A 57,671-nucleotide genomic window follows, 5' to 3' on the forward strand; every position below is an offset into this window, starting at 1 on the left:
CATACCGAACACGGAAGTTAAGCTCTTTAGCGCCGATGGTAGTTGGGGGCTTCCCCCTGTGAGAGTAGGACGTCGCTTCGCACATGTAAAACCACTGAGAAATCAGTGGTTTTTTTGTTGTCTAATTCTCTATTATCCTTATTTGAAGGATGTCAAAATTCCAAAACCGCCCGTAAATTATTAATATAGGATTGACTTACTGGTAATTCAGTCCCCTCATTTAGCTGAACAATAAAGTTGGAAGTTAAATCTCGTGAGATTTTCTTTATATAATAAATATTAATAATACAGGACCGATGAATTCGGATAAAGTTGTTCGGCAACCGTGTTTGCAGTTCTTTCAGTGTGACTGCCGTTTTGTATTGCTCACCTTGAGAATAAAACCAAGTTCGTTTTTGAAGGCTTTCAATATGCGAAATTTGATCAATAGGAATAGGCATCCAGTCCTCTACTTGTTTGCCCGTTAAAAATTTGTAAGTATCCGGTTTCTTTATTGTAAATAGGGGGGGAAGGACAACAATTAAAGCCCCTTGCTCTCCATTTACAAGGATGGGATAACCGATAGCATAATACGGTGTCTCAAAAAGTGTACTTTCCACAATTGCATCTGTTTTTTGTCCTGTTTGGAGAACTTGGAAAGCAATACTGTCTTCTGGAACAGTGGAGCCTATCTTTAATGTGAATTGGTGATGGCCCGTACTGAAATAAATATAAGTGTTGTTTACTGCTATAGCTATCGATGCTTCTGATGGAATCCAGTCTTCTAAAATAGTTTTGTACTGATTAAAAATATCTTTTTCGACATCAATCTTTTGTAATGACAATTTAAATCCACTCCTTCTGTATTATTGCCTAAATATAATTCATCCTCCAAATAAGATCATTCATCCTTAATTAAACCTAATTTATCAGAAAATAATGAAAAGTAAATCATTCTGTTATACATTATATTACAGCAAGATTATCTGTTATGGAACAGGGGATTACAAACTTTCCTAACAGAATTTTCATACACAATGGGGAAGGTGGAAATTTATCATGTCAACACGTCAAGAACGAATTGAAGCTTTAAAAAAGGAATGGGCAGAAAGCAAACGCTGGGAGGGAATTGAGCGTGGCTATACAGCAGAAGAGGTTGTAAAGTTACAAGGTTCATTCATCCAGGAGCAAACGTTAGCAAAGCGTGGAGCTGCTCGTTTATGGAACTCATTACATGAAGAGCCTTTTATCAATGCTTTAGGTGCTCTAACGGGGAATCAGGCAGTACAGCAAGTAAAGGCAGGTTTAAAAGCAATCTACTTATCGGGGTGGCAAGTAGCTGCTGATGCAAACCTTTCTGGACAAATGTATCCGGACCAATCTCTATATCCAGCAAACTCTGTACCAGCAGTAGTAAAGCGCATTAACCAAGCTTTACAACGCGCTGATCAAATTGATCATGCTGAAGGTCGTGAAGACGGCTTTGATTGGTTTGCACCAATCGTTGCTGATGCTGAAGCAGGCTTCGGTGGTCCATTAAACGTATTTGAGTTAGTTAAAGGAATGATTGAAGCAGGTGCAGCAGGTGTTCACTTAGAAGACCAATTGGCTTCAGAGAAAAAATGCGGACACTTAGGTGGTAAAGTATTATTACCAACTCAAAACGCTGTACGCAATTTAATTGCTGCACGTCTTGCTGCGGATGTTGCAGGTGTTGATACAATCCTAATCGCTCGTACGGATGCAGATGCTGCTGACATGGTAACGTCTGATATTGACCCACGCGATGCAGAATTCTTAACAGGTGAACGTACTCCAGAAGGATTCTACCGTACAAAACCAGGTATTAAGCAAGCAATTGCTCGTGGCTTAGCTTATGCACCATATGCAGACTTAATTTGGTGTGAGACATCTCACCCATCTTTAGATGAAGCTCGTGAGTTTGCTGCTGCAATTCACGCTGAATTCCCTGGGAAAATGTTAGCGTACAACTGCTCGCCATCATTTAACTGGAAAGCTAAATTATCGGATGCGGAAATTGCAGAGTACCAACGTGAATTAGGGAAGCTTGGATACAAATTCCAATTCATTACACTAGCAGGTTTCCACAGCTTAAACTTCGGTATGTTCGAGCTTGCGCATGACTATAAAGACAATGGTATGGCTGCTTACTCTAAACTACAACAAGCTGAGTTTGCTGCAGAGTCTAAAGGTTACACGGCAACTCGTCACCAACGTGAAGTGGGTACTGGTTACTTTGATGAAGTATCACAAACAATTTCAGGTGGTACATCATCGACAACTGCTATGTCTGGTTCTACTGAAACAGAGCAATTTGTATAAGATTTTTAAAAAGGGCAGGATTATGAAAATTATTCATAAACGGGGAACTGCACTATAAGCAATTATCTATCTTTTTTTACCCGTCCTTCCTATTCAAAGTGTTATCGGGGATGTAGCACTTAGTAGATAACCGCTATGCAAAGCGGGTTTTCGAAAGCAATACGAAGGTTGGGGAAAAGGGATAGGATTTTGGATTTTGAACTTGAACTTGAACTTGAACTTGAACTTGAACATCTTAACTACGATACGATCTAAATCGAATTGGACCGCGGTTTAGAATGGGATTGCCTCCCAAAAATAGAAGCAAACTTAGGGGTTTTTTATAAATGGAAATATGTCTTTCTAGCTTAGATGGGGCTGGAAAGGCATTTTCCATTTTAGTAGGTAGGAGATTATTTGAAGAGTTTTTAATTACTAAATAATAGGGGAGCCGTTTATATGAAAAATAAAGAATTATTACTTGTACCTGGACCGACACCTGTAATGGATGAAATTTATGATGCACTGGCAAGTGAAACGAGAGGACATACAGATCCTCGTTTTGTAGAAATATTTAAAAATGCCATTGAGAATACAAAAAAGCTTTTTAATACAGATGGAGAGGTGTATGTGGTAGCCGGCTCCGGTACATTAGCAATGGAAATGGCGATCGTGAACACAATTACTAAAGGTGAACGTCTTTTAGTAATTAGCCATGGGTATTTTGGTGATCGCTTTACACCACTTGCAAAGGCATTTGGTATTGAAGTTGACGTGCTGCAATCTACGTGGGGGGAGCGTGTAGATGCACAACTTGTTGAAGAAGCTGTAAAAGCAAAGTCATATAAGGCAGTCACGATCACACATGCAGATACATCAACAGGGGTTGCTTCCGATTTAGATACGCTTATTCCGATTATTAAAGCATCAGGGGCGCTTGTGATTGTGGATGGTGTCGTAGCGACGGCAGCTCTTCAAGAAGATATGAGCAAGGCTTATGGAAAGGAAAACTACAAAATTGATATCGTTTTAACAGGGTCACAAAAAGCGATTGGTATTCCACCAGGTCTTGCAATTGTTGCCTTTAGTCAACTGGCACTGGCTGCCCGCGAACAAATCGGGAATGTTCCTGCGTATTATGCGGATATACATAACTGGCGCAACATTATGGCAAACCCAGCTATGTATTTTGCAACACCCCCAGTAAATTTGATTTATGCGTATGATGTTGCATTGCAAATTGTATTGGGAGAAGGCATGGAAAAGCGTGAAGCCCGCCATGTTGCCTATGGAAAAGCGGTACGTACAGCGTTACGTTCATATGGCATGACACCACTTGCAAAAGAAGAAGTAGCGGCACCGACATTAAGCTGTATTTTATATCCTGAAGGGGTGGATGACGGGAAGTTCCGTGCAAGCCTGGCAAGTCGAGGGGTTATTGTGGCAGGTTCTTTGGCGCATTTGGCAGGAAAAGCATTCCGAATGGGACATATGGGTAATGCGACTTCAGAGATGCTAGAGCAGGCCATTATTGCAATTGGTGAAGCATTACAAGAACAGAATATAGAAGTAAGTATCGAAGAAGCGAAAAAAGTGTTCTTACAGCAGATTGAGCAGGCAAAAGTAAAAAGTTAAATGATGGCCTTAAATTTATAGAGAGATCATAGAAGAAGGGTGCTAAAAGTTACTATTTAGCACCCTTTTTAAGATTATCAGAATGATGGTTCACTTATACTTTGTTCCATGGACTGTTTTAACCAGCGTGTTGCTTCTGTATAGTCTTGTGTTACGCCAAGTCCCTTTTTATAGAACATCCCAAGTTGGAACTGGGCTTTAGTATGACCGTGCATAGCAGCGAGCCGATACCATTTAGCCGCTTCTTGATAATTTCTCGTTATTCCTTCGCCATTTGCATACATTTGCCCCAATTGAAATTGTGCTTTTGGATGTCCCTTTTGTGCAGCTTGTTCAATCCATTTAAACGCTTCGGAGTAATCCTGCTTTGTACCAAGTCCTTTATCGAACAAATTGCCGAGCTGATATTGTGCATGGAGATGTTCTTGTTCTGCTGCCAATCGGTAACAGCGGCGGGCTTCATCAAAATTAACAGAAGTACCGAGCCCTCTTTCGTACAGTAAGCCAAGCTGGTATTCAGCTTCCGCCTCATTACTACTTGCAGCTGCGTAAAACCATTTGAGTGCCTCTTGATAATTCGATAAATGATGTTCATCACCAAGAGAAAGAAGCCCAAGATGAAGCTGTGCTTTCGCATGGTTTTGAATGGCTGCACGTTTCAACCATTTAACCGCTGTTTCTGTAGCACCGGTTTCTAAATAAAGCATACCCAAATCATAGTTTGCACTAATATGTTCGCTTGATGCAGCTTTTAGTAACCATTCCAGGGCATTTATTTGGGCAAGCGTTGTATTTTGTTGCTTATAGATAAGGCCGAGTGTATATTGTGCATTTGTATGGCCGTTATTTGCCGCGAGTGTCAGCCATTTAATCGCCTCTTCCTCACTTTGACCGATGCCTTGACCTGATTTATAAAGTAATGCAAGTTGGAATTGAGCATTCGTATGATTTTGAATAGCGGCTGATAAATACCAACAAGCTGCATCGTTATAGGAAAGTTTGACACCATCGCCTTTTGTATATAAATAGCCTAGGTTATATTGCGCACTAGCATCTCCTGTTTTGGCTGCCTGTAAAAAGAGTTCTGCCGCCTTTACATAGTTTTGTTCTACGCCCTGCCCTTTATGATATAAGAAACCCAGATTGTTCATGGCGCTTGTGTTTCCTTGCTTGACCGCTTTTTTATACCATTGTGCAGCTACTTCATAATTTTGCCGAACACCATTCCCTTGGTTGTAAAGAGAACCAAGATTATACTGGGCATCAGCATTTCCTGAATTTGCAGCTAGTTCATATAATTCAGCTGCCTTTTTTTCATCCTGTTCAACACCTTGCCCGAGCTGATACAAGATGCCAAGTGCATACAGTGCATTACTATCCTTCTTTTCAGCAGCTAAAGAGTACCATTTTGCCGCTTCTTTTAAATTGCGTGGGACACCTTTGCCATGATTGTACAAAACGCCGAGATTGTATTGTGCAATTGTATTGCCTTTTTCTGCAGCAATTAAAAACCATTTAGCGGCAGCTTCATAATCATAGGCCGGCAAATCTAACTTCCCGAAAGAAGAAGGAGTGAGGCTTTCGATTTCGAATGGTACTGATAACTTTTCTTCAGTAAGCAACTGTTTTGTGTACCAGCTGGTTAAATCCATTAAATAATCCAGCACAATTTTTGCAGCCTTCGTATCGATTAAATCATTTGCCTGGGCTTCGGTCATTTTTAGAATTAAATTCATGAGCAAATACATGCGGCGCGGTTTTATTTTTTCGATAAAATGTTTATTGTTCAGGAGAGTACGGAGTTCACTTTTTGTTCCGTCATTCTGCATCTCCTTTGTATATAAATCCCGTACGATTATGCGGAGCGCGATATTTGATTTTTTTAAAGAGAGTATAGGGTTGGAAATGGTGTAGCGGGCAGACCCCTGCAGTGCTTCCGCTAAAGGGCGCTGTGTTTCGGGAATTGAATTAATAACCTTTGTAAGTAAGTCACGATTTACCATAATTGTTCACGCCCTTCCATAACACTAAGTAATCTTTTTATCGGAGAGGCAGAATAAAAATGAATAGGAAGCATTTTTTACACCAAGAATATAGAAAATATTGTATGATAATTGGAAATCGATAGGATAGGTGGTAGGTGCAGTATGAAGCGGATTATAGACAAATCGCAAAAAAGGGAAAAAGCGGATTTCATTATTCAACATGCACAAATAGCAGATGTATTTAACCTTCGCTGGAGACAAGGAGATGTCGTAGTGGCTGATGGGAAAATTATTGCCATCTCCGAACCAGGTGAATTCGAAGCAGATGAAATTATTGATGCAAGTGGAAAGTATATTGTACCGGGTTTTATTGATGCACATATACATATCGAGTCTTCAATGCTGGCGCCGAAGCAATTCAACCGGATTATACTTCCACATGGTGTGACAGCTGTTGTAACAGATCCGCATGAAATAGCCAATGTTGCCGGAAAAGCAGGCCTAGAGTTTATGTTACGAGATATAGAAGATGTTGAAATGGATATTTATTATATGCTGCCATCCAGTGTGCCGGGGACATCCTTTGAAAACGCCGGGGCTGTATTAACAGCAAAAGATTTAGCGGAGTTTGTCCATCATGGGAGTGTGTTAGGGCTGGCAGAAGTAATGGACTTTCCTGCTGTGCTAAACGGTGAGGAAGGGATGCTTTCAAAGCTTAAGCTTGCGCAAGATGCTGGGATGATTATAGATGGGCATGGTGCAGGTTTAACTAGTGCACAAATTCGTGGATACCGTGCTGCAGGGATTGCTACTGATCATGAGTGTGTAACAGCAGAAGAGGCGCTAGATCGTGTGGAACAAGGGATGTATGTGTTGATTCGCGAAGGTTCTGCTGCTAAAAATTTAAAAGCGATATTACCTGCTGTGACAGTCGCTAATGCGCGGAGATTTGCATTTTGCACCGATGATAAACATTTGGATGAGCTTATGGAACAAGGGAGCATAAACTATGCTGTTGCTCTTGCCATTGAAGAAGGTATGGATCCATTACTTGCAATTCAGCTGGCATCATTAAATGCTGCAGAATGTTACCGCTTAAATAATAAAGGTGCAGTTGCTACAGGTTATGATGCAGACTTTTTATTAGTAGATAACCTGCAGACGATGAAAGCTTTAGCTGTATGGAAGGACGGAAAGAAGGTTGCTGAACATGGCATAATGCTTACGCCGGCTCCAGAAAAATCAGTTATTGAAATGTCTATTTTATATTCGATGCATTTACCGAAGCTATCGAAGGATGATTTCAGCTTGCCGTTTAAAGGAAATCGGGCAAATGTGATGCAAATCGTACCCAACCAATTAATTACGAAGCAGATCGAGGCGAATGTCGATGTAGTGGATGGGGAATTTATGCCGTGCACAAAAAAGGATTTGCTGAAGCTTGCCGTTGTAGAGCGCCATCATCATTTAGGAACAAAGGCAGTGGCGATTGTACAGGGTATCGGTATACAGAGCGGAGCGGTTGCAACGACAATTGCCCATGATTCTCATAATGCAATTGTTGTTGGAACCAATGATGAAGATATGCTCGTAGCACTTAATGCACTCCAGGAAATGCAAGGTGGACTGGTTATAGTAAATGAAGGCGAGATCATTGCTTCGTTGATTTTACCTATTGGTGGGCTTATGACTGATTGTTCAGCAGAAGAAGCAAAAATGGAGCTTCAAAAATTACATGACGCCCTTCATATTATTCATCCTACACTGGATTATCATTTGTTTTTAACATTATCCTTTTTAGCACTGCCAGTCATACCAGATATTAAGCTAACTGATACAGGCTTGTTCGATGTGACAGCATTTAAGCATATTCCAGTGGAAATAACTGATTGATGATGGGAAATTGCATTGAATTTTCCATCATTACCCTATAGAATTTAGGGAATATCTCTATTTCTAAGGAGCATGCAAAATGGATCGAGTCATAGTTGTTATACCAGCGTTGAACCCGTTACCCGCAGTTGTAGACTTTGTTCGGAAATTACAGGCACTGCCACTTGCTGGCATTATTGTCATCAATGATGGCAGTGACAAAAGATATAATAGTACATTTGAGCAATTAAAGCAGGAAAACTGCATTATTTTAACGCATGAAAAAAATTTAGGAAAAGGTCGTTCGCTGAAAACGGGGATGGAATACATACTAAAATCTACGGAACGGACAAAAGGTATTATTACAGTAGGTGCACATGGTCAGCATTCTGTGTTGGATGTAGAGCAAGTGGTTTCAAGTACGAAAATTTTCTCGGATGGTATTGTATTGGGGATTCGCGACTTTAAAGCTTCAGAATATCCTTTTCTAAGTAAACTTCAAAACCGTGCAAACTCCATATTGTTTGAGCTATTTATACATAAACGCCTACTCGATATTCAGACGGGTTTACGCTATATTCCGAGGGAGCATTTATCATGGCTATCGAAAGTAAAAGGGGAGTCTTTTAATTATGACACGAATATGCTCATTGAAGCGATTAAACGAAATGTCCCCCTATATGAGGTGCCCATCGGTTATGCAAAGCTTCGGAAAAACTCGATTATTTATTATGACGAAGTATTGAATCCGACGAAAATTTTGCAGCAGCTTTGGATAAACTTTCTCCGTAAAGACAAAATGCCAAATGATTTATCTTCAAAGCGGAAACGTAAATGATTATAAACAGCGAAATTGAGGAAATATATAGGAAGCATGGAATGGAGGAGAGAAACTATGGCTGAACAATTTAATTTTGATAAAATGATCGATGGTCAGAAAGAACACTATTCAGATAACAAATTCCTTGATAAATTTAAAAAATTCGGTGGCGGTTTAGGCTATAAAGCGATGCATGCAGCGGCTACACTTTTTGTAGCATTACGAAGCCCGGACATGTCGAAAGCGAATAAACTGATTGTTCTAGGTGCACTCGGTTACTTCATTTTTCCAATTGATTTAATTGTCGACTTTTTACCGCTAGTCGGTTTGACAGATGATGCATTTATTATTTTAACTGCGCTTGGAAAAGTGTATTTATCTATTACAGATGACATGAAACTGGAAGCGAAGCAAATGATTGATTCGAAATTTGAAACTAGTAAATAAAAAAAGAGGTCAAGGCGATTCTCATCGCACTTGACCTCTGTCTGTTTAATTTATATATAGGGTCCCGTTGAGTTCCCGCAAACCTCGATTGAAAATAGATTCTATTGGTTTTTCTTCACATAGTTTTACCGATAGATTTGGATGCGTTTTTTCAAGTTGTGTGATGATCCCATCCATAATGCTCGGGTTGTTTTTTAATACACCACCATTTAAGAACAGTGTATGCACTTCATTTGCATAGCCGGCATTTCTTAACGTTGTTGCGGCCAGCAATACAAGCTCATCCACAGCCTTATACATAATTTTCTGGGCGACTGCATCCTTCATGTCCACCGCCTGCTGTAAATAAGAACCAAAGCTTGCTAAACGTGCATTCGTATAATCTGGGGAATAGATTAAGTTAAACAGTTCATCCGTACTGTTCACTTGATGGCCTGCTAAAATAAGCTCTGTCAATGCAGTCGGCTTATTGCGTCCGTCTGCAGCGCGGAAGATTGCTTTTGCGATATGCTTACCTATCCAGTAGCCACTGCCTTCATCCCCAACTCGGTGTCCCCAACCACCTGCACGAATGATTCTGTTATTCATATAGCTAAAGCAAATAGCTCCAGTGCCTGAAATAAGTAAACTCACATCATGATGGCCCAATCCTTTTAATGTCGCTTCCACATCATTTTCAATAATAACTTGGCCAAAAGTGAATGGACAGCGGGCGATACTTTCTTCAATAATTTCTTCGATAATTTTTTTATCTTGAGCAGTATCAACTCCTGAAATGGCAAACACCGCTACATCGATAAATAGACTAGGCAAATGGGCTGCTGCACTTCGAAGCAATCCTGTAAACACATGCTGTACATGTTCAATTCCTGCCGCTTGATAATTTGAGCTAGTAGAGGTTGCGGAAAATAGCTCGCGCCCCTCTGAAGAACGAATTGTCATAACCGTTTTTGTTGCACCACCGTCAACAGCTAAAATATATTGTTCATTCATAATCCGACCACTCCTTCACAAATTTCTCCAATTGCTCTTCTGCCTGTAAAATTGTTTCCGTTTTTTCCCGTAGCCAATTTTCAAGCTGTACAGAGTCATCCTGCGCTTGTTCAAGTGACTTTCGCATAGTCACAGGAGCCGGCCCCCCTTTTAATGTACGAATATTGACAAAGTATTCCGGTTGAATAGCCTGATAAAAGGCAATTTCATTTATTTGGAGAGGCTTTCCTGTAATTTCAAGGCATTTCTCATTTGCTAAGTCCCATGTTAGGCTTGCAAGCGATTCTTCGTTATTTGCCACAAGTTCTCGTACGCAAAGGCTTACAATTTTATGAGACTGGCGGAATGAAATATTTTCTGAACGAACAAGAGAATCCGCAAGTTCCGTTACGTTGGCAAAACTGTTTTGTGCACGCTTTAGCAGATTGTCCTTGTTAACATCCATTGTCACGATTAAGCTTCCAAATAACTTATAAATTCCGACTAAACGGTCGATTGCACGCCATAAATAGGGCTGCATATCATCTTCTGTATCAACGATGTCTCCAAAAGGTGTATTATGGACCATTTGCAAAACGGTAGTTGCATCTCCTACAACAGCAGAAAGCAGGGAGCGTGTATGCTCAATGGAAACAGGATTACGTTTTTGAGGCATTATCGAGCTGACCTGAACATATGGGCTGGCAAGCTTAAATGCATTAAACTCCTGTGTTGCCCACAATAAAAAGTCCTGTGATGTACGTCCTAAGTTTAAAGCGGCAAGTTGTACGGTACTCGCTGCTTCGGCAATATAATCAGCTCCAGCAACGGCATCCCATGCATTTTCGATTAAATCATCGAACGCAAGAAGCTCCTGCATCCGTTCGCGGCTAATAGGGAAGCCTGTTGTGGTTAAAGCGGCAGCGCCCATACTACTGCGGTTAATGGTATTGTATGCAGCCTGCATCCGTTTATAGTCGCGTGTCAATTGGTCAATAACCGCTTTTAAATAGTGCGCAAACGTTGTCGGCTGTGCTTGCTGGGTATGTGTATAGCCAATCATTATTGTCTCCACATGCTCCTCGGCAAATAAAATTAAAGATTGGCGTAAATTTAAAAGTTCCTGCATAAGGGTAAGCATCTTTTTGCGTAATGTCATGCGATAAATAGCAATTCCCATATCGTTCCGACTGCGGCCGATATGTAAATTACCTGAGATATCGCCACCGAGTTCGATTAATTTATTTTCGATACGGAAAAATAAATCTTCAAACTGTGGATTATAATCGCGTGTTTTATAATATTCTAAGTCTAATTTTTGAATGGCTTGCCCTATTCGACGTGCTTCATCTGCAGTTACTAACTCCTGCTCCTCTAACATTTTCAAGTGCGCAATATGAATTTGAAGCATTGCATCTAAAAAGTGCTTACGTGCTTCGTCATACGCAGGTTGTAAAACCATTTGACGATAGCTATTAGAAGGAAATAAAATCCCTTCTTTCTCATTTACTTGATCGCGGAAATTTTGAAAAAACATGATGAATGGGCCTCCAATCAAATGATAGAAACTACTAACTAATACTTTCATTCTACAATTGTTAGAAAATTATATCAATTACAAAAATTAACTGGATGTAGTCTCCCGCATTAGCTGCCTACATAATTACAATTTCATTACTACGGGCGAAATCCTCTAATAAGTGGGTCAAATCTTCTAATATATTCAAAAAAATTCTAATAAAGAACTGGTTTTCTAATACCTATGTCAGTTGTTCTAATAAGAGTTGAGTATCTTCTAAAAAGAGGTACATACGTTCTAATATCATTCGAGAAGTTTCTAATATCTATACAGTTGTTCTAATAAAGTTAAATCCCTATACGATTTGCCCCAAAAAAAGCTGTTGCCTGTAATAATACAGACAACAGCTTTTATAATATGGAGTTCGTTTTATTCAGGTTAGCTTTTCCTTCTTATCTATAGTACGCATTTTCTTTGCAGCAAAATAGGAAGGCAATACCATGCCGAATAAAACGAGAATAATTCCACCAACCTGTATAATCGTTAAGCTTTCTTTTAATACAATAACGGATACGATAATTGCTACGGGCAGTTCCATCGCACTTAAAATTGAAACGAGTGCTCCGCCAACTTTTGGTGCAGCAATCGAGAATAGTAAAATCGGTAAAATAATCCCGAATAAACCAAGTGCCATCCCAAACTTCCATAGTCCGGTACCTAATTGCCCGTTCCATATAATTTCAGGTGTTAAAAAGATGGAAATAACAATGAGTGCAATAACGGACAGAATAAATGTTCTACCTATCATTGTCACACCTTCAACTCTGCGGGCATTAATCTGTAGAAATGCAGCAAAAGTAAAAGCAGCAGCCAAGCCCAGTGCCCATCCTTGCCATGCAATTTGTGACAAATCTACATCGATAATACCAGCGGCCAAAATCGTTCCAGCAAGTAAAAAGGCCAAAGAGAATAGCTCAATACGGCTTGGAAGACGTTTGTTCGCGAAGCAATTCATAAAGAGCCCAATCCAAGTAAATTGGAAAAGCATCACGACAGCTAGTGATGCCGGCAAATAATTTAATGATTGTCCGTAAAAAATCCCCGTAACAGCAGTACAGATCCCTGCAATTAAAAGGGTCAATGCACCGGACTTTGTAACTTTCGGTAAAGTTCGTTGTGTTAAGATAAATAATAAAAGCGCCAGTAAAAAGCCAAAGAAGTATTGGCTAGTCACGGCTTCTGCTGATGTATAACCATGCTGCATGGCAACTTTTACAATAGTTGATAGTATGCCATAACTGCTTGCTGCAATGACGATCAGCAGTGAGTAAATCCAATTTTGTTTCATTGTGTTTCTTCCTATTCTATAGCGATTTCACCATATGATGAAATGGCTCGTTAATAATTGTCCAGTTTTCGGTTGTAGAGTAGCCCATCCGTTCATATAAGCGTCTAGCATCAATTTTCTCCAATTCCACATTTAAAGCAATTTTGCTGTAGCCTAATTGCTTACCCTTTTGTTCAGCAAACTGCAAAAGGCGCGTTCCAATACCAAGACCGCGTGCTTCTTTGGAAACACAAATTGTATCAATATAATATTCATCCATATGAGCCTCTACATCTAACGTAATATGGATGCCTTTTCCAGCTAGTTGTTCTTCCAATTGACGATCAAGCTTGTGTCCAAGTAGTCCGTCATATAGCACGACAATCCCCAAGATTTCGCTATTTTTTTCAGCTACATATGTATTTAAATAGCTATGTCGGTTAGTAGTTTCTGTAACTAACTGCTCTAAAGACGCTAATATTTTTGTGGGATCGTCTTGTCCAGTCAAATTATTTGCAATGTCGCCAATAGCGTCATAAATTAAAGGGGCAATAGCGGATGCATCTTTTATTTCCGCATTACGAATAATAATCGTCATCTAAATCCTCTCCTTACCGAAACACAGTATAACAGAAATAAATATAGTTCGCTAAAAAACGATTAGTTTCAGAATAGTACAAAGTTTTATAAATCGTTCTTTTCTATGGTAAATTAGTAAGAACATATTACGTCGGAGGTTAGACAATTAATGAGTCAATTAGACAAAGAATTCATCTTAGTGTATGGAGATGCATTCGTTGATTATATTGCAAATGACAAAACGAATACGTCATTCACGAAGTTTTTGGGAGGCGCTACAATCAATGTAGCCGCAGGTATTAGTCGAATTGGTGCTCCGTCAGCCCTTATTACGATAACAGGAGATGACGAAACATCGGAATTTTGTCGCCAGGAGATCGCAAAAGAAGGCGTCAATTTAGATTTTGCTGTATTTGATGAGAAGAAGCGTGTAAGTGGAGTATACGTTCATTTAACAGAAAACTGTGAGCGTGTATTTAAAGATTATGTCGATGAGACGCCGAATTTACAAGTAACACCTGAGCAATTGAACGAGGAAGCTTTCAAACGCGCTTCCATTTTAAATGTATGTTCGGGAACAATGTTTGAAGAAACAGCCTTAAAAACGACACGTACTGCAGTGGAGATGGCAAAGGATAAAGGAGCGATTATCGCCATCGATGCGAATATTCGTCCTTTACGTTGGGAATCCGAAGATATTTGCCGCGAAACGGTTGCGTCGTTTTTTGAAGATGCCGACATTTTAAAGCTGACAGATGAAGAGTTGTTTTTCTTAACAGAAACAACAACGATTGAAGAAGGCTTACAAAAGCTGGACGAGCTATTAGTACCGATTGTTTTAATTACTGTAGGTGCTGATGGTGCATATGCCGTACTCAATGGTGAAGTGACACATGTCCCTGTTGATCGCGTTGTTCCAGTAGACACAACAGGTGCTGGTGATGCATTTATGGCAGGCGTTCTGCGCTATGTTCATTTTAATGGACTGCCAACAGTGAAAGAGGATTTAGTAGACTGTGTGGCATTTGGTAATAAGCTAGGCGCAATGGCTGCAACAAAAGCGGGTGCATTAACAGCACTGCCAAACTATGAAGAAATAAAACATTTAATTAAATAGTAGAAAATATGCAGGGTGTCTAGTTTTGGACAGCCTGTTTTTTGGTTATTAAGAAACCATTAGTTGACAAAATCATTAAATTGAAACAATTAGTCGCTATAAAAACGTATCATTTCTTCTTATAATTAGGTTAAGAGGTGACGGGATGGATAACTTTCAATTTGCGACCATTTTTATGAATAATAGAAAAAAATTAAATGTAACGCAAGAGGATATTGCCCGTTTTATGGGCGTTTCCAGAGCAGCTGTGTCGAAATGGGAGAAAGGGCAAAGTTATCCCGACATATCATTATTGCCAAAGCTTGCAACGTATTTTAATGTATCGATTGATGAATTGTTAGGGTATAAACCACAATTGACGAATGAGCGGATTATGAATATGTATGCGGAGTTGGCTCGACGCTTTTCTAAAGAGCAATTTGAAGAGGTAGATAGGACTATCGAGTTACTGATTGAGGAATACTATTCCTGCTTTCCTTTTTTGCTGAAGATGGCGCAGCTTTATGTGAATTACTTTAACAAGGCAGGGGATACGGATAAGGTAACCAAAAAAATCCAGGCACTTTGCAAACGTGTAAAGGAATTTAGCGGGGATTATAAACTGACGAATGAAGCCAATTTACTGCAGGCACTTTCGTATATTTTAAAAGGGGAACCTGAGCAAGTAATTGAGCTTTTAGGAGAAGATGCGATTATTCAGCTTGGCAGTGAACAGTTAATCGCGACTGCACAAATGATGCTCGGCAACACGGAGAAGGCGAAGGAAATTTTCCAGGTTAATATGTATCAGCAATTGCTGTGTGTTATTTCAAATGCGAGCGAGGCGTTACTGTTAGAAGTGGACAATGAGACATATTTTGAACAATCGGTCCGCCGTATTGAAACAATGATTGAAATCTTCAATATTGAACGGTTAAACGTTCATACAGCACTGCTGTTTTATATAAGGGCATCGAGCGGATATGCGATGCAAAATAATATAGAGCAGGCTATTCGCTGTATTGAGCGCTATGTAAAAGTTTGTTTGCAAATGGTTTTCCCTCTTCGGCTTACAGGCGACGATTATTTCTATTTGCTGGACGGATGGATTGCTAGGGAAGTAATGCTCAGCTCGCAAACACCCCGTGATGAAGAAACTATAAGAAGCTCGATTTTAGAAGGCATTGCCAATAATCCGATGTTGGCGAATATCCAACAAGATGTACGTTATAAAAATTTAATCGTTAATTTGAAGCATCATTTAAAATTTGAGGAGGAATTGTAAAATGGAAGCTTTATCAAATATTCCGTGGGGGTTGATTGCCCCGCTATTAGTATTACAGTTTGTGTTGGCGACAGTAGCGATTGTTGATATTGTTCGTATTCATGAAACACGCGGACCGAAATGGGTTTGGATTATCGTGTCACTATTTGTCAATACGCTTGGACCGATTGCGTATTTTCTTTTTGGACGTAAAAATCAATGATATGCATTGAAGTGAAAGAATTAACGAAACAGTTCGGCCCAAAAAAAGTAGTGGATGGTTTATCGTTTTCATTACCAATGCATACGTCAACAGCACTAATTGGTCCAAATGGTGCTGGGAAGACAACTGCGCTTTCTATGCTTGCCCATTTAATGGAGCCGACAAGTGGTCAGATTATCATGCCTAATGTAAAAGATATGCGTAGTGCAATTGGGTTTTTGCCGCAATATCCACAATTCTACTCGTGGCTGACAGCACTTGAGTATATGGAAATGGTGGCGAGTTTAAGTAATCTTGACAAACGTGCTTTAAAAAGCGAATGCAAAAAGATGCTTGCGTTTGTTGGGTTAGAGGATGCCATGAATAAGAAAACCGTCACATTTTCAGGTGGAATGAAGCAACGATTGGGCATTGCACAGGCGCTCGTTCATAAGCCAAAACTTTTATTATTGGATGAGCCGGTATCAGCACTGGATCCTGTTGGGCGTCGTGAAGTAATGAATTTACTAAAGGAAGTGCAGGAGCAAACGACGATATTGTATTCAACACATATTTTAAATGATGCAGAGGAAATGACGGATCAGCTATTGTTTTTACGTGACGGGCAATTAGTAGAACAAGGCTCATTGCAGCGAGTCAAGGAGAAGTTTCAGGAGCCACGCTATAAAATCACGTTTTCTCACGAGAACGAAGCGCAGCAATTTACTGAGCAAACGGCACTTCAAACGCAATGGGCAAAAAATATCGTCTATATTGAGATTTTGGAAGATCGACCGACTATGCAGCAGCTGTTGTACCAGCTTGCCATTTCACCATATGAAGTGCTGAAGGTGGAACGACAGACAGCAAGCTTGGAAGAAATCTTTATGAAGGTGGCTGGCGAGAATGCAACAATTTAAAGCACTTTTTTTAAAGGAATGGCGTGAAAGTGTACGGAGCTTTAAACTATTATGGATTCCGCTCGTATTTATACTGCTTGGAATTAGTGACCCAATAATGAATTACTTTATGGAAGATATTTTAAAAGCTGTCGGCAATATGCCGGAGGGTTTTATGATGACATTGCCTGAATTCCAGCCAGCCGACCTTTTGATGGCGTCGACCGGTCAGTTTCAGTCGATTGGTTTGCTCGTATTAATAGCGGCTTATATTGGTGTATTCAGCCGGGAACGCCAAAATGGGACAGCAACGCTCATCTATGTTCGACCTGTTTCTTTTACGGCAATGTATGCAAGTAAATGGATGGTAGCAAGCATCATCGCTATGATTAGTGCGATTGCCGGCTATGCGGGGAGTATGTATTATACTGCATTGTTGTATGGGACTGTAGACTGGATGAAGTTTTTTGCGATGTTGGGGACGTATTGTCTATGGTTACTATTTGTCATGGCTGTAACCGTTGCAATGAGTGCGGCATTCAACACGTCAATTGCAGCAGCCGTTACGATTGTAATTATATCGTTAGGTTTGTTCATCGATTCGCTGTTTGGTGGTTTTTGGAGTGTAACACCATGGAAGCTTGCGAATTACGGAATAGCGCTTCTAACAGATAGTGTACTTTTGAAAACGTATTGGCTCACAGTACTTATGGTTGTGGGCCTGACGATTTTGTCCATTGTTCTTGGTATAGTAATGAGCCGGAAAAATATGCGCCAACTAAAGATTTAATTATTCAGTAGAGACCGATTTTTTTAACCGGTCTCTCTTTTTTATTTTAGGAAAATATTATGAGGAAGGCGGACTGGCATTTTTGACGCTAATATAAAGTGAACCGTTTTCTAAAATTTGTACATAATAAAGGTCTTCAACTGAATGATAGTTTTTCTTGGATAGTTTTTTAAGTAGCCATTCTTCCGTTAATTGGAGCTCATTTAAATTTTCTTTAATAATTTTCCCGTCTGATATAAGCTCTGTAGGTAAATACTGTGGAGTAGGAGCTGAAACATTCACATCTTCTTTTGTTGCAGTACGGGCTAGTGGCTTTTTAAGTACACTTAGTTCGCCATTTGTTTCAAAAACAGCAAACTGTACCTCATCAAATGAGAAAATACTTTGCTCGCGCAGTAGCATGGCAAGTTCATCGGTATGAAGACGTGCTTTTTTTAAGTTGTCATTTAAAATAATACCATTTTGAATGACAATACTTGGCTTATCATCGAATAAAACACGAGCTTTTTTCGATTTTAACGTAATGAAGCTAATAAAAAGAGTAAGGACCGCCCACCATATAAGTGAGACCAGCCCGTCTAGAAAGGGTGTCTCTACTTGTGCGGAGATTTCCGCTGCAATTGAACCGAATGTAATACCTGTTACATAGTGGAAAAAAGTAAGCTGGCTTAATTGTTTTTTGCCAATTATGCGTGCAAGTAGTAATATAGCAAAAAATGCACAGCTTGAACGCCAGAGCATTTCAAATAAGTTTAGTTCCAATTTATAATCACTCCTTATAGCGAATAGCATGGGCAAACATAAAAGGAAATATGCGATTTTATCTAATAGAAAGAATGTGAAAACAGATGTCGGCTACAATTGAAAAACAATCAAATCCTGTCTATCCCATTATGGTAGCGATCGGGATATGTCACTTAATCAATGATACGATGCAGGCAGTTATACCGGCGATGTTTCCGCTACTGGAACGTGATTTAGGGTTAACGTTTACCCAGCTTGGTATGATCTCGTTCGTCCTCAATATATTTGCAAGCCTACTACAACCAGCTGTCGGATTTATGACGGATAGAAAGCCGTTTCCCTATGCATTGCCAATAGGGATGGTCAGTTCGTTTATTGGTCTATCATTGCTCATCTTATCAGGACAGTACTGGATGATTTTAGTGTCGGTCATCTTTTTAGGTATCGGCTCAGCGATTTTTCATCCTGAGGGCTCGCGTGTATCTTTCATGGCTGCAGGGAATAAACGTGGATTGGCACAGTCGATTTATCAAGTAGGGGGAAATAGTGGACAAGCATTGGCGCCATTATTAAGTGCCTTTTTAATATTACCGTTTGGTATGAATGGAGTCGCGTTTATCCTCATTTTTACATCCATTGGTATTTTTCTGTTAACGAAAATTTCGATTTGGTACAAACGTCAGCTTGATGCAGAAAAAAAGTCCAACATAAAGAAGATACTCGTTTCCTCATTGCCGCCCTTAACAAAAAAGCAAGTAACAATGGCACTTATTGTGCTACTGCTCCTCATTTTTGCACGTTCGTTTTACGTGACGAATATAACGAGCTTTTATGTATTTTACTTAATTGAGCAGTATGGAATGAGTGTAGAGCGCGGACAGCTATTTATCTTTACGTTTATGGCATTCGGGGTCGTGGGGACATTTTTCGGGGGTCCTTTATCAGATCGCTTTGGAAGGAAAAACATTATATTGCTATCGGTTATTGCACCTATCCCGTTTTGCCTGGCGCTGCCATTTGTCCCGGTGCAGGCTGTACTACTGTTTTTAATTATTATCGGGATTCTTATCATGATTAGCTTTACGGTAACCGTTGTGTACGCCCAGGAGCTTGTTCCTTCCAAAATTGGCACGATGGCTGGCTTAACAATTGGCGTGGCATTTGGAATGGGGGCAATTGGATCTGTCGTTATCGGAATGGTGATAGACGGGCTGGGGCTAAAGTTTACGATGATCGCTGTATCTGTTTTAACATTATTATTGCTAGTCGCTCTTTTTCTGCCAAGGGACCGAGTTGGGCATGCAAAATAGTATTTCTAAACAAATTAACCCCCTCCCCATAATGGATTGGGGAAGGGGTATGGTTTATTCGTTTTCCAGGCGGCCAGCCAATGGGATACGATCAGGATCAGTTACAAGTGCTTCAGTAATATTTACTTCGTGCATTTTGTTGTCAAAATTAAATTTAAAGATACCATTATCAAAATCTGTGCCGATTTCCTTAAAGAAAATACCTTCGATAAAGGCAATCTTAGGACAAGTGAAGGCGATTTTATAATGGCCGTTTTCTTTGATTAAATAAGCGCGTACGCCTTTTTCGAAAATATCGATCAGTTCATCATCTGATGGATGTTTAACCGAAACTATATGGAAATCAACAAAGGGTACTTCCTTTAAAAGGACATTTAAAAACGAACCTTTCGTAATTTCCTCCCAGCGACTTTGCGCACTTTGACCTACAATGATTTGCGTAATATTATAGTTTGTCGCCACTTCTGTAATTACTTTATGAATTGGGCGTTTTTCGTTATCTTTAATGAAGAACTCTTCTACATCCAACTCATTAGTTAGTTCTTTCCACTGTTCAATGTAACCGGATTTCTCCGCATCAAAAGCGTCAAGCGGCTTTGAGTCAACTGTCAGTACATATAATGGGCAGTCGAGTAATGTCGCAAGTTTGTGTCCACGGCGAATTAATCGCTCACCATTTTGTCCATAATATACACAAACTAAAATACTTTCATCCAATCGGCCTTTAACATGTTTCATTTTAGTTCGCACCTCTTTTTCTTATCCTATAATAATTTATTGAATCGAAATATGTTTTGAGAAATTAAGCATAATTGAGATAAAAGAAAGCTATTACAGTGCATTGCACACTTTATTATTGTATACTTATTTCTGTGATATTTATTTATATTCAGTAAATTTTACGTAATTTTTCTTACTTGCAGCATTTTATTTTAAAAAATAAATTTGATTAATTTTGAAATATAATCTCTATATGCCACATTATTATGAAGTGAGTTAAATAGATAGTCAAGTGTGATTAATTAAATTTAGTGTGATACATAGTTTTGTTGACTTTATTTTGTAGGAGGTTTTTGCTTTTGATTGTCACGCTATCAATTGTGCTGCCCTTTATTGCTGCAGCATTAATTCCGTTTATATACAGGTATTTTAAGAACATTCACTTAGGGTGGTTTGTATTAGTCGTACCTGTCGTTTTATTTTCGTTTTTAGCTACATATATCCCTCGAGTTGCAAATGGCGAAGTATTCGTCAAGACGTTTGAGTGGATCCCCTCTTTCGGTATTAATATCACTACTTATCTGGATGGATTGAGCATGATTTTCAGTTTGCTCATTACGGGAGTAGGTAGCTTAGTAATACTGTATTCAATTTTCTATTTATCAACGAAAGAATCATTGCATCATTTCTATTGTTACTTATTACTATTCATGGGCGCTATGCTAGGCGTCGTCCTTTCAGATAATTTAATGGTGCTCTATGTATTTTGGGAATTAACGAGTGTTTCCTCATTCCTTCTAATCGCATTTTGGCATCATCGTAAAGCATCTCGTGCAGGTGCGCGCAAAGCAATGACCATCACAGTATCTGGCGGCGTTGCGATGTTAGCTGGTTTTTTAATGTTATATGTTGCGTCAGGCACGTTTAGTATACGGGAAATTGTCGCAAATTTAGAAGTTGTGCAATCCAGTGTATACTTTGTACCCGCGATGTGTTTAGTGCTTTTAGGTGCATTTACGAAATCCGCTCAATTTCCTTTCCATATTTGGTTGCCGGATGCAATGGAGGCGCCGACACCGGTTTCCGCGTATTTGCACTCTGCCACAATGGTTAAAGCAGGCATTTACCTCGTTGCGCGTACAACGCCTATTTTCGGTGGTCACGAAGTATGGTTTTGGGCAGTGAGTGGGGTAGGTCTCCTTACTTTGTTCTGGGGATCATTCAATGCCGTCAAACAGTTCGATTTAAAGGCATTACTGGCCTATTCAACAATTAGTCAGCTTGGATTAATAATGTGTTTATTTGGTCTTGGCTCTGCTGCACTACATTCTGGCTATTCTACGGAATCCGTCATTTATACACAGGCCACTTTTGCGGCTTTGTTCCATTTAATCAATCACTCAACATTCAAAGGCGCACTCTTTATGATGGTAGGTATTGTCGACCATGAAGTAGGGACGCGTGATATTCGCCGTTTAGGTGGATTGATGTCACTTATGCCATTTACATTTACGATAGCTGTTATCGGTAGTGCCTCAATGGCAGGCTTACCACCATTCAATGGATTTTTGAGTAAGGAAATGTTCTTTACGGCAACGTTAAAAATTACTGAGCTGGATCTTTTTTCGCTTAATAGCATTGGTGTTTTATTCCCCATTATCGCATGGGTAGCAAGTATATTCACCTTTATTTACTGTGTCATTATCGTTATGCGTACATTCTTCGGCAAAATTCAGCCAGATCGTCTGGAAAAGCCACCGCATGAAGCGCCATTCGGTATGTTAATTTCACCTTATATTTTAGTTGCATTTGTTGTAGGAATTTTCATCTTCCCGAATGTGCTGGGACATTATATTTTAAGTCCTGCAATGGCAAGTATTTATCCAATGTTCCCGTCGGTAGAAGATATGACGCCTCATATTGCTGCATGGCATGGGCATATAAATCCGGAGCTTATTATGACAGCAGGTGTCATCATAATTGGGGTTCTATTATATCGTGTATTAAAAAAATGGCGTCCAATCTATCAGCTGATTCCGCCAAGTTTCACACTAAATGCTTTGTATGAACGTGTGATTACTTCAGGCGAGGATGTATCAGGACGTGTAACGAATCGTTATATGAATGGTAATCTAACCTATTACTTTGTATATATTTATGTGTTTTTTGTTGCCCTTTTAGCGGGTTATATGATTTATGCGGATGCGTTTAGCTGGGATCCTTCAAAGGACTCCGTAATTGAGCCTTATGAGTTGGTTTTGGTGTTCGTTATGATTATGGCTGCCGTGGCAATTATTTTTGCCAAACAGCGTATTACTGTAGTGCTGTTAAACGGGGTACTCGGATATTCTGTGGCATTTTTCTTCGTTGTATTTAGAGCACCTGATTTAGCGCTCACACAGTTGGTCGTCGAGTCTGTGACAACAGCATTGTTCCTGCTTTCTTTTAAATATTTACCGAAGCTTAAAAACGAGTATTTACCGAAGAGTTGGAGATTTGCGAAAGTAACTATTTCCATAGCAGTTGGTGCAACTGTTACACTTATTGGCTTAGCGGTAATGAATTACGATCGATTTGAGCCGATTTCGAAGTACTTTGAGGACTCGTATAATTTAGCAGGCGGGCAAAATATCGTCAACACGATTTTAGGGGATTTCCGTGCATTTGATACGATGCTGGAAGTAGTTGTACTCTTTATTGCGGGTCTAGGCATCTACACACTTATTAAGCTAAAGGCGAAAAAGGGGGATGCAGACGTTGAAAGTAAATGATGTTATTTTAAAATCAGTTGTACGAGGCGTTGTGTTCATCGTCTTTACGCTTGGTATGTACTTATTTTTTGCAGGACATAATGCCCCGGGCGGTGGATTCATCGGTGGATTAGTACTCGGTTCGGGGATTGTGCTGTTGTATTTGACGTACGATATTGAAACGGTGCATAAAGGCATGCCGTTTGATTTTAAGAAGGTTGCTGCATTCGGTGTATTGCTAGCAACTGGTTCAGCTATTGCCTCCCTTTTCTTTAATGTACCTTTTTTAACACAGGCAGATGGCTATTATAATCTCCCATTATTGGGGGAAAAGCATTTGTCGACTGTTACGATTTTTGAAGCAGGTGTGGCATTGACGGTTGTCGGTACACTCGTAACGATTATTTTAAATATAAGTGAGGATGAATAGTATGGAATCTTTAATGATTGTACTTGTCGGCATTCTGGTAACAGTCGCTACTTATTTAATCCTCTCTCGTAGTGTAATACGTGTCATTGTCGGCACAGCCATTCTTTCGCATGCCGTTCATTTATTACTATTGACGGTTGGTGGTTTAAAGAAGGGGAGTGTTCCGCTTTTAGGCCAGGCGGCAGCTCCGTTTACTGATGCTTTGCCACAGGCTTTGATTTTAACAGCGATTGTTATTAGTTTTGCGGTTACGGCATTTTTACTAGTACTGGCTTACCGGATGTACTTAATGAATGGAACCGATGATCTAGAGGAGCTTGGAGGGTCATCAGATGAATAATATAATTGTTTTACCTTTAATTGTGCCGATTATTACGGCAACGCTATTAGTATTTTTAAATAATAATATTAAGCTTCAACGAATTGTAAGTTTGATTACGATGATTTTTGTAGCATGCATTTCTGTTGTATTGCTGCAGCTTATTCAAACTGAAGGAATACTTCGGTTAGACTTCAGTGGATGGATGCCGCCATTTGGTATTTTATTTGTAGCCGATTCGTTTTCGGTACTGCTCGTATTGACGGCAAGTATCGTAACGGCTGTTTGTTTAATTTATGCATTTTCGACAATAGGTGAGCGTCATGAGAAAATGTACTTCTACCCATTTGTATTGTTTTTAATTGCAGGGGTAAATGGTTCTTTTTTGACAGGCGATATTTTCAATCTATTTGTTTGTTTTGAAGTTATGCTGCTCGCTTCTTATGTCCTAATCGCTTTAGGTGGGGGAAAGATGCAGCTGCGAGAGTCTATCAAGTATGTATTAATTAATGTTGTGGCATCTTGGATGTTCCTAGTGGCACTTGCTTACTTGTACGGAACATTAAAGACGCTTAATATGGCGCATATTGCACAGCGTGTGGCAGAGGCAGGGCAAGATCCATTGCTGACGGTCGTGTCACTTACTTTCCTAGTAGTTTTCGGTTTAAAGGCCGGATTACTATTATTCTTCTGGTTACCTGGTTCATACAGTGTGCCACCGACAGCTGTACAGGCATTATTTGCAGCGTTACTAACAAAGGTTGGTATGTATGCACTGTTCCGTACATTTATGTTGATGTTCCCATTACAGCCGGAAATCACCCATACGATTATCGGCGTGATGGCAGGGGCAACGATTATTGCAGGATGCATGGGCGCGTTTGCCGGACGAGATGTACGGACGATTGCTACCTACAATGTAATTATTAGTGTAGGCTTTATATTAGTGGCACTTGCAGTTGGTACAGAAGATGCGATGGCAGGGGCGGTCTATTACTTAGTACATGACATGCTTGGTAAGGCATTACTGTTTTTACTTATTGGTACGATGATACTTGTAACGGGTGAAGTTGTCGTGAAGAATATGAATGGATTAATCCGGATTTATCCCTTGTTCGGTTGGATTTTCTTTATTATGATGTGCGCGCTTGTTGGTATCCCGCCATTGAGCGGTTTCATCGGAAAAGTACTTATTGGTCAAGGTGCTATTGAAACGGAGTCCTATGTGTTACTAGCGTTGGCATTCGGCTCAAGTATTATCGTAATGTATTCTTTACTGCGTATTTTCCTGGCTTCGTTTTTTGGAGAAACATCCATTAATGAAGAAGATAAAATGCCGATTCCACGGGGCGCAATGGCTTCATTTATAATATTGGCCATTTTCATTATTGGATTAGGCGTTGGCGCAGAAGGTTTGGCAGTTTATGTGAATGATGCAGCTTACACATTATCGAATCCTTCCGTGTACATCGATGCGATTTTAAATACGAATAAATAAAAGGAGGGTGAGCACATGTTAGGTCAGTTTATTATTAATTTATTTATAGCAACGCTTTGGTTTTTACTTAAAGATGATCCGATGGCAGATTTTACGACATTCATGTCAGGATTTTTAGTCGGAACATTGATTCTATATGCCATGCATCGGTTCTTTGGAACACAATTTTATTTGCGCCGTGTGTTAAAGATTATTAAGCTCATCCTTTTATTTATTCAGGAGCTGCTCTTATCAAGTATTTCTGTATTAAAACAAGTGTTGGACCCACAGTTGAAAATAACACCGGGTATTTTTATATATGAAACAAAACTAAGAGGCGACTATCAAGTCACAGCATTAGCGCTGTTATTAACGTTAACACCGGGGTCTGTCGTGATGGAAGTATCAGAAGATAACAGTACGTTTTATATTCATGCGATGGATATAGAGGAATCGAAAGAAACGGTAATCCGTTCAATCGGCAAGTTTGAACGTGCCATTTTGGAGGTGACACAATGATCGATCTGATTTTAAAAGCGGCACTTGTATTATTTATGCTGGCAATCGCGCTGTCCCTTTACCGTGTGATAAAAGGACCTTCACTACCTGATCGCGCAATTGCACTAGATACCATTGGTGTAAATTTAATTTCCGCGATTGCCATTGTCTCTATCGTATTAAATACAAAGGCGTTTTTAGAGGCTATTCTAATTTTAGGTATTTTAGCGTTTATCGGAACAATTGCATTCTCGAAATATATCGAAAGAGGTGTCATTGTTGAACGTAAATCAGCTGATTGAGTTAATGGCGGCACTGCTTATTTTAGTTGGTGCCATCGTGAGTGTGATTAGTGCATTCGGTATGATTCGATTGCCGGACGTGTACACACGCTCGCATGCTGCGACGAAAAGTGCGACACTTTCTGTATTACTTTGCCTATTCGGTGGGTTCGTGTATTTTTGGATTCATGATGGCTATGTAAGTATTCGATTAATTTTAGGGATTATTTTCGTATTTATCACAGCACCGGTATCCGGACACTTAGTATGTCGGGCAGCGTATCGGTCACGCGTACCGCTAGCAGAAGGTTCTGGAGACGATGCCTTAAATGAAATTTTATTTGGCGAGGAAAATATCCAAGTAAAAGAAGAAGTAGAGGCAACATTAAAAGAAATTAAAGAATAAATATATAAGGCATTTTAGAAGTGGGGAATAGACACTTCTAAAATGCTTTTTTGCTGCCTAAATTTTTTTAGTTATCCACAATCTATAATAAATGATATTTATTATAGTAAAAAATTATATAAAAATTGATTTTATATAAAGAAATAGTGGATAGTTTTTAATCTCTAATTAAAGTTTTGTGGATAACTTTTGGTCAACCTGTTGAAAAATCGTGATTAAATTGTGTATAACTCAATCGAAAGTGGATAACTTTGTGGATAAATAGTATATGTGGATAATATTTCTCGTTTTATTGACAAAAAAGCTAAGTTTATATATAGTACATTACAACACTAATGTACTGCATAATGCTGAAAGGAGGATTTCCTTGAATTTCAATGGTCAAAATACAGCACCTATTTATATTCAGATTGCAGAATGGATTGAAAATGAAATATTAGCTGACCGGTTGCTTCCTGATGGCAAAGTGTATTCCCAATATCAGCTTGCGGAAATTTTTAATATTAACCCGGCAACAGCAGGGAAAGGACTAACGATTTTAGTTGAAAAAGAGATTTTATACAAAAAAAGGGGTCTTGGGATGTTTGTTGTAACAGATGCGAAACATCGAATTTTAACGACGCGCCGAAGTGAAACATTGACGAAGATGGCCAAGGAAATTGTACAGGAATCAAAGCGGTTGGGCGTACTGGATGAGGATCTGATTAAACTGATTAAGCATATTCAAAAAGAGGGGTGAGGATATGATTACGTGTAAACAGTTGCAAAAGCATTATGGGAAAAAGGAGATTTTGACCGATGTTTCTTTTCAGATTGATGAACCAAAAATTATCGGACTCATTGGGCGAAATGGTGTGGGGAAATCAACTTTATTGAAAATAATAGCCGGTCATGCAAAAGCTTCAAAAGGATACATAGAAGTGGTCGGTCAAAAGCCTTTTCAAAACTTAACTGTTGCGGCAAATGTAATTTTTATAGAGGATGCGATGACGTTTCCGGCAGTTTTGACGTTAAAGGAAATTCTTGAATCCGCCAAAAAGTTTTACGCGAAGTTTGCGACGGATTTGGCTTTTAAGCTATTGAAGTTTAGTAATATATCGGAGAAAAATTATCATACCCAATTATCGAAAGGTCAAAAGGCTACGTTCAATCTAATTTACGGAATTGCCAGTCGTAGTGCCATTACCTTGCTGGATGAGCCAATGAATGGGATGGACGAAGCGATTCGGAATGATATGTACAGAGTGATTTTAAAGGATTTTATAGCCTATCCACGTGTCATAATAATTTCGAGCCATTACTTAAATGAGATGGAGCAGTTGATTGAAGATATTTTACTGCTTCATAAAGGGAAAGTGGCGTTGTTTGCACCGGTAGAGGAAGTGCAGGAGCTGGCGGTAAAGCTCGTTGGACAAAAGGGAAATGTGGAGCCCGCTTTAGATAAATATGAGGTGCTCGCTACATATGAAAATGGTCCGATTTTTGAAGCGATTGTGAGAAAGAATGATTTGCCATTACCGGAGAATGTGCGGATGCTAAGCTTATCCGCAAGTGATGTATGTCAAGTATTAACGGCAACGGAAGGAGGATCCATTGATGACATCTATCGTAAAAGTGAGTACGGCGCGGAATATTTATGAGCAGGTAAAGTGGAAGTGTAAGGCGTATAGCTCGATGTTTAGTACGGTGCTGATTTTATATATTTTACTGACACTACTTTCAGGTGGTGGAAGTGGCTCTTTAGGGATGGGACGCAGCTTCGTTAGCTATAGGGAACAATATTATACATTGGATTCCCTCTTTATATTTACTGTTTTGACGATGTTCATATTTGGTTGGTTGCTTGCATCAAAGTCCATTTCACGAGATAACTTTTCGATTGTCACGACAAGCTATACAGAAGCTATTTCATCTGCATTGTTCCTAGTTGTGCTATGTATTTTTACATTGGTTGCTGCAATCAGTACATTATGGATTTCGATATTGGTCGACATTTTACGTACGGGTGATTTATTTATATTTCATAGCATGGAATACTCATTGCTAACATTTATTAGTTTTACAGTTTGCTCGTTACTGGCAGCGTCGATTGGCTACTTTATCCATGTTGTGTTTGATTTTTCGAAAATTGTGTTTGCGCTTTTATGTGTAGGGATGTTTCTCCTCATTCGCCAGTATACGATTGAACTTTGGGGAATTCTTTTTGGGGGGAGCGCGTTTCAAATTATTGGGCGTAGTACAATTTATATTATTTTATTGTGGCTGCTCATTGTATTGATGCGCCAACGTAGAGAGGTGACGCGCACATGAGTATCGCTTTATTGTATTTCTTTTTAGTAATTATAGGGGTAACAATAACAGGTTTTTTCATAACGAAAATCCGTATTTGGAAGCCGAAACGGACATTGGTGTTTGTCGCTGTCTATTTTAGTTGTGGTCTTCTAGCCTTTGTCTATTTAATGTTTCTATCAGGCGATATCGCTAAAGCGCCTTCCAAAGAATTTTTACAAGAGCAGCGTATTGCTAATGAACAACTTTCAAGCGATTTAAAGTTACGAAAATTTGAAGGTTTAAAAGAAGAGCATTTAAAGTTTACGAAGACATTTGAAGCAACAGCAGAGAATATTGAAGTTATTCGCAATGAAGCCGGTCAGTACTTACCTATCCATATTTCATGGGCTGAGTCGGGTGAAAATAAGATAACTGTATCCTATTATGAAACGCCACTTTATTTAAATGGTGTATATATTACGCCATTTGTTGAAGAGCCTCGAATCGAATGGAATGATAATAAGCTTTATATTATAGAGGCAGATACGATGGTAACAGTAAAATCAGTGCACTTTTCTTCGCAACTGTTAAACATTGGTTTTCCTTCCCGGAATGATGATCCACTTTATAATTTAATAGGTCAACGTATTTTACACTTGAATGTTCCGAAACAGTTCAATATTATTGATAAGGATGGGTGGTATTAATCACTACTTAAAACTCACAATGAATTGAGCGAATAATGTGTTGAAAAAGTTATTAAAGTTAATCATTTTTATAGTAGTTGTTTATATATTTTTATATGTTAATAATAATTGGCTTGTAACGACGGAGTATGTCCATGAGTCCGACAAAATTCCAGCGAGCTTTGATGGTTTTAAGATTACGCAGGTGACCGATTTGCATGATGCAAGTTTTGGGGAAAATCAGTCACGTTTAGTGGAAAAAGTTAGGGCTACTAATCCAGATGCGATTTTCATTACGGGTGATTTAGTTGATAGTAGACGCTATGACCTGGAAAATAGCTTGCAGGCTGTTCGCCAATTTGTCAAGATTGCAGATGTTTACTATGTAATTGGAAATCATGAGGTTGCGCTGAATTTGACGGATGAGATTTATGCAGCATTGATAGAAATTGGCGTCCATGTATTGCCGAATGAAGCGTTGTTATTAGAGCGTAATGGGGAACAAATCGTCATTGCAGGTATTGAGGACCCGCTGATGGGGCAGGATGTAGAGCAATCAATTGATCAGGCCATGCAAAATATTAATAAGGATTTGTTTACAATTTTGTTATCGCATCGTCCAGAACAGTTTGAAGCCTATGTGAAAAAGGATATTGATTTAGTGATGACAGGTCATGCCCATGGGGGACAAATTCGAGTGCCTTTTATTGGGGGACTTGTTGCACCTTCGCAAGGTATGATGCCGAAATATTCAGCGGGAATTTTTGAAGAACAACAAACGAAGATGGTTGTAAATAGAGGGTTAGGTAATAGTCTGTTTCCTTATCGAATCTTAAATCTACCTGAAATCTATGTCATCCAATTAAATAAAAAATAGTTTAAAACGTCACGAAAATGTGGCGTTTTTTTGTTGGGGGTTTTCTAAAATCGGTTTCACATATTCGAAAATACGCTCCAAATCTTCAAAAAAAGTGATATATAGTTCTAATAACGAGTAAAATCTTTCTAATGAATCGTTAAAAAACCATTGCTCAGGCTTGAAAAACGCAAATTGTTCGTCAGCACAGCAACAGTATCGTAAAATAGAGAAAACAAGTTGTAGGAGTATGCAAAATGGAAGGTATTATTACTTTACTGGCAATGGTGGGAATTGTCGTGATGGTTGTGCGTTTTATGCCGAAAAAAGGTGTGAAATATATTACGACAAAAGATTTGCAACCATTATTGGAAGATAAGCAGTATGTATTTGTGGATGTTCGAACAGAGAAGGAATATAAAGAGTCACATATCCCTCAATTTATAAATCGCCCTGTTGGCACGTATTTAGGTGATTTGCCGAAAGATCGGCCTATTGTCGTTATCTGTCAAAGTGGCGTACGAAGCAACAAGAGTTGTAAGGAACTTGTAAAGTTAGGCTATACAGATGTAACGAATGTTCGCCGTGGGATGAATGGGTTGCGGGCTGGCTAAATAGAAAGGGGAGAAGAGATGAGGGTACCCTTCATCCGCTTCTCCCATTTTTTATTGAATTGTCTTTTTCATGGCATCGAGTAATGCTTGTGCGGAAATGGTTTTCTCACCGCCACCTTGAACAAGTGCATCATTGCCCCCGCCTTTACCGTTCATAATTGGTAAAACAGCTGCGGAAATTTCTTTCATTGATTGGGTTTGTTGATTGCCGCGTGCTGCAACAAACTGAAGCTTGTCCTCATTGTTTGCAACGAGAATAGCAATTGCATCATCATTTTGCTGTGTAATGAAACGGGCTAATTTTTGTAAGCTTTGGATAGAGCGGTTTTCAAACATTGCTGCAGCGATTTTTTCTTTAGCTAAAGTCTGTGCTTCAAACTCAAGCAGTGCATCCTGTGCCTCTGCTAAGCTTTTTTCGGTGCTCTTTGCCGTTTTTACAAATTTCCTTAATGCTTCTGCTGCTTCTTCCTCCGGTGCGCTTAGTTGACGAGCGACATCACTTAATACACCTTTGCGCATTGCAAGCTGCTGTAATACACGGTTGCCACAAACGAAATGTATACGAATTTGCTGCTTCATTTTTTCAGTAGCTAAAATTTTCAGTAAGCCAACCTGACCGGTAGATGTAGGGTGGGTACCACCACACCCGTTGTAATCATAGTCCGGAATAATGACTAAACGTATATCCTCATCGACTTTCACGTCTTTTCGCAAGTTATACTGAGCCAACTCATCCTTCGTTAACCATTTTGTTTCAATAGGCCGATTTTCCAAAATAATTTCATTTGCCCGCCTTTCCGCTGCTGCTAGCTGTTCTTCTGATATTTCACTCATATTTAAGTCGATTGTGACAAGTTCTGTGCCTAAGTGGAAACTCACTGTAGCAAAATCAAATAATTCCACAAAAGCAGCTGTTAAAATATGCTGTCCCGCATGTTGTTGCATATGGTCGAATCGGCGCTCCCAATTTAATTTCCCTTTAATTTCCCCGGAAATATTCGACAAATTTCCCGCTATATAATGACGGATTTCATCATCCACTTTCTCGACATCGATAATTTCCATGTCATTAATCCAGCCCGTATCATGAGGTTGGCCGCCGCCAGTAGGATAAAATGCTGTATTGTCTAATACAATAAAATTACGTGTTTCTTCACTGCCTGTTTTTACAATTTGTGCTGTAAATTCTTTCAACATTGCATCTTCATAATAAAATAACTCTTTCAAAATCCATCACTCCTTAAATTCTAGTTTGTCATATGAAAACGTTGCTGTCACGGTAAAATAATGGTTGTTATTTGACGCGCGGAAAATTTCGTTTATGATGAGATAGAAGGATTTTCCGGGAGGAGTACAAATATGAATATTACACAGTTTTCAGTAGAAGAAATTTTAGATCCAACAAATATTATTGAAGGTAAGCGCTACGAGTTTTTGTTAGATGTGGAAGTAGATGAGGAAGACGAGCTATATTCTGCAGCAGGCTTAGAAATCCGTGTCATCGTTGGTGTCATTGAAGAAAATGTTCGCATTGTGAACTACTTTATTATGGATAAAGCAAATAATGAGTTTTTGGATTTCGCATTGGAAGAAGATGAGGAAGCAGAAATTTTGGCCATTTGTAAAGAAGAATTATTCGCTGATTCAACAGAAATAGAAGAGCAATAAAAGTAAAAAAGCACCCCGTCATTGAACTTTACTCCACCAACTGTTGTGTTGGAGACGTTCAAAATGAGGTGCTTTTTTGTTATTTACATTCTACCAAGCGGCAATTGATCCATCTGTACGCGGCTCTGTTCCACCGTACAGCACGCCTGTTTTCTGATTGCGCCAAATGATTTGTCCGCGTCCGAAAATACCGCCGTCAACTGCCACGTGAATATCGTGGCCTTTACGCTGTAATGCCTGAACTAAGTAGTTCGGGAAATTCGGTTCTACTTCAATGCGCTTTTCGCCCATCCATTGCCATCTTGGCATATCAAGTGCTGCCTGCGGATTGAGTGCAAAATCGACTGTGTTCGTCACAACCTGGAAATGTCCTTGAGGCTGCATATAGCCACCCATGACACCAAACGGACCAACAGCCTGATTATCCTTCGTTAAGAAGCCTGGAATAATTGTATGATATGTGCGTTTGCCAGGTTTCAGGAAGTTTGGATGATTTTCGTCAAGCGAGAAATCATAACCGCGATTTTGCAGTGATACGCCCGTTTCTGGAACGACAATACCGGATCCGAAGCCCATATAGTTACTTTGAATATAAGACACCATGTTGCCATCTGCATCGGCCGTTGCCAAATATACCGTTCCACCCTTTGGAATATCAAATGGCTTTGGATCAATGGCTGTATCAGTAATTTCCGCAAATCGGGATTCACCGTAATTTTTTGATAATAATGTTTCTGTATCGACCGGCATTTCATAGCTTTCTGTAACAAATGCTTTCCCATCTGTATAGGCAAGTTTCATTGCTTCGATTTGGTTATGTAAGGTATCGGCATCTTGCCATTTCGCATCGGCATGCTGATAGATGTTCAATGCCATTTGTGCGACAATGCCTTGGCCGTTCGGTGGGATTTCCCAGACGTCATAGCCTTTATAATGCACTTTAATTGGATTGACCCACTCCGGCTCATAGCTTGCTAAGTCTTCCTTAGAAATAAAACCGTTATGTTTTTTCATAAAGGCATCAATTTTATCGGCGATTTCACCTTTATAAAATGCCTCGCCATTTGTTTTTGCGATTTTACGCAACGTATCTCCATGTGCCGGAGAACTCCATACTTCACCGATTTCAGGCATGCGTCCATCAATTGAAAATGTATCAAACCAGTGTTGGAATTCCTCGGTTGTAAGAGTTGCTTTATATTTTTTATAAGCAGACTGCCAGTTTTGACCGAGTGTTGCTGAAATAGGATAGCCTTCTTCTGCGTAGGAAATAGCGGGTGCCAATACTTCGCTTAACGGTAATTTTCCAAAACGCTTCGATAAGGAAGCCCATGCTGCTGGAGCACCAGGTACGGTAACTGGAATTACCCCATGCATCGGAATTTTATCTAAACCGCGTTCAGCTAATGCTTCTTTAGAAATAGACTTAGCAGAGGGTCCTGAAGCATTTAATCCGTATAGTTCATCCTTCATCCATACGAGTGCAAAGGCGTCACCACCAATACCATTTGATGTTGGTTCCACAACTGTTAAGGCTGCTGCTGTGGCAATAGCCGCATCCACTGCATTTCCACCTTTTTTCAAAATATCTAGACCTGCCTGTGCTGCTAATGGCTGAGATGTAGCGACCATTCCTCGATTCGCGATAACAGTATTACGCTTACTCGGAAATGGATAATGTAAAAAGTCCATAAAAATTCCCCCTTACCTAATAGTAATCAATAAAAAATGAATATTATGACTATTTTAGTATAGAAGGGGGTTATTTACAAATAAATATTTCAGATTTCGAAATAAATTAAGGGAATACAATATGCTAAACAGTAACGAAAAATTACTTCAACAGTTCATCAATCCAGCGCTGTACTTTTAAGCCTTCCTCAAATGGGACGATGAATGCTTCCTCACCTAAAAGGATTTTTCGACAAGCATCCAACATGGATTCCGGTGCTACCTTAGCAGGTACTTCTACTTCCGGTTCATAAGCTTTACTCGTATAAACCTGTGACCAGTTTCGTAATGTAACTACTTTTTCTGTACCGAAAATTTTATAGTCAATGCGCTCTTCCTGACCGATGCCGGCAAGTCCGTTTATCACAACAGGTATGCCGCTTGTTGTTTTAGCTAAAGCAGATACACCTGTTTCACATAGCCCCGTGTTTTCCGGATAGGTTGTTTCATGTGCGAGGATGTTGAGATCCCCAAATAAATGGTGAGTCAGCTGTAAATAATGCGGGAAAATCTCACGGATAAAGCCGCCTTGCTCACGTGAGGCAATCCAAGGATTTTGTTGCCATTTACGCGGCCATTCCGGGAAGTATGTATGTAGTTCAATGCGTGTAATATCCCCCATACCAGTTGCAAGCTCTTTTTTAAGCTGATGTACGGCTGCCCCATACATTAATGGGAAGTGCATCGCTGTTTTTACATTCGCGTCATTGGCAACACGTACCATTGTTTCCCCATCTGAAGCATCATGAGCAAGTGGTTTTTCAGACAAAATATGCAGTCCCTGCTTCGCGATTTCTTCTGCAAGTGTCGCATGGCTGACAGGGGGCGTCCCGATATACACCCAGTCTGGCTTTAAATTTAGTAATGCTTGCAAATCATTTGTTGTCGGTACATCATATTTCTCTGCCAACTGCGCTGTACGCTCTTCATTCGTGTCAAAAATAGCAGCAATTTCGTAGTGTTCGTTTTGTAATGCCTGGTTAATAATGCGCTCACCGACAACACCTGTGCCGATAATACCAATTGTTGTTTTTGTCATTTAGTTTGTGCTCCTTTTAAAAGTTGAGAGTTTTCTGATAGTTAGTGTAGCATATTTTGAGATTACGATAATAAAAAGAAAAGCGCAAAAACATGTTCCGCATGCTTTTGCGCCCACAATTAATATTTATCTATTACAACACCAAGTGAAGAAGCCTTTATGAAAGGTAAATTCTGCAATTGCTTTAAGCTCTCGGCAGTACCTGTTACAACGATGCCGTTAATGACTAGGTCATTTACGGAAAGCTTGTCATCCTCACCTGCAATGTTTTCTTTTAAATTTTGAAATTCCTGTTGCCAATAAGAATTGAATTTTGCACCTGAGTCAATGGCACTGATAAATCGTTCAGCAGGTTGATCTGCAAATGTCCCATCCGTATTTATAACTGAAAAACCGTAAGCATCTTGTCCGTTTAAGGTAAGAGGCAACTTTCCTAGAGGGTTTTGATTTTCATCATAATTGATGGAATATAATTTTCCCCCTTGCTCAATATGATTCACCCATAGCCATGTTTTTGTTATGTCTTTTGGGATAAGCGCCATCGCTTCACTAGATGTATATCCTTTATCAAAAGAAAGGGCCATTTCCACGAGTTTGTCATTTGCGATTTCATTAAGTAAAAGCAAATCATTATTTACCACATCGTAGTTTAACTGCGGGTAGAAAAATGTCATCATTCGTTGGCCAAGTTCATTGTAAGAGGGCTTCTTATCCATTTGAACGGTGAACCCAGTAGATCTTGACCCGATCCGCCCTAAAACTTCATCGCGGAATAAGCCGTATCCGTATCCACCTTCCCCTGAATAGATTATTCTATCTCCCACTTGTTTATATTTTTTATAGTAATTTTCTCCTCCCAAAATACCAGGATAAAATTCTTCTACGCCGATAAATTCGTTAGCTCCCTTTACCTGATTGTATTGATAAAAGGCGTTTTGAACAGGTGATGCGAGTAAAGGGGTAATGAAGCCATTTGCTAAAATACTCGAAAACAACACTACGACAATAACAATCATTGAAATTAATACTGTTTTCCATGTGCTTCTTCGCTTTGCCTTACTAATCGACTTCTTCATTTTTTCGATATTAAAAAGTTCACCCATTATAGATCCTCCCATTTCTTTTTTAATGCTTGTCGTGCACGCTGTAAATACGTGCGAATATGATTTTCGGATACGTCTAAAATTGCGGCCATTTCCTTATAAGATAGATCCATAAAATATTTCATAATGAGTAACTGCTGATACGTTGACGAAAGTCCCTGCAATGCTTTGTGCAACGTTTGATTTTGCTCATCGATGAGAAGATGCTCCTCAATATTTAATGAAGATTGAAATTGTTGCATTTCGTCATTACTTAAAGAGACGGACCTTTTATTTTTGTTATATAACGTGTAATAACGATGTAATGCCACTTTAAAAAGCCATGCGCGCAGATTTTTTGCTTGAATTTGCGATAAGCATTCAATTGTTTTCATAATGGTTTCTTGTGTGACGTCTTCTGCATCTTCCTTTGTAGCCCCAATTTTTAATAAATATTTGAAAACAATTTGTGCTTCTTCAAGCAAATAGTTTTCCCATGACTTGTCCATAGTTCACCAACTTCCGGATATCCATATGTTGAAAATAAGAAGCCTTAATCGTGTGAAATAAAACGAAATATGCTTTACTTATTGTAAGTTAACTTACTTATATAACTAATTAAATTCGTAAAAGTATACAAAATAAAAAAATATATTTTATAAACAAGCAAGGAGTGACGATGATGAAAGTTGTAATTATCGGTGGGGATGCTGCGGGGATGAGTGCGGCGATGGAAATTGTCCGTAACGATAAATCCGCACAAATTGTTGTTTTAGAAAAGGGCGATATTTATTCGTATGGCCAATGTGGGTTGCCTTATGTGATAAACGGAAAAGTACCGAATACAGATGAGCTTATAGCGCGGGATGTCGAGGAATTCCGTTCAAAATACGATATTGATGCGCGAATTTTTCATGAAGTGACGGCGATTGATACAAAACTACAAACAGTGAGTGGGCATGATGTAAATAGTAAGGAGCCTTTTGAATTTGCATATGATAAATTGCTGATTGCAACAGGTGCTGCGCCGAAAATGCCTCCATTGGAAAATGCTGATTTACAGGGCATTCATATGATTAAAACGATTCCTCAAATGAATGCACTGATGGAACAATTACCGAATGTGAAGCATGTTACAGTCGTAGGTGGCGGCTATATAGGATTGGAAGTTGTTGAAACGGTTCGTGAGCGCGGTCTGGATGTTCGTCTGATCCATCAAGGGAGTCAGTTAATGTCGATTTTAGATCCAGAGCTTTCAAAAATCATTTATGAAGAGGCGATTTCACATGGAGTGGAAGTATTACTGAATGAAGAGACAATTGGTTTTGAAGGGAAACAATGTGTCGAGGCAATCCGTACAAAAACAGGAACATACCCTACAGAACTTGTCATTGTTGCGACCGGTGTAAGTCCCAATACACAATTTGCAAAAGAGTTTGCAAAGCTTGGAAATGGGGCGCTCATCGTTAATGAAAAAATGGAAACATCTATTGCCAATGTATATGCAGCGGGAGATTGTGCGTCACATTTCAACCGGCTTAAGCAGCACGATGACTACTTGCCACTCGGTACTACAGCGAATAAGCAGGGACGAATCGCTGGTTTGAATATTGCCGGTTTTAATTATAAATTTAGTGGAATTGTAGGCACATCCATACTGAAGTTTTTTGATTTACAAATAGGGATGACGGGATTATCCAATGCAGACGCGGATAAGCTACATGCGTTGGTTGAGGCATATGTAATGGAAGTGAACGATATTGCTAGCTATTATCCTCATGCAAGTAAGATGAAACTGCGCATGCTAGTCGAACAACAAAGCCGCAAGCTTGTAGGATTGCAAATTGTAGGAAAGCACGGGGTCGATAAACGAATTGATGTGTTCGCAACAGCGCTTTACAATGAAATGACCTTTGAAGAATTATTGGACTTAGACTTAGCGTATGCCCCACCATTCAGCGGTGTTTGGGATGCGCTCATGCAGGCACCGAAGCGCTACGGAAAAAAGGGTTAAAAACGTCGCAAGCTCCAGCTATTATTGGGAAATAGCTGGAGCTTGTTTTGTGTTTAAAAGAGGTGTTAGTCAAATTTTGTTCAAATGAATTATCAATAGATAAACGTTCGACCATGCTGGCAGCTATGTTTGATCTGCAAGGTGGAATCATGGAGAAGGCTATCTACTTTGCTTTGAACTTATACATACTATAGCGCAAGTTTATGGAGAAAATGTCATTTTAATAAAGTTGTAAAAAATATGTAAAGTAGCCAATTGCTTATGAAAACCCGTAGTAGCAAGCGTTTCTAAGGGTTTCTTTATATATTTTTATTATTTTATATTGTTTTTATAACAATAATGTGACATGTATGACGAATATATATACGAATTTATTTCGAAAAATCACTTTGCATAAAAAAATCAAAGAAAAACAAACTAACTTCAATTAGGAATAAGGAGGAATAAGCATGAAAAATGATAGACATGAAGTATTTAATAAAAAATCCAAAAATGCGCTAAGTTTAGGGAAGATGATTGAAAATACGAAAGAAAATATTCAAGAGGCGGAAATTAGTAAAGAATTCGCATTTCCTGAAGAACTGGAAAATTTAGAGGAAAAAAATGCGCGACGTAAAACGGCCATTGCACAAATGGAAGAACAAATAAGAGAAGAAAAAGCCTTTCAAGCTAGAAAAAATTATTATAAATAATGCTTCAGTCAAAACGTTAATCTTAATGGGATTAACGTTTTTTTATTTAGTAAAAAGGCAGAATTTCAACTTTATGAATTTTTTATTGTGAGATATTCATTTTAACAATAAAACTCTCATACAGTGTTCTTGTGAGAGTGCTCATATTTTTCGTGCAATAGCAAAATAAAGTGGTTATCTATACTGAAAACTTGAAGGGAGGTTCTCATGAATTTATCTGACTTTTACCGTAATTCCGTACAGGAAGTTATGAAGAAGCTGGACGTAACACCATATGGACTGACAGACTACGAAGTGCGTTCTCGACATAAAAAATATGGCTATAATGAACTGAAAGAAGGTAAACAAAAGAATATCTTTCAAGTTCTGCTAGAGCAGTTTCAGGATTTTTTGGTCATTATCTTAATTGCTGCTGCCATTATTTCTATGTTTCTTGGTGATGTAGATAGCTCCATTGTTATTCTAATCGTACTTGTTTTAAATGCCGTACTGGGGACTGTTCAGCATGTAAGAGCGGAAAAATCGCTAAACAGTCTAAAGGAAATGGCGGCACCCGTTTCTAAAGTCATCCGTGAAGGAGAAGTAATTGAAATACCGTCAAGAAATGTTATTGTCGGTGACCTGCTCGTTTTGGAAGCTGGCGATTATATTAGTGCCGATGGTAGAGTAATTGAAAGCTATAGTTTGCAAATAAACGAAAGTTCGTTAACCGGTGAATCATTAGCCATTGATAAAATAGCGAACACAATCCATGAAAAAGAGCTTGCCATTGGCGATAAGAGGAACATGGTTTTCTCCGGGAGCTTTGTAACGAATGGTCGTGGAAAAGCTGTCGTTACTTCAATTGGAATGAATACAGAGATCGGTAAAATTGCCACTCTTTTGGACAATGCACAGGAGAAAAAAACACCATTGCAAGTGAGCTTGGATCGTTTTGGGAAGCGTCTTGCACTTGGCATTATTATTATTTGTTTAATTATATTCGGACTTGATCTAATTCGAGGGCGGGAGTTAATTGATTCCTTTATGTTCGCCGTTTCGTTGGCGGTTGCAGCGATTCCGGAAGCACTCAGCTCGATTGTGACGATCGTTCTGGCAGTGGGAACCACAAATATGGCGAAGGAAAATGCCATTATTCGTAAGCTGCATGCAGTAGAAAGTTTGGGGAGTGTATCGATTATCTGTTCAGATAAGACAGGGACACTTACGCAAAATAAAATGACGGTGCAAGAGGTCTATACAGGCGATCAAGTTCTGCCATTTAACGAGCTACAGCTAGTTAATCCAAATCATAAAAAACTACTCGAATTGGCCATGCTCTGCAATAATTCCGTTGTATTGAAGGATAAGGAAATCGGGGATCCAACGGAATTGGCCCTCGTGAAGTTAGGACGTGAATATGACTTGAATGAACATATTGTACGTGGCCTTCATCAACGCGTTGGTGAATTACCTTTTGATTCGACTCGTAAGGTAATGAGTACAGTTCACCGCATGGGAAATCGTTCCGTCATGATTACAAAAGGTGCAGTTGATGTACTTCTGCCGCGTATTAGCCGCATTCATTCAAGTAATGGTGGGTCTAACATAACGACGCAGCAAGTAGAAAAAATCAATCACGTAAATGAAACCTTCTCAAATGCTGGGTTAAGAGTAATGGCGATTACGTATAAAGATTTATTTTCTCCTACCTTAACTGAAAAAGAGGAGCATAACTTAACTTTTGTTGGATTAATCGCGATGATGGATCCACCACGCGAAGAATCGGCACAAGCAGTGGCAGATTGTATTAAAGCGGGAATCAAGCCGGTCATGATTACAGGAGATCATAAAATTACTGCGATGGCGATTGCAAAGAAACTCGGCATTTTAAAAAATCCGAATGAAGCTATTGAAGGTAAAGAAATCGAAAAGCTTTCAGATAGGGAATTGAAGGCAAAGGTAGAAAAAATCTCAGTTTATGCACGTGTCTCACCGGAACATAAAATACGGATTGTGAAGGCATGGCAAGACAAAGGACATGTAGTCGCCATGACGGGGGATGGTGTAAATGATGCCCCAGCGCTGAAACAGGCCGAAATTGGTGTAGCAATGGGCACAGGGACAGAAGTTGCAAAGGATGCTTCCTCAATGATTTTAACCGATGATAACTTTTTGACGATCGTCAAATCGATTTCGAATGGTCGAAGCATTTACGCCAATATTAGTAACGCTATTAAATTCTTATTATCTGGAAACGCGGGTGCAATTATTGTCGTTTTATATGCAACGCTTTTTGCATTGCCTGCACCGTTTCTACCGATTCATCTATTATTTATAAATTTATTAACGGATAGTTTGCCAGCAATTGCGATTGGGCTAGAGCCGCATAATAAAAAGCTTATGAAAGAAAAGCCCCGTAACATAAATGAGCCGTTGTTAAATAAGAAGTTTGTTTCCCAAGTAGGGTTTGAGGGAGCGATTATTGCGGCAGTCACAATTATCGCCTTCCAAATTGGGTTATCGACAGGTGATACTGCAGTAGCTACAACGATGGCATTTGCGACGCTCTGTTTATCAAGACTGATACATGGCTTTAATTGCCGCTCCGAGGAATCAATTTTTAAACTGGGACTCTTCTCGAATTTAGCCGTGTGGATTGCATTTTTATTAGGATTTTCGATACTGAACTTTGTGCTAATTTCTGGATTATTTGAAGTAGCACGATTGAACAACTTCCAATATTTAGTTATTTATAGTTTATCATTAGTTCCACTAATTATCATTCAGCTTCATAAACTATTTTTCAAAGCGAGTTAAAGAGAGCTGCTTGAATATAAAGCGCATGCATGAACTAAATTGCATGCGCTTTTCGATTAAATGCTACGCGAGATGGCAACTTTTTTAGGCTTTTAACATAACAATAAAGTTAACAAGGTTATGGAAGGGTGACGTCATAAGTACAACAGTTAAGCATTTCTTCGGTCAGGCAATGACAGGGCAGGGCATAAAAAATATATACAAGGATTTAATGAATGAGGCACAAGCGGTGTATTTACTAAAGGGTGCGCACGGCTTCAAAGTTTCCGAGCTGCTCAAGAACATCGGTGACTACTATGTTAAAAAGGGCGCTAATATCGAGTATTTCCATGATCCGTTATTTGAGGACACAGTTGAAGGCATTTTTATTCAAGCACCACATCGGAATTTAATTCTTCAGGCAACCAATCCTTCTATAGAGCCTACTGTTCTTGGTGGACGGGATCATGTCATTTCCCTTTATGACTGTGTGGATGAAGAACAGCTTTCAGCGAGTGAGGCATTATTCTCTTTAAATGAAAAAAAACAGACCTACTATAATCACTGCTTTGCTGCTCTTTCCAAGGCAATTCATATTCATGATGACTGGGAAGTTGAAACGAGGAAGTATATGAATTGGAGCGGATTGAATCAGCAATTTGCCTATTTGACGAATCAATTATTCGGTGAGACGAAATTGGATAAATCCAGTCAGCTGTCCCACCGGCTACTCGGAACGTTAACACCGGCAGGAGCACGTGATACCGTTCCAAGTATTACGCAAAACCTGGAAAAGAGACTATTCATCAAAGGGTATCCAGGGACAGGGAAATCCTCGATGATGAAGCGATTAGCAAAAGAAGCGCAGAGTCGTGGATATGATGTGCAGCTCGTATGGTGTGGGTTGGATTCTAATTCAATTGATATGGTCATTTTGCCTGAATTAAAGTTCTGTATTTTTGATAGTACTGAGCCACATGTCTATTTCCCGGATGAGAATCGTCCTGGAGATGAAATTTTCGACATTGCCAAGCACTGCCATCCAACAGAAGTAGAGATAAAGAACATTGATAGGCTTGTTGCACAATATAAAGCGACCATGCTGGAAGCGAAGCATTTTTCAAAGCTATATGCAGATGAAGAGCGGAAAGTCCGTGAAGCAGTGGATGTAGCTCTAAACGAGGATGAATTCAATAAACGGACAGTCCCGTTATTTGATCTCGTGGAAGAGTTTAAAGACCATATAAATGAACAACGCATATGATAATAGATGAATTATGAAAGGAATGATCAAATGTATTATCCTTATGGGTACCAATTTCAGCAATACCATTATCCTACGCATATACCGGTCAACCCATATGGGGGTACGCCAGGCAACGTAAATTATCCAATGTGGGTAAATACTACAGCCCCATATTGGCAAGGCGACTCCTCAAGTCATCAGGGAGTGATTTTAAAGGACTATGGAAAAAATCCGTTTGTCATCAATATTGAGGAAGCGGCGAGACAGAACCAGACGTATCGTACCGCTCTTTGGACAGGAAATCATCTACAGCTTACTTTAATGAGCATAAATCCTGGTGAGGATGTTGGGCTAGAGGTGCATCCACATGTGGACCAGTTCATTCGAATTGAGCAGGGCCAGGGGATTACCCAAATGGGGAAAACAAAAGATAACCTGAATTTTAATAGAATGGTATTTGATGGTTCTGCTATTTTTGTGCCTGCCGGAACATGGCATAATGTTACGAATACAGGGCAGACACCATTAAAGCTTTATACAATTTATGCACCACCAAACCATCCATTTGGTACGGTTGAACCTACTAAAGCGAGCCATGAAGAACATAGGAAATAGAATTGAAAAGTAAAGAGCGACTGGATGACCGGTTACTTTTTTTGAAGAAAAAACAATTTTATGACAAGTATTAATATATTTTTGGAGATTTATATTTTAAAATATCAAAACTCAACAATATTGATACTCTCACTCACACCCTAGTAATAACAAGGTATTGGAAGGTGATTACTAGGTTCAAAAGTGGGAGGGTTTTCTTGTGATTTAGGGCTATGTGAGGGTGTCGATCGCTAAATCCTTTGGTAAAAAGGGGTTTAGCGATTTTTTATTTCTCCTTCTGCACTTTTAAAGCTTCATTTCAGCCTGATACTTCTCACGATTTTCATCATATCAACCGATTAAGTACGAAAGCGAATTTAAATGGATAATATAAGATATTTTTATAAAAATAATGATGGATTTAGAATAGGAAGTGTGTAAGGTTAAAGTGAATTAAACTATTATTTTAACTATAAATTGTGATTTTGGAGACCTTAATAAATAAAAATAAAGAAATAAAGAAGGATAAGGCATTAAAGTATAACTCAATCTTACAATTGAAAGGAGTTCGACATGGAAATTAGAGATTTACATAATTTTATTCAAGTAGTAGATCATGATAGCTTTACCAAAGCGGCTGAGGAAATGTATGTTACGCAATCTTCTTTAAGTAAAAGTATTAAACGCTTAGAAAAACAATTGACTTCCGAACTGCTCGACAGAAAATCCAAAAAAGTAAAGTTAACAGATATAGGAATGTTAGTTTACCAACAAGGAAAAGAGATTCTTTATGCGATTGATGATTTACAGTTGCTTATCAAAAAGAGTAAAAATATAGAGGTGGGGCGTTTGAAATTAGGTATGCCCCCTTTAATTGGGACTTTATTTTTTCCAGAAATAGCAGAAACGTTCAATGATAAGTTCCCAAACATAAAAATTGAATTATTCGAACGTGGAGCAAAAAAGCTCGAAGAAATAGTTTTAGATGGAAAGGTAGAAATAGCATTAGTCGTCTCTCCATACTTTAAAAATAACATGTATGATATATACCCTTTTATTGAAGATGAGTTCTTTGTTTTTTTACATAAAGATCATGTACTAGCATCTAAAGCAGAAATTTCAATTAACGAATTAAGAGATGAAAAATTTATTATTTTCACGGAAGAATTTACTTTACATGACTACGTTATTAATGCATGTAAAGAAGCAGGTTTTTCACCAGAAGTTGTATATAAAAGTTCTCAATGGGATTTAATTTTAGAGTTAACAGTCTCTAGTAATGGTGTTACATTACTTCCGAGGTCAATCTATAAAAAGAATCTTAATCCTAATATAAAGTTAATAAAAATTAAAGGCGAACCTTTGTTATGGAAGCTTTCCTTCATAACGTTAAAAGATTCATACAAATCGTTTGTATTAGAAAAATTTATTAGTTTAATAAAAAAATAATTTAATATTCCTGTTAGGAATGATTAATATTCCTATTATTCCTTTTACTAACAATATCGTTTGTAATAGAATTTTCTGTATACAAAACAGAAAAAGGAGGGGTTTTATGGCTTTGTTAGGATTTCTAACAATCGGTGTATTTTTAACATTAATATTTACAAGAAAAGTTTCGGTAATTGTCGCATTAGTAATGGTGCCAGTAATATTTGGTCTAATTGGGGGATTTGGTTTAGAGCTAGGCGAGATGATGTTAAGTGGATTATCAACGGTTGCTCCAACAGGTATTATGCTTGTGTTCGCTATCTTATATTTTAGTCTTATGTTAGATGTAGGATTATTTGACCCAATGATTAAATTCATTTTAAAGGTTGTAAAAGGTGATCCTTTAAAAGTGGTAGTAGGTACAGCTATTTTAGCAATGGTAGTACATTTAGATGGTAATGGTTCAGCTACGTTTATCATTACAATCTCGGCTATGCTACCAATCTATAAAAAACTAGGAATTAATAGATTGGTTTTAGCTGGTGTTGTCGCTTTAGGTGCGGGTGTAATGAATATTATTCCATGGGGTGGTCCAACGGCACGTGCCATGACAACTTTAGGTGCTGAAGCTAAAGATATTTTTAATCCTGTCATTCCTGCAATGTTAGCCGGAATTGTCTGGGTTATTATTGCCTCGGCATTAATTGGATTAAAGGAAAGAAAACGTTTAGGTATTATTCAATTAGACGAGTCAGATTTACAATTTTCAGTTAGTGAAGAAGAAAAGAAATTAAGAAAACCAAAACTATTTATTTATAATCTTTTATTAACTATCGCACTATTAGTTTCTTTAGTAGGCGCATGGTTACCGATGCCAATATTATTTGTATTAGCTTTTGTAGCAGCATTAATGGTTAACTATCCAAAACACGATGACCAACAGGCGCGTATTGCAGCGCATTCTAAGAGTGTGCTTTTAGTTGCTACAATGATATTCGCGGCAGGTATCTTTACAGGAATACTAAATGGTACAGGAATGATTGAAGATATGGCACTTGCATTAGTAAATGTTATTCCTGATTCTATGGGGCGCTTTTTACCTGTAATTGTAGCAATTACTAGTATGCCTTTGAGTCTTGTTTTTACACCTGATGCATATTATTTCGGGGTGTTACCTGTAATTGCTGAAACTGCTTCTTCATTGGGCATTAACCCACATGAAATTGGACGAGCAGCAATTTTAGGTCAAATGACAGTTGGATTCCCATTAAGTCCCTTAACTGCTTCAACATTTATTTTAATTGGATTAGCACAAGTAGATCTAGTAGATCATCAAAAATTCATTTTTAAGTGGGCGTTTATGACAACAATTGTTATGACAATAGTAGCTGTATTGATTGGGGCGATATCTATATGAAAAAAAACACAATTAGAATTGGTGTAGGTACTGGGTTTGCTGGTGATCGTATCGAGCCTGCTGAAATTTTATTAGAAAAAGCTAATTTAGATTATTTGGTTCTGGAATGTTTGGCAGAGCGAACGATAGCGTTAGCTCAAAAAAGAAAAAAAGCGAATTCTTCATTAGGATATGATGTTCTCTTAGAGAAGCGTATGCAAAGTTTACTGCCTAAATTAAAAAACAAAGCAACACGAATTATCACGAATATGGGGGCTGCTAACCCACAAGCAGGTGCGGAAAAAATCTTGGAGATAGCAAACCAGCTAGGAATTTCGATTAAAGTCGCTGTGGTTACTGGAGACGATGTCCTTTCAAAAATTTCATTAGATGAAACGGTGTGGGAAACAGGCAAATCATTAAGTGACTATGGGGAAATTTTGTCTGCAAATGCTTATATTGGCGCAAATGCATTATTGTCTGCCTTACAATCAGATGCTCAGATTATTATCACAGGGCGTGTTGCAGACCCATCTTTATTTCTAGCACCAATGATACATGAATTTAAGTGGCCGCTTAACGAATTAGATTATTTAGCGCAAGGAACAGTGGTTGGCCATTTATTAGAGTGTGCAGGTCAACTTACAGGAGGGTATTTTGCAGATCCAGGTAAAAAAGATGTTACTGATTTAGCAAATCTTGGTTTCCCCTATGCAGATGTATCAAATGATGGAACAGCTATTTTTAGCAAGGTTGAAAATACAGGTGGTCAAATTACTTTACAAACAATGAAAGAACAACTGCTTTATGAAGTTTTGAATCCTACTGCATATACAACACCTGATATCATTGCCGATTTCTCGAAAGTGGTTTTTGAAGAAATTAATCCTGGCACTATTAAAGTAAGTGGTGTTACTGCCGTAGGGAAACCTGAAAAATTAAAAGTAAGTATTGGCTATAATGCTGGCTTTATTGGCGAAGGCGAAATCTCATATGCCGGAGAAAATGCATTAGCACGTGCTGAGTTAGCTGGGGAAATCATTTCTGAAAGAATTCGTCATTTATACACAGATTTTAGGGTAGATTTGATTGGTGTAAATGCTACTCATAGAAAAGCATTTAGACAAATCGAACCTTATGAAGTTCGACTTAGAGTTGCTGGTAAGACACAGAGTTCAAGTTTAGCAGCATTAATTGGTGAGGAAGTTGAAGCGTTATATACAAATGGTCCAGCTGGTGGTGGTGGGGCACGTAAAAATATTGTGGATGTCGTAGGTATCGTTTCTACTTTTATTGAGGAGAACCAAATCGAAATTAGTACTGAAAAGAAGGAGGTTCATTTAAATGAAATTATATGAGGTGGCACACTGTAGAACTGGTGATAAAGGTAATACTTTAACCATGTCAATTATTGCTTTTAAAAAAGAGAACTATCCATTGCTTTTAGAACAAGTAACAGTCGACAAAGTGAAAGATCACTTACAAGGCATCGTATTAGGAGATGTTGAGCGTTATGAACTTCCTTCTCTAGGAGCATTGCAATTTGTTTGTCACGAAGCTTTAGATACGGGAGTTACTACATCATTAGCAATGGACACGCATGGGAAAACCTTAAGTTACAGCATATTAGAATTAGAACTATCATAAGCCTTAAAATTAAGTTCTAAAAAAATAAGAGTTATCTTTTCAGGGGGGTTGAAATGGAGAAAGTATACGATTCATTTGAACATGCAGTAGAGGATATTACGAATGGTTCTACTATTATTGCTGGTGGATTTGGTCTGTGTGGTATTCCTGAGAAATTAATTGCGGCGTTAGAAAAAAAGGATGTAACAGATTTAACCGTTGTGAGTAACAACTGTGGAGTAGATGATTTTGGATTAGGTTTATTACTTAAAAATAAACAAATAAAAAAAATGATTGCATCCTATGTTGGTGAAAATAAAACTTTTGAGCAACAATTTATATCAGGAGAGCTAGAAGTCGAATTAACACCACAAGGTACCTTAGCTGAGAAACTTCGAGCTGGAGGGGCGGGTATTCCCGGGTTTTACACTGCAACAGGCGTTGGAACACCTATTGCAGAAGGCAAAGAAGTGAAAGAATTCGATGGTAAAGCGTATTTATTAGAAACCGCAATTAAAGGGGATTTTGCTTTAGTTAAAGCATGGAAAGCAGATAAAAGTGGTAATTTAGTATTCCGGAAAACCTCTCGTAATTTTAATCCATTAGCTGCCATGGCTGCTAAAATAACTATAGTAGAGGTGGAGGAATTAGTAGAGGTTGGAGAAATAGATCCAGACTTTATTCACCTACCGGGTATTTACGTTCAGCGTATAGTAGTTGGTCAAAATTATGAAAAACGCATTGAACGTCTCGTTGTAAAGGAGAATGCATAGTGTCTAGAGATGTGATTATAAAACGTGCTGTTCAAGAAATTTCAAATGGGATGTATGTAAATTTAGGCATTGGAATGCCCACATTGATAGCGAATAATATACCTTCAGATTATGAAGTGTTTCTACAATCTGAGAATGGTTTGCTTGGCATTGGGGCTTACCCTACGGAAGAGCAAGTAGATGCGGATTTAATAAATGCGGGTAAAGAAACTGTTACAGCTAGCAAAGGCGCTTCATATTTTGATAGTGCAGAAAGCTTTGCTATGATCCGAGGAGGACATATTGATGTAGCGATTTTAGGTGGAATGGAAGTCTCTCAATACGGTGATCTAGCTAACTGGATGATTCCAGGAAAACTAGTTAAAGGTATGGGAGGAGCAATGGACTTAGTAGTAGGTGCAAAAAAAGTTGTTGTGATTATGGAGCATACGAATAAACATGGTGAAACAAAAATTAAACAAACTTGCTCTCTTCCACTTACAGGTAAAGGTGTCGTTCATCGATTAATAACTGAATTAGCAGTTTTTGATTTCAAGGATGGAGAAATGATTCTCATCGAATTACAACCAGAAGTCACATTAGAGGAAGTTAAAGAAAAGACAGAAGCTTCATTTGTTGTGAATTTATAAAAGTGATTAATTGCTCTTTGAAGATAGGAAATAGGTATAAAAAATGTAATATTAGCCCACTTCCCCATAAATGTAAAAAATAGAAGGTTGAAATTTCCACTTATACAATAAAATCAACAAAATCCCCTCTCAATCCTTGTAAGCCAAGGGTTGAGAGGGGGTTTTTCTGCGTTTCAACCATCATAAAAAATTCCATTCGCAAATGTGGAAGAGTGGAATTTTGCAATTTCTATCTACACCGAGGCTACTTCTCAAAGTTTGAGGGAAACTCCCATTTTATATTTGGACTTCTTTTATACGTTTACTCTATGAGAACCACTTGTTCCATATTGTTAAATATTTTTCCGAATTATTAAGAGAACGAACGTTTCCTTATAACATCGCTCGCCTCTCCTGTTTTTCCATCATCGTACTATATTTAATATTTGGAAAACTAAATTCTCTTTTAAGGCTATAAAGTTCAGTTAAAAAGAAAATAATAAGTTGTGATAGAGAGCTTTTTATTATAAAGGAGGACAACTCATGAATCGTTTTGAAGAAAAAGTCGTAATTGTAACGGGTGCAGGCTCGGGATTAGGACAGGCTGCAGCATTACAGCTGGCAAAAGAAGGCGCTAAGCTAGTGCTCGTTGATATAAATCAGGCCGGGTTAGATGACACAAAGAAAAAGGTGCAGGAAGTTGCTTCAAATGCAGAGACGCTTCTAGTAACAGCAAATGTTGCAACGGAAAGTGAAGTAGAGAACTTTGTCAATCAAACGGTGGAACGATTCGGCAAGATTGATGCCTTCCTCAACAATGCTGGAGTAGAAGGGAAGCAAGATTTAACAGAAGACTATGGGGTCGATGAATTCCAAAAAGTTGTCTCGATCAATTTAAATGGTGTATTTTACGGTATGAAGTATGTTTTGAAGGTGATGAAGGAACAAGGCTATGGATCGATTGTTAACACGGCGTCTGTCGGTGGAATCCGGGGGGTCGGAAATCAGTCAGGCTATGCTGCGAGTAAGCATGGCGTAGTTGGATTAACAAGAAACTCAGCGGTTGAATACGGTGAGTACGGGATTTCTGTAAAAGCAATTGCCCCTGGTGCGATTATGACACCAATGGTAGAAGGATCTTTGCGTCAAATAGGCGGCGATAACTGGGAAGAAGCAGGCAAACAATTTGTACAAGGTAATCCGATGAAACGCTTTGGTAAACCAGAAGAAATAGGTTACTTAGTGGCGTTTTTATTATCTACTCAAGCTGACTTCATTAATGGCGCTGTCATCCCAATCGACGGCGGGCAATCTTATAAATATTAATCAATGACTTATAAAAGCGAAGTAAAAAACGCTTTTATAGGTTTTTTATTTTTCAAATGGTCGGTTCTCAGTAATTCAATCCTTCAAAATGCGGCTTTCGATTAAATATTTCACTTCATATTTCCGAGCCAATCCTTTTAGGAACTTTAATAGTCCGCTAAAATTCGCTTCTTCCAATAAACGTTCATACTGCATTTTTTCTTCGGCACTGGCACATTTTTTAAAGTATCCCCACATATGCTGGCATGCATTGCGCATACTGCCGTTTGTTGGTTTTTGGTTAAGTGCATCTGTTATGAGCTGAGCGACCTCGTCATACGATAAATTATCCTTCATTGCTTGCCGGATGGCGTTATAGTGTTTCTGGCTATGAAACATTACATGATATTTTTCCTCCCGCCATAAATGCTCAGTATGCTTTTTGTTCATGCAACGACACCTCCTGCTTTTTTGTCATCATTATATAAGATAAAGAAAAGTTTTACATTTGTTAAGAAATCGCCTCGATATTAGTATGTAAAAAATTGTATAATATATTAAGAGCATATTTTTATGGTTTTTTCATTATGATGGGATATAAAAGAAATACCTTTTAAATTAACTGAATATACTTAAAATTTATAGGAGGAGGATTTTTTATGCTAAACGATCTTGCACCTAGCTTTGAACAACAAGAAGATTTATTGAATCCAGAGCAGCCAGCTGTTCAAGCTGCCGAAACATTATTCGTTAATGAATTTACAGATGGGGTACTAAATCCAAACGCACCGATGTTGGGACCAGTTAAAGATGGTGGTACGATTATTGCCAATACAGCACCGGGGTGTTGGGGACCGATGATTACGCCGATAATACGCGGTGGACATGAAGTGACAAGACCTGTGTATGTGGAAGGCGCGGAAGTAGGGGACGCAATCGTTATACAAATTAAGTCGGTCCAAGTGACATCGATTGCTACATCTTCGGGGACGGATGAAGCGCAGGTGGATCGATTTATCGGAGATCCATTTGTAAAAGTGAAGTGTCCGGGCTGTGGAAAGCTGCATCCGACGACCATCGTACAGGGCATTGGCCAGGAGTCGGTAAAATGTGTTACATGTGGCACAGATACTACACCGTTTAAAATTTCGAATGGCTATACGATGGCGTTTAATCCTAAAGGTGATATCGGCTTGACTGTTGGCAGAGAAGCGGCGCGCCGAATTGCCCAGGATGCCAAGAACTTTATGCGAACACCAGAAAAGTCTGTCCAAAACCCCATTACGGCATTTGGACCAAGTGATTTAATTGGTGTCATGGCAAGAATGCGGCCCTTTGTAGGGCAGCTAGGAACAACACCATCCAAGGCAATGCCGGATTCCCATAATGCCGGCGACTTTGGCTCATTTTTAATCGGAGCACCACACGAATTTACGATGACGGAAGATGAGCTTGATATCCACCGCACAGATGGACATATGGATATAAACCGTGTCCGTGAAGGGGCTGTAGTCATCTGTCCTGTAAAAGTACCAGGTGGCGGTGTTTATGTGGGGGATATGCATGCGATGCAAGGTGATGGAGAAATTGCCGGCCATACGACAGATGTAGCGGGTATTGTGCAGCTACAGGTGAGTGTCCTAAAGAAAGTGAACTTGGAAGGGCCGATTATCCTCCCGAATGTAGAGGACTTACCGTATACAGCTAAGCCATTTTCTAAAGAAGAGAAGCGCATAGCACGTGAGCTGGCGGAAGAGTTTGGTGTGAAGCAGGTGGAAGATAGTTTCCCGTTATCGGTTGTCGGTACAGGGCAAAATTTAAACATAGCAACAGACAATGCACTTGAGCGTATAGCAAAACTGTTTGAACTAACGGTCGATGAGGTGAGAAACCGCGCGACTATAACGGGCTCGATTGAAATAGGTCGCCATCCCGGTGTCGTAACCGTTACTGTTCAAATTCCTAAATCATTTCTAAAAAAGGCTAGACTCTTTAAAACAATCAAACGCCAGTACGATTAACGAGTAATGAAGAGTTTTTATCAATTATTTTTCGGGAAACAGAATTGTAATAGAAAAATAGAAGGGATGATGCTATGCAACCATTAATCAGGAAAATAGAAGCAATTGTCATCTCCATTGGCGTTCAGTCGGGTATGGGCACTATAGAAGCCGTAAGTGAAAAGGACGAAAGTAAAAAAGCGATTTTTCAAATTACATCAAAAACGCCATTAATGACAAAGGACGGATATCAAATCGGTATTTCGGCCATCCCTGTGAAGGCGAAAATTATTGTGTTCGTTGACTCCAAAAGTCCGTCGCCCATGGTTTCACCCCCACATATTACACCACTGCTCGTTATTTTTGATCAGTATGACAAAAAAGGGGAAGTATGTGTAGGTGCATTTGATAAAATGCTCTATTGCGAACAGCTGAATCTGAAGCTCCATATTAATGAATCAACGGAAATAGTGGATTTAACCGGGAAGCGAGTGGATCGGAGCGAATTGACTGAGAAAATGCTATTTGTCTTCTATGACCGGGCAACACGCAGCATGCCTGTACAAGCAAATCCATCAAAACTGATTGTTACATCTATTGAGCATACTAAATAGTGAAAGGGCATATCGATTGCTACTTGAGTTCGTATGAGTACACCACCATTCTAATCCGGACTAGTAGAGCGGTATGCTTTTCTTATGGAAAAAATTAATTTTCTTTTCATGCACTTCTAAATTTTGTTATATTTTTTATAGAGAATAGGCGTAGGGAAGGAGGGTGATATTGTTGTTGCTTTCATTTGATGAGCAGCTCTTTCAACAAACGAATGGACAAATAGGGGAGAGGCTAGAGCAAGCTTTGGAAGAACGATCTCTGTTTGATAAACAACCCCCTATTTGGGGCGCCCCCATGTATAGTGACGACTTTTTGCTAAAGCAGGAGCGTGCGGAGAAATTTTGTTTTCAGCTATTGAAATACTATTGGGGTAAATTTAATTTGTTTTTTTACGATTCTTTTAGCAAGGCCAATATGAATGTCGATATGGCCAATGAAAAGATGGAACAATTTTTTGCAGAACCACAAAACAGTAAACAACTATTCACATTTTTACATACGCAAGGGGAAGTCGAATTTGATCAGCTTATAGAATTTATTTTTGCAAAGCCTATTAGAACACCGAGTTCACAAACAGGGCTTACTAAAATCTATGTATATAAAATCAACAATTGTTTTCTTGTACAGCCCATCTATTGTGAGCACGAAAAGTTCTGGCAGGTAATTGGTGCCAAAAAAATATATTCGCTATTTCTACAGCTTCCTTTGAAGAAAATTTCACGCCCTGCGGAATTAATGACAACCTTTAAAGCACTGCTTGTCGGGCAATTAACCGTTAATCGAGTGGCGACAATCGTTCATAAGCTGGTACAAAAAATCGATTTCGAAAATCCGAAATCTGATGAATTAAAGCAGCTCCATCTATTGAATGTCCGCACACATTTTACGAGTGGGCGCCGCCATATGTTAAAGCTCCGCAAATGCATCTATACACTGCAGCGGAATTGGTCGACCGGGCAGTTTGCGCTCAACAACAAAGAGTACACGCTGCTCGGATACATGCTATTCCAAGAGGCTGTTTTTAAAAAGGATTACAAAAATATTTTGATGCAGGGTATGTACTTGATTGAAGAAGAGCGATTGAATAACCACGCCATTGAGCTTGTCGTAGAATATACGGATGTATTAAGCAGCATGAATCCACAGCCATACGCACTCGTTAAGCATTATCGAAAAAACTATTTAGAGCATGTTTTTTATGAACTCATTGATAGCATAGTAAAAGAGGAGAAATTTGAGCAAGGGATCGAGTTATTGAAAAACTATGAGCTTGTAACTTGTACAGCAATTTTCGAGCTGTTGCAATCTGCTGACTATGAGGATATTCTACATAAAATTGAGGCAACGGTTCAGCGCGATATCGCCATTTTAGTGGACGGCTCTATCCATAAAGTACGGGAATCGCTCGCGACCTGGCAAAGTGAATATTTGAATGCGGGGAGTTCGTATCATGCGATTGCTATAATGTCATCTCAGCATGTTTGTAATCTCCTGAAAATCCTGTTTTATGCAGAGGAAGATAACTTAGTGGAAAAGTTATTGGCCGTATATAAGAAGTATTTACTCGTACCGGCTCATTTTCATAATTTGCGTCAATTTATTGAGCATCGCGTGATGGTAACCCGTTAACTAAAAAAGCATAGTTGAAGAAAGGTGAATCAATGATTCTTTGGAATCGGGATTCACCTTTTACTTTTAATTTAAGACGCCATCTTCTGTGAGTTTTTCGATATCATCTTGACTATAGCCGTAAGATTTTAAAATTTCCGCCGTATGTGCGCCCATTTTTGCCCCGACATATTGATAGGTAGGTTCTACACCGCTAATTTTTAGTGCTGTGCCAATTTGGCGTTGTGTTGAGCCATCTGATTTTTTCACATCAACGAGCATATTGCGTGCCTGGATTTGTGGATGGTTGCACGCTTCATCGAATGTTAGGACGGGTTCAACGCAGCCGTGAAAATCTTCATTGAAAATTTCAAGCCATTGGTCAAATGTTTTCGTGCAAAAGGCGTCCGTTACCGCTTCTTTAAACCGCTGCTGTGTATAGGATGAATCATTGAATGTGCTGTCGATTAGTTCCGGAATTTCAAGTGCTTCGCATAATAGCTTACGGAATTGTGGCTCTAGACTGCCGACCGAAAAATACCGCCCGTCTTTTGTACGGTAATAATCATAAAATGTTCCGCCATTTAAAATTTCCTCTTCTGGTTGAGGAGGTCGCCCGCTTCCAAGGTATTGAGTACCGTATAGAGCATTCATCGCAAACATGGCATCAGTCATGGACACATCAATAAACTTTCCTTCTCCGGATTTTTCGCGATGCAGTGCCGCTGCCAAAATCCCGATGGCAGCATGCATAGTCCCCCCGGCTATATCTGCAATCTGAATTCCCATAGCAACAGGTTTTTTGTCCTTTAAACGCGAATGATTCAACACACCGCCAATTGATAAATAGTTATTGTCATGACCCGGTCGTGTGGCAAATGGACCCGTTTGACCGTAACCTGTAATAGCACAGTAAATAAGGCGCGGGTTGATCTCGCGCAGTGTATCATAATCAATGCCAAGACGTTTCATGACACCTGGTCGGAAACCTTCGATAATAATGTCGTAATCCTTCACCAGCTTTTTAATGATATCAACGGCTTCTTGAGATTTCAGATTCAGTTGCAATGATTTTTTCGAGCGGTTTAAATGCTGATGAATGTAGGATTCTTTCTCATCATCATAAGGCGGCATTATACGCATTAAATCCACTCGTCGATTTGATTCGATATGAATGACTTCTGCTCCTAAGTCTGCAAACATCATCGTTGCAAATGGTCCCGGTAATAGTGAACAAAAATCCAGTATTTTTAATCCATTTAAAATTGTCATGCCCATCCCCCTTATTAATTGCACATTGTATTAATACAGAAAATTATAAATTTAACAGTATTATAACAGCTTGCGATAAAAATTCCTATATTTATCCTTTTTATTATAAAAGATGTATGTTTTATTTTTGGCTGTACTAATTAGAAAACAGCAACCCCTTTTCAATAGTATTCTATTATTATATTTTAAATACTCTGAAAATTATAGTGCGAAAATAAGCAAATGTAACAAAAGTTGTAGAAAAAAGTGGGTGTTTTAGACAATCATTCACAAATGGGACAAGTAAAAAGTATTGAAAAAAAGGACCGTATTAAAAGTAATGATTACTCTAATACGACCCTGTGAATTATAAGGAATAAAAATTGATAGTAAAGTAAGGCAAGTTTTGACTATTGAATTCTACACCAACAAAAGCGTGGGTAAATTCCTCACGCAAAATGTTCTCCCGGTGAGTCAAGGAATTCATTAACGCTTCATGTGCGTGAATGGCGCTATATTGGCCACATGCTAAGTTTTCTCCCCACCAATTAAATGTCATCCCACCATTTTTCATGCGGGCACCCGCTCGTAACCCCTGCATATCCATATGAGCGAAATAGTTGTTAGTGGCCATGTTCATGCTATGGCTGCGGGCAATAACATTATATTCGGGTGTATATTGTAGCGGATGTAATCCTTCAAAAACGCGGGATTCATTCATTAAATCCATCATCAAATCTTCAAACCCGTCCCGTAAAGCTATTGATGGCACAGCAAAGAAGCCTACTTTGGACATCTCTGTCTCGGCATCAATCGCCATAATTGATCGAACTTGAAAATTTTTATGTACATCATAAAAGAATGTCACATATTGGCGATCGATTAAATAAGTACCACTTGTTTCAACATTGTATTTATCATCATAATACTGTCTGAAGCGTCGATTGTTTTTCGTAATATGTGTTATTGGTTCACCGAATAGGGCTTTTACTGCCTGACGCGAGTCGCCGATGGAAATACCGCAGATCGCTTGCCCAATGCGAGTTTCATAGCCGGCTACCGCAATGCTATCTTTAATGCCAATTAAATGGAAATTTGTATAGTTTAACGAGGGGTTGTTCCATTCTAAATCATATTCTGATGC

56 protein-coding genes and 1 rRNA gene (1 of these 57 running past the window's edge) are annotated in these 57,671 nt (G+C 38.9%); 41 read left to right on the plus strand and 16 right to left on the minus strand.

Features of this window, described 5'->3' with window-relative positions:
* Positions 1-81: ribosomal RNA gene (rrf, locus tag H9632_RS19160) — 5S ribosomal RNA — on the plus strand; the annotation flags it as partial.
* Between the two features lie 71 nt (positions 82-152).
* On the opposite strand, the gene H9632_RS14525 is transcribed toward rrf, so the two are convergent.
* Positions 153-824 carry a LytTR family DNA-binding domain-containing protein gene (locus tag H9632_RS14525; RefSeq protein ID WP_191704793.1) on the minus strand — a complete coding sequence of 224 codons (672 nt, stop codon included), beginning with the start codon at positions 822-824 and terminating at the stop codon, positions 153-155.
* Between the two features lie 214 nt (positions 825-1,038).
* Here H9632_RS14525 and aceA point away from each other — a divergent pair, with 214 nt between their 5' ends.
* Together aceA and H9632_RS14535 are read left to right on the plus strand one after the other, a co-directional pair.
* Positions 1,039-2,322, plus strand: a complete 1,284-nt coding sequence (gene aceA, locus H9632_RS14530; protein ID WP_191704794.1) for an isocitrate lyase — start codon at positions 1,039-1,041, stop codon at positions 2,320-2,322.
* A gap of 438 nt (positions 2,323-2,760) precedes the next feature.
* Positions 2,761-3,936 carry a pyridoxal-phosphate-dependent aminotransferase family protein gene (locus H9632_RS14535; RefSeq protein ID WP_191704795.1) on the plus strand — a complete coding sequence of 392 codons (1,176 nt, stop codon included), beginning with the start codon at positions 2,761-2,763 and terminating at the stop codon, positions 3,934-3,936.
* A gap of 77 nt (positions 3,937-4,013) precedes the next feature.
* On the opposite strand, the gene H9632_RS14540 is transcribed toward H9632_RS14535, so the two are convergent.
* Positions 4,014-5,939, minus strand: a complete 1,926-nt coding sequence (locus H9632_RS14540; protein WP_191704796.1) for an SEL1-like repeat protein — start codon at positions 5,937-5,939, stop codon at positions 4,014-4,016.
* Positions 5,940-6,083: 144 nt separating this feature from the next.
* On the opposite strand from H9632_RS14540, the gene ade reads away from it, so the two are divergent.
* The 3 genes from ade (at position 6,084) to H9632_RS14555 (ending at position 9,060) form a co-directional block, all read left to right on the plus strand.
* A complete protein-coding gene (ade, locus tag H9632_RS14545; RefSeq protein ID WP_191704797.1) occupies positions 6,084-7,814 on the plus strand; it encodes an adenine deaminase in 1,731 nt (576 codons plus the stop codon).
* A 79-nt stretch (positions 7,815-7,893) separates the two neighbouring features.
* Positions 7,894-8,631, plus strand: a complete 738-nt coding sequence (locus tag H9632_RS14550; RefSeq protein WP_191704798.1) for a glycosyltransferase family 2 protein — start codon at positions 7,894-7,896, stop codon at positions 8,629-8,631.
* A 57-nt stretch (positions 8,632-8,688) separates the two neighbouring features.
* The gene (locus H9632_RS14555; RefSeq protein ID WP_191704799.1) at positions 8,689-9,060 is read left to right on the plus strand and encodes a YkvA family protein; all 372 of its coding nucleotides are present in this window, start codon (positions 8,689-8,691) and stop codon (positions 9,058-9,060) included.
* Positions 9,061-9,105: 45 nt separating this feature from the next.
* On the opposite strand, the gene H9632_RS14560 is transcribed toward H9632_RS14555, so the two are convergent.
* From H9632_RS14560 to H9632_RS14575, 4 genes are all read right to left on the minus strand, one after another.
* Positions 9,106-10,053, minus strand: a complete 948-nt coding sequence (locus H9632_RS14560) for an N-acetylglucosamine kinase (protein ID WP_191704800.1) — start codon at positions 10,051-10,053, stop codon at positions 9,106-9,108.
* Positions 10,046-11,569 carry an argininosuccinate lyase gene (gene argH, locus H9632_RS14565; protein ID WP_191704801.1) on the minus strand — a complete coding sequence of 508 codons (1,524 nt, stop codon included), beginning with the start codon at positions 11,567-11,569 and terminating at the stop codon, positions 10,046-10,048. Before argH ends, H9632_RS14560 begins: the two co-directional genes overlap by 8 nt.
* 415 nt (positions 11,570-11,984) lie before the next feature.
* Positions 11,985-12,899 (minus strand): EamA family transporter, encoded by a 915-nt coding sequence (locus H9632_RS14570; protein WP_191704802.1) that lies wholly within the window; start codon positions 12,897-12,899, stop codon positions 11,985-11,987.
* A 16-nt stretch (positions 12,900-12,915) separates the two neighbouring features.
* A complete protein-coding gene (locus tag H9632_RS14575; protein WP_191704803.1) occupies positions 12,916-13,476 on the minus strand; it encodes a GNAT family N-acetyltransferase in 561 nt (186 codons plus the stop codon).
* 150 nt (positions 13,477-13,626) lie between these two features.
* Between H9632_RS14575 and H9632_RS14580 the strand changes: the two genes are divergently transcribed.
* The 5 genes from H9632_RS14580 to H9632_RS14600 all read left to right on the plus strand — a co-directional run bounded on the left by H9632_RS14580 (position 13,627) and on the right by H9632_RS14600 (position 17,708).
* Positions 13,627-14,574, plus strand: coding sequence for a carbohydrate kinase family protein (locus H9632_RS14580; protein WP_191704804.1), 948 nt, complete (start codon positions 13,627-13,629; stop codon positions 14,572-14,574).
* Positions 14,575-14,719: 145 nt separating this feature from the next.
* Positions 14,720-15,838, plus strand: coding sequence for a helix-turn-helix domain-containing protein (locus H9632_RS14585; RefSeq protein ID WP_191704805.1), 1,119 nt, complete (start codon positions 14,720-14,722; stop codon positions 15,836-15,838).
* 1 nt (position 15,839) lies between these two features.
* Complete coding sequence (locus tag H9632_RS14590; protein ID WP_191704806.1) at positions 15,840-16,040, plus strand: PLD nuclease N-terminal domain-containing protein; 201 nt, start codon at positions 15,840-15,842, stop codon at positions 16,038-16,040.
* On the plus strand, positions 16,037-16,939 hold the full coding sequence (locus H9632_RS14595; RefSeq protein WP_191704807.1) for an ABC transporter ATP-binding protein: 903 nt from the start codon (positions 16,037-16,039) through the stop codon (positions 16,937-16,939). The genes H9632_RS14590 and H9632_RS14595 overlap by 4 nt, the downstream gene beginning before the upstream one ends.
* Entirely contained in the window at positions 16,926-17,708 is a 783-nt protein-coding gene (locus H9632_RS14600) for an ABC transporter permease (RefSeq protein ID WP_191704808.1), read from the plus strand. Before H9632_RS14595 ends, H9632_RS14600 begins: the two co-directional genes overlap by 14 nt.
* 57 nt (positions 17,709-17,765) lie before the next feature.
* On the opposite strand, the gene H9632_RS14605 is transcribed toward H9632_RS14600, so the two are convergent.
* A complete protein-coding gene (locus H9632_RS14605) occupies positions 17,766-18,449 on the minus strand; it encodes a YetF domain-containing protein (RefSeq protein WP_191704879.1) in 684 nt (227 codons plus the stop codon).
* 107 nt (positions 18,450-18,556) lie between these two features.
* Between H9632_RS14605 and H9632_RS14610 the strand changes: the two genes are divergently transcribed.
* Positions 18,557-19,762: an MFS transporter gene (locus H9632_RS14610; protein WP_191704809.1), complete on the plus strand. Its 1,206-nt coding sequence runs from the start codon at positions 18,557-18,559 to the stop codon at positions 19,760-19,762.
* A gap of 54 nt (positions 19,763-19,816) precedes the next feature.
* Here H9632_RS14610 and H9632_RS14615 read toward each other — a convergent pair whose 3' ends face one another.
* Positions 19,817-20,500, minus strand: a complete 684-nt coding sequence (locus H9632_RS14615) for an adenine nucleotide alpha hydrolase family protein (RefSeq protein ID WP_191704810.1) — start codon at positions 20,498-20,500, stop codon at positions 19,817-19,819.
* A gap of 341 nt (positions 20,501-20,841) precedes the next feature.
* Between H9632_RS14615 and H9632_RS14620 the strand changes: the two genes are divergently transcribed.
* From H9632_RS14620 to H9632_RS14680, 13 genes are all read left to right on the plus strand, one after another.
* The gene (locus H9632_RS14620; RefSeq protein WP_191704811.1) at positions 20,842-23,253 is read left to right on the plus strand and encodes a Na+/H+ antiporter subunit A; all 2,412 of its coding nucleotides are present in this window, start codon (positions 20,842-20,844) and stop codon (positions 23,251-23,253) included.
* The gene (locus H9632_RS14625) at positions 23,240-23,662 is read left to right on the plus strand and encodes a Na(+)/H(+) antiporter subunit B (protein ID WP_191704812.1); all 423 of its coding nucleotides are present in this window, start codon (positions 23,240-23,242) and stop codon (positions 23,660-23,662) included. Before H9632_RS14620 ends, H9632_RS14625 begins: the two co-directional genes overlap by 14 nt.
* Before the next feature lies 1 nt (position 23,663).
* Complete coding sequence (locus tag H9632_RS14630) at positions 23,664-24,002, plus strand: Na(+)/H(+) antiporter subunit C (protein WP_191704813.1); 339 nt, start codon at positions 23,664-23,666, stop codon at positions 24,000-24,002.
* Complete coding sequence (locus H9632_RS14635) at positions 23,995-25,479, plus strand: Na+/H+ antiporter subunit D (protein ID WP_191704814.1); 1,485 nt, start codon at positions 23,995-23,997, stop codon at positions 25,477-25,479. The genes H9632_RS14630 and H9632_RS14635 overlap by 8 nt, the downstream gene beginning before the upstream one ends.
* Before the next feature lie 15 nt (positions 25,480-25,494).
* Positions 25,495-25,977 carry a Na+/H+ antiporter subunit E gene (locus H9632_RS14640; RefSeq protein ID WP_191704815.1) on the plus strand — a complete coding sequence of 161 codons (483 nt, stop codon included), beginning with the start codon at positions 25,495-25,497 and terminating at the stop codon, positions 25,975-25,977.
* Positions 25,974-26,258 (plus strand): Na(+)/H(+) antiporter subunit F1, encoded by a 285-nt coding sequence (locus H9632_RS14645; protein WP_191704816.1) that lies wholly within the window; start codon positions 25,974-25,976, stop codon positions 26,256-26,258. The genes H9632_RS14640 and H9632_RS14645 overlap by 4 nt, the downstream gene beginning before the upstream one ends.
* Entirely contained in the window at positions 26,236-26,643 is a 408-nt protein-coding gene (locus H9632_RS14650; protein WP_191704817.1) for a Na+/H+ antiporter subunit G, read from the plus strand. The genes H9632_RS14645 and H9632_RS14650 overlap by 23 nt, the downstream gene beginning before the upstream one ends.
* Before the next feature lie 367 nt (positions 26,644-27,010).
* The gene (locus H9632_RS14655; protein ID WP_191704818.1) at positions 27,011-27,382 is read left to right on the plus strand and encodes a GntR family transcriptional regulator; all 372 of its coding nucleotides are present in this window, start codon (positions 27,011-27,013) and stop codon (positions 27,380-27,382) included.
* A gap of 4 nt (positions 27,383-27,386) precedes the next feature.
* Complete coding sequence (locus H9632_RS14660; protein ID WP_191704819.1) at positions 27,387-28,283, plus strand: ATP-binding cassette domain-containing protein; 897 nt, start codon at positions 27,387-27,389, stop codon at positions 28,281-28,283.
* On the plus strand, positions 28,240-28,953 hold the full coding sequence (locus H9632_RS14665; RefSeq protein WP_191704820.1) for a silver transporter: 714 nt from the start codon (positions 28,240-28,242) through the stop codon (positions 28,951-28,953). Before H9632_RS14660 ends, H9632_RS14665 begins: the two co-directional genes overlap by 44 nt.
* Positions 28,950-29,621, plus strand: coding sequence for a glucose-6-phosphate isomerase (locus tag H9632_RS14670; protein WP_191704821.1), 672 nt, complete (start codon positions 28,950-28,952; stop codon positions 29,619-29,621). Before H9632_RS14665 ends, H9632_RS14670 begins: the two co-directional genes overlap by 4 nt.
* A gap of 40 nt (positions 29,622-29,661) precedes the next feature.
* Complete coding sequence (locus H9632_RS14675) at positions 29,662-30,477, plus strand: metallophosphoesterase (protein ID WP_191704880.1); 816 nt, start codon at positions 29,662-29,664, stop codon at positions 30,475-30,477.
* Positions 30,478-30,713: 236 nt separating this feature from the next.
* Entirely contained in the window at positions 30,714-31,070 is a 357-nt protein-coding gene (locus H9632_RS14680) for a rhodanese-like domain-containing protein (RefSeq protein ID WP_191704822.1), read from the plus strand.
* Positions 31,071-31,121: 51 nt separating this feature from the next.
* On the opposite strand, the gene H9632_RS14685 is transcribed toward H9632_RS14680, so the two are convergent.
* A complete protein-coding gene (locus H9632_RS14685; RefSeq protein ID WP_191704823.1) occupies positions 31,122-32,297 on the minus strand; it encodes an alanyl-tRNA editing protein in 1,176 nt (391 codons plus the stop codon).
* A 132-nt stretch (positions 32,298-32,429) separates the two neighbouring features.
* On the opposite strand from H9632_RS14685, the gene H9632_RS14690 reads away from it, so the two are divergent.
* Complete coding sequence (locus H9632_RS14690; RefSeq protein WP_191704824.1) at positions 32,430-32,738, plus strand: DUF6509 family protein; 309 nt, start codon at positions 32,430-32,432, stop codon at positions 32,736-32,738.
* Positions 32,739-32,828: 90 nt separating this feature from the next.
* On the opposite strand, the gene H9632_RS14695 is transcribed toward H9632_RS14690, so the two are convergent.
* The 4 genes from H9632_RS14695 to H9632_RS14710 form a co-directional block, all read right to left on the minus strand.
* Positions 32,829-34,430 carry a gamma-glutamyltransferase family protein gene (locus H9632_RS14695; RefSeq protein WP_191704825.1) on the minus strand — a complete coding sequence of 534 codons (1,602 nt, stop codon included), beginning with the start codon at positions 34,428-34,430 and terminating at the stop codon, positions 32,829-32,831.
* A gap of 142 nt (positions 34,431-34,572) precedes the next feature.
* On the minus strand, positions 34,573-35,508 hold the full coding sequence (locus tag H9632_RS14700; RefSeq protein WP_191704826.1) for a Gfo/Idh/MocA family protein: 936 nt from the start codon (positions 35,506-35,508) through the stop codon (positions 34,573-34,575).
* A 119-nt stretch (positions 35,509-35,627) separates the two neighbouring features.
* Positions 35,628-36,611, minus strand: a complete 984-nt coding sequence (locus H9632_RS14705; RefSeq protein ID WP_191704827.1) for an anti sigma factor C-terminal domain-containing protein — start codon at positions 36,609-36,611, stop codon at positions 35,628-35,630.
* Positions 36,611-37,099, minus strand: a complete 489-nt coding sequence (locus H9632_RS14710; RefSeq protein WP_191704828.1) for an RNA polymerase sigma factor — start codon at positions 37,097-37,099, stop codon at positions 36,611-36,613. Before H9632_RS14710 ends, H9632_RS14705 begins: the two co-directional genes overlap by 1 nt.
* A 173-nt stretch (positions 37,100-37,272) precedes the next feature.
* Between H9632_RS14710 and H9632_RS14715 the strand changes: the two genes are divergently transcribed.
* The 12 genes from H9632_RS14715 (at position 37,273) to H9632_RS14770 (ending at position 51,074) form a co-directional block, all read left to right on the plus strand.
* Positions 37,273-38,604: an FAD-dependent oxidoreductase gene (locus tag H9632_RS14715; protein WP_191704829.1), complete on the plus strand. Its 1,332-nt coding sequence runs from the start codon at positions 37,273-37,275 to the stop codon at positions 38,602-38,604.
* Between the two features lie 449 nt (positions 38,605-39,053).
* Complete coding sequence (locus tag H9632_RS14720) at positions 39,054-39,296, plus strand: spore protein Tlp (protein ID WP_191704830.1); 243 nt, start codon at positions 39,054-39,056, stop codon at positions 39,294-39,296.
* 207 nt (positions 39,297-39,503) lie between these two features.
* Positions 39,504-42,095: a cation-translocating P-type ATPase gene (locus tag H9632_RS14725; protein WP_191704831.1), complete on the plus strand. Its 2,592-nt coding sequence runs from the start codon at positions 39,504-39,506 to the stop codon at positions 42,093-42,095.
* Positions 42,096-42,324: 229 nt separating this feature from the next.
* Positions 42,325-43,338 (plus strand): nucleotide kinase, encoded by a 1,014-nt coding sequence (locus tag H9632_RS14730; protein WP_318247707.1) that lies wholly within the window; start codon positions 42,325-42,327, stop codon positions 43,336-43,338.
* A 30-nt stretch (positions 43,339-43,368) separates the two neighbouring features.
* Positions 43,369-43,935, plus strand: coding sequence for a cupin domain-containing protein (locus H9632_RS14735; protein ID WP_191704833.1), 567 nt, complete (start codon positions 43,369-43,371; stop codon positions 43,933-43,935).
* 552 nt (positions 43,936-44,487) lie between these two features.
* Positions 44,488-45,363 carry a LysR family transcriptional regulator gene (locus tag H9632_RS14740; protein ID WP_191704834.1) on the plus strand — a complete coding sequence of 292 codons (876 nt, stop codon included), beginning with the start codon at positions 44,488-44,490 and terminating at the stop codon, positions 45,361-45,363.
* A 106-nt stretch (positions 45,364-45,469) separates the two neighbouring features.
* Positions 45,470-46,762: a CitMHS family transporter gene (locus H9632_RS14745; RefSeq protein WP_191704835.1), complete on the plus strand. Its 1,293-nt coding sequence runs from the start codon at positions 45,470-45,472 to the stop codon at positions 46,760-46,762.
* Positions 46,759-48,099, plus strand: coding sequence for an acyclic terpene utilization AtuA family protein (locus H9632_RS14750; protein ID WP_191704836.1), 1,341 nt, complete (start codon positions 46,759-46,761; stop codon positions 48,097-48,099). The genes H9632_RS14745 and H9632_RS14750 overlap by 4 nt, the downstream gene beginning before the upstream one ends.
* A complete protein-coding gene (locus H9632_RS14755; RefSeq protein WP_191704837.1) occupies positions 48,086-48,388 on the plus strand; it encodes an AtuA-related protein in 303 nt (100 codons plus the stop codon). Before H9632_RS14750 ends, H9632_RS14755 begins: the two co-directional genes overlap by 14 nt.
* Positions 48,389-48,441: 53 nt before the next feature.
* Positions 48,442-49,140 (plus strand): CoA transferase subunit A, encoded by a 699-nt coding sequence (locus H9632_RS14760; RefSeq protein ID WP_191704838.1) that lies wholly within the window; start codon positions 48,442-48,444, stop codon positions 49,138-49,140.
* Complete coding sequence (locus tag H9632_RS14765) at positions 49,137-49,769, plus strand: 3-oxoacid CoA-transferase subunit B (RefSeq protein ID WP_191704881.1); 633 nt, start codon at positions 49,137-49,139, stop codon at positions 49,767-49,769. The genes H9632_RS14760 and H9632_RS14765 overlap by 4 nt, the downstream gene beginning before the upstream one ends.
* 522 nt (positions 49,770-50,291) lie before the next feature.
* On the plus strand, positions 50,292-51,074 hold the full coding sequence (locus H9632_RS14770; protein ID WP_191704839.1) for a glucose 1-dehydrogenase: 783 nt from the start codon (positions 50,292-50,294) through the stop codon (positions 51,072-51,074).
* Positions 51,075-51,149: 75 nt separating this feature from the next.
* Here H9632_RS14770 and H9632_RS14775 read toward each other — a convergent pair whose 3' ends face one another.
* The gene (locus tag H9632_RS14775) at positions 51,150-51,503 is read right to left on the minus strand and encodes a YbgA family protein (RefSeq protein ID WP_191704840.1); all 354 of its coding nucleotides are present in this window, start codon (positions 51,501-51,503) and stop codon (positions 51,150-51,152) included.
* A gap of 209 nt (positions 51,504-51,712) precedes the next feature.
* Here H9632_RS14775 and H9632_RS14780 point away from each other — a divergent pair, with 209 nt between their 5' ends.
* From H9632_RS14780 to H9632_RS14790, 3 genes are all read left to right on the plus strand, one after another.
* Positions 51,713-53,074, plus strand: a complete 1,362-nt coding sequence (locus H9632_RS14780; protein WP_191704841.1) for an acetamidase/formamidase family protein — start codon at positions 51,713-51,715, stop codon at positions 53,072-53,074.
* A gap of 74 nt (positions 53,075-53,148) precedes the next feature.
* A complete protein-coding gene (locus H9632_RS14785) occupies positions 53,149-53,667 on the plus strand; it encodes a hypothetical protein (RefSeq protein ID WP_191704842.1) in 519 nt (172 codons plus the stop codon).
* A gap of 169 nt (positions 53,668-53,836) precedes the next feature.
* A complete protein-coding gene (locus H9632_RS14790; RefSeq protein ID WP_225223865.1) occupies positions 53,837-55,297 on the plus strand; it encodes a Fe-S-cluster redox enzyme in 1,461 nt (486 codons plus the stop codon).
* Positions 55,298-55,363: 66 nt separating this feature from the next.
* On the opposite strand, the gene H9632_RS14795 is transcribed toward H9632_RS14790, so the two are convergent.
* On the minus strand, positions 55,364-56,548 hold the full coding sequence (locus H9632_RS14795) for a CaiB/BaiF CoA transferase family protein (protein WP_191704843.1): 1,185 nt from the start codon (positions 56,546-56,548) through the stop codon (positions 55,364-55,366).
* A gap of 346 nt (positions 56,549-56,894) precedes the next feature.
* Positions 56,895-57,671, minus strand: partial view of a CAP domain-containing protein gene (locus H9632_RS14800; protein WP_191704844.1) — the 3' portion only. 75 nt of this gene lie beyond the right edge of the window; 777 of the gene's 852 nt are visible here — the last part of the coding sequence; its start codon lies beyond the right edge, outside the window — the gene reads right to left on this strand; it ends in the stop codon at positions 56,895-56,897.

The sequence above is a fragment of the Solibacillus merdavium genome (genome assembly GCF_014836935.1).
GTDB lineage: Bacteria > Bacillota > Bacilli > Bacillales_A > Planococcaceae > Solibacillus > Solibacillus ferritrahens.

What these genes read in the sequence shown, in the direction of transcription:
- H9632_RS14665 (WP_191704820.1), top strand. Translation starts at nt 28,240, where the DNA reads ATGACATCTATCGTAAAAGTGAGTACGGCGCGGAATATTTATGAGCAG.
- H9632_RS14715 (WP_191704829.1), top strand. Translation starts at nt 37,273, where the DNA reads ATGAAAGTTGTAATTATCGGTGGGGATGCTGCGGGGATGAGTGCGGCG.
- H9632_RS14645 (WP_191704816.1), top strand. Translation starts at nt 25,974, where the DNA reads ATGATCGATCTGATTTTAAAAGCGGCACTTGTATTATTTATGCTGGCA.
- H9632_RS14555 (WP_191704799.1), top strand. Translation starts at nt 8,689, where the DNA reads ATGGCTGAACAATTTAATTTTGATAAAATGATCGATGGTCAGAAAGAA.
- H9632_RS14680 (WP_191704822.1), top strand. Translation starts at nt 30,714, where the DNA reads ATGGAAGGTATTATTACTTTACTGGCAATGGTGGGAATTGTCGTGATG.
- argH (WP_191704801.1), bottom strand. Translation starts at nt 11,569, where the DNA reads ATGTTTTTTCAAAATTTCCGCGATCAAGTAAATGAGAAAGAAGGGATT.
- H9632_RS14660 (WP_191704819.1), top strand. Translation starts at nt 27,387, where the DNA reads ATGATTACGTGTAAACAGTTGCAAAAGCATTATGGGAAAAAGGAGATT.
- H9632_RS14710 (WP_191704828.1), bottom strand. Translation starts at nt 37,099, where the DNA reads ATGGACAAGTCATGGGAAAACTATTTGCTTGAAGAAGCACAAATTGTT.
- H9632_RS14760 (WP_191704838.1), top strand. Translation starts at nt 48,442, where the DNA reads ATGGAGAAAGTATACGATTCATTTGAACATGCAGTAGAGGATATTACG.
- H9632_RS14700 (WP_191704826.1), bottom strand. Translation starts at nt 35,508, where the DNA reads ATGACAAAAACAACAATTGGTATTATCGGCACAGGTGTTGTCGGTGAG.
- H9632_RS14570 (WP_191704802.1), bottom strand. Translation starts at nt 12,899, where the DNA reads ATGAAACAAAATTGGATTTACTCACTGCTGATCGTCATTGCAGCAAGC.
- H9632_RS14585 (WP_191704805.1), top strand. Translation starts at nt 14,720, where the DNA reads ATGGATAACTTTCAATTTGCGACCATTTTTATGAATAATAGAAAAAAA.
- H9632_RS14690 (WP_191704824.1), top strand. Translation starts at nt 32,430, where the DNA reads ATGAATATTACACAGTTTTCAGTAGAAGAAATTTTAGATCCAACAAAT.
- H9632_RS14580 (WP_191704804.1), top strand. Translation starts at nt 13,627, where the DNA reads ATGAGTCAATTAGACAAAGAATTCATCTTAGTGTATGGAGATGCATTC.
- H9632_RS14635 (WP_191704814.1), top strand. Translation starts at nt 23,995, where the DNA reads ATGAATAATATAATTGTTTTACCTTTAATTGTGCCGATTATTACGGCA.
- H9632_RS14740 (WP_191704834.1), top strand. Translation starts at nt 44,488, where the DNA reads ATGGAAATTAGAGATTTACATAATTTTATTCAAGTAGTAGATCATGAT.
- H9632_RS14735 (WP_191704833.1), top strand. Translation starts at nt 43,369, where the DNA reads ATGTATTATCCTTATGGGTACCAATTTCAGCAATACCATTATCCTACG.
- H9632_RS14755 (WP_191704837.1), top strand. Translation starts at nt 48,086, where the DNA reads ATGAAATTATATGAGGTGGCACACTGTAGAACTGGTGATAAAGGTAAT.
- H9632_RS14780 (WP_191704841.1), top strand. Translation starts at nt 51,713, where the DNA reads ATGCTAAACGATCTTGCACCTAGCTTTGAACAACAAGAAGATTTATTG.
- H9632_RS14795 (WP_191704843.1), bottom strand. Translation starts at nt 56,548, where the DNA reads ATGACAATTTTAAATGGATTAAAAATACTGGATTTTTGTTCACTATTA.
- H9632_RS14535 (WP_191704795.1), top strand. Translation starts at nt 2,761, where the DNA reads ATGAAAAATAAAGAATTATTACTTGTACCTGGACCGACACCTGTAATG.
- H9632_RS14595 (WP_191704807.1), top strand. Translation starts at nt 16,037, where the DNA reads ATGATATGCATTGAAGTGAAAGAATTAACGAAACAGTTCGGCCCAAAA.
- aceA (WP_191704794.1), top strand. Translation starts at nt 1,039, where the DNA reads ATGTCAACACGTCAAGAACGAATTGAAGCTTTAAAAAAGGAATGGGCA.
- H9632_RS14600 (WP_191704808.1), top strand. Translation starts at nt 16,926, where the DNA reads ATGCAACAATTTAAAGCACTTTTTTTAAAGGAATGGCGTGAAAGTGTA.
- H9632_RS14610 (WP_191704809.1), top strand. Translation starts at nt 18,557, where the DNA reads ATGTCGGCTACAATTGAAAAACAATCAAATCCTGTCTATCCCATTATG.
- H9632_RS14750 (WP_191704836.1), top strand. Translation starts at nt 46,759, where the DNA reads ATGAAAAAAAACACAATTAGAATTGGTGTAGGTACTGGGTTTGCTGGT.
- H9632_RS14605 (WP_191704879.1), bottom strand. Translation starts at nt 18,449, where the DNA reads ATGCTCTGGCGTTCAAGCTGTGCATTTTTTGCTATATTACTACTTGCA.
- H9632_RS14615 (WP_191704810.1), bottom strand. Translation starts at nt 20,500, where the DNA reads ATGAAACATGTTAAAGGCCGATTGGATGAAAGTATTTTAGTTTGTGTA.
- H9632_RS14785 (WP_191704842.1), top strand. Translation starts at nt 53,149, where the DNA reads ATGCAACCATTAATCAGGAAAATAGAAGCAATTGTCATCTCCATTGGC.
- H9632_RS14540 (WP_191704796.1), bottom strand. Translation starts at nt 5,939, where the DNA reads ATGGTAAATCGTGACTTACTTACAAAGGTTATTAATTCAATTCCCGAA.
- H9632_RS14725 (WP_191704831.1), top strand. Translation starts at nt 39,504, where the DNA reads ATGAATTTATCTGACTTTTACCGTAATTCCGTACAGGAAGTTATGAAG.
- H9632_RS14720 (WP_191704830.1), top strand. Translation starts at nt 39,054, where the DNA reads ATGAAAAATGATAGACATGAAGTATTTAATAAAAAATCCAAAAATGCG.
- H9632_RS14640 (WP_191704815.1), top strand. Translation starts at nt 25,495, where the DNA reads ATGTTAGGTCAGTTTATTATTAATTTATTTATAGCAACGCTTTGGTTT.
- H9632_RS14590 (WP_191704806.1), top strand. Translation starts at nt 15,840, where the DNA reads ATGGAAGCTTTATCAAATATTCCGTGGGGGTTGATTGCCCCGCTATTA.
- H9632_RS14575 (WP_191704803.1), bottom strand. Translation starts at nt 13,476, where the DNA reads ATGACGATTATTATTCGTAATGCGGAAATAAAAGATGCATCCGCTATT.
- H9632_RS14705 (WP_191704827.1), bottom strand. Translation starts at nt 36,611, where the DNA reads ATGGGTGAACTTTTTAATATCGAAAAAATGAAGAAGTCGATTAGTAAG.
- ade (WP_191704797.1), top strand. Translation starts at nt 6,084, where the DNA reads ATGAAGCGGATTATAGACAAATCGCAAAAAAGGGAAAAAGCGGATTTC.
- H9632_RS14670 (WP_191704821.1), top strand. Translation starts at nt 28,950, where the DNA reads ATGAGTATCGCTTTATTGTATTTCTTTTTAGTAATTATAGGGGTAACA.
- H9632_RS14770 (WP_191704839.1), top strand. Translation starts at nt 50,292, where the DNA reads ATGAATCGTTTTGAAGAAAAAGTCGTAATTGTAACGGGTGCAGGCTCG.
- H9632_RS14695 (WP_191704825.1), bottom strand. Translation starts at nt 34,430, where the DNA reads ATGGACTTTTTACATTATCCATTTCCGAGTAAGCGTAATACTGTTATC.
- H9632_RS14745 (WP_191704835.1), top strand. Translation starts at nt 45,470, where the DNA reads ATGGCTTTGTTAGGATTTCTAACAATCGGTGTATTTTTAACATTAATA.
- H9632_RS14550 (WP_191704798.1), top strand. Translation starts at nt 7,894, where the DNA reads ATGGATCGAGTCATAGTTGTTATACCAGCGTTGAACCCGTTACCCGCA.
- H9632_RS14560 (WP_191704800.1), bottom strand. Translation starts at nt 10,053, where the DNA reads ATGAATGAACAATATATTTTAGCTGTTGACGGTGGTGCAACAAAAACG.
- H9632_RS14775 (WP_191704840.1), bottom strand. Translation starts at nt 51,503, where the DNA reads ATGAACAAAAAGCATACTGAGCATTTATGGCGGGAGGAAAAATATCAT.
- H9632_RS14630 (WP_191704813.1), top strand. Translation starts at nt 23,664, where the DNA reads ATGGAATCTTTAATGATTGTACTTGTCGGCATTCTGGTAACAGTCGCT.